The organism is Vibrio sp. Y29_XK_CS5, from assembly GCF_024181835.1.
In the GTDB taxonomy this organism is placed as follows: Bacteria; Pseudomonadota; Gammaproteobacteria; order Enterobacterales; family Vibrionaceae; genus Vibrio; species Vibrio harveyi.
Window position 1 is genome coordinate 1,091,210 of sequence record NZ_JAMZAM010000001.1, and the last position, 57,671, is coordinate 1,148,880.

At 44.6% G+C, this 57,671-nt stretch carries 49 protein-coding genes (2 of these 49 running past the window's edge); 18 read left to right on the forward strand and 31 right to left on the reverse strand.

The features are described from left to right. From NL647_RS04920 to NL647_RS04930, 3 genes are all read right to left on the reverse strand, one after another. Positions 1-880: the 5' portion of a sensor domain-containing diguanylate cyclase gene (locus NL647_RS04920; RefSeq protein ID WP_009696279.1), read on the reverse strand. Its footprint begins 446 nt before the window's first position; the window shows 880 of its 1,326 coding nt (coding positions 1-880); its start codon is at positions 878-880; its stop codon lies beyond the left edge, outside the window. 443 nt (positions 881-1,323) lie between these two features. Continuing rightward, positions 1,324-2,169: an enoyl-CoA hydratase/isomerase family protein gene (locus NL647_RS04925; protein WP_253649733.1), complete on the reverse strand. Its 846-nt coding sequence runs from the start codon at positions 2,167-2,169 to the stop codon at positions 1,324-1,326. A 290-nt stretch (positions 2,170-2,459) separates the two neighbouring features. Beyond that, entirely contained in the window at positions 2,460-3,605 is a 1,146-nt protein-coding gene (locus NL647_RS04930) for an AI-2E family transporter (RefSeq protein ID WP_253649734.1), read from the reverse strand. Positions 3,606-3,925: 320 nt separating this feature from the next. On the opposite strand from NL647_RS04930, the gene NL647_RS04935 reads away from it, so the two are divergent. Then, complete coding sequence (locus NL647_RS04935) at positions 3,926-4,471, forward strand: sugar O-acetyltransferase (RefSeq protein WP_005447106.1); 546 nt, start codon at positions 3,926-3,928, stop codon at positions 4,469-4,471. 99 nt (positions 4,472-4,570) lie between these two features. Continuing rightward, the gene (locus NL647_RS04940; RefSeq protein ID WP_253649735.1) at positions 4,571-6,094 is read left to right on the forward strand and encodes an AGE family epimerase/isomerase; all 1,524 of its coding nucleotides are present in this window, start codon (positions 4,571-4,573) and stop codon (positions 6,092-6,094) included. Positions 6,095-6,164: 70 nt separating this feature from the next. On the opposite strand, the gene NL647_RS04945 is transcribed toward NL647_RS04940, so the two are convergent. Further along, complete coding sequence (locus tag NL647_RS04945; RefSeq protein WP_005447108.1) at positions 6,165-7,724, reverse strand: methyl-accepting chemotaxis protein; 1,560 nt, start codon at positions 7,722-7,724, stop codon at positions 6,165-6,167. A gap of 429 nt (positions 7,725-8,153) precedes the next feature. Here NL647_RS04945 and NL647_RS04950 point away from each other — a divergent pair, with 429 nt between their 5' ends. Further along, positions 8,154-8,726 (forward strand): YceI family protein, encoded by a 573-nt coding sequence (locus NL647_RS04950; protein ID WP_005447112.1) that lies wholly within the window; start codon positions 8,154-8,156, stop codon positions 8,724-8,726. A gap of 83 nt (positions 8,727-8,809) precedes the next feature. Here the strand turns inward: NL647_RS04950 and NL647_RS04955 are convergent, their stop codons facing one another. The 4 genes from NL647_RS04955 to NL647_RS04970 all read right to left on the reverse strand — a co-directional run bounded on the left by NL647_RS04955 (position 8,810) and on the right by NL647_RS04970 (position 15,702). Next, positions 8,810-9,409 (reverse strand): cytochrome b, encoded by a 600-nt coding sequence (locus NL647_RS04955; protein ID WP_005447113.1) that lies wholly within the window; start codon positions 9,407-9,409, stop codon positions 8,810-8,812. Between the two features lie 135 nt (positions 9,410-9,544). Next, a complete protein-coding gene (locus NL647_RS04960; RefSeq protein ID WP_253649736.1) occupies positions 9,545-12,433 on the reverse strand; it encodes an Ig-like domain-containing protein in 2,889 nt (962 codons plus the stop codon). Positions 12,434-13,193: 760 nt separating this feature from the next. After that, the gene (locus NL647_RS04965) at positions 13,194-14,513 is read right to left on the reverse strand and encodes a peptidoglycan DD-metalloendopeptidase family protein (RefSeq protein WP_017190859.1); all 1,320 of its coding nucleotides are present in this window, start codon (positions 14,511-14,513) and stop codon (positions 13,194-13,196) included. Between the two features lie 298 nt (positions 14,514-14,811). Next, a complete protein-coding gene (locus NL647_RS04970) occupies positions 14,812-15,702 on the reverse strand; it encodes a LysR family transcriptional regulator (protein ID WP_253649737.1) in 891 nt (296 codons plus the stop codon). Between the two features lie 116 nt (positions 15,703-15,818). On the opposite strand from NL647_RS04970, the gene NL647_RS04975 reads away from it, so the two are divergent. Continuing rightward, entirely contained in the window at positions 15,819-16,244 is a 426-nt protein-coding gene (locus tag NL647_RS04975; protein ID WP_253649738.1) for an ester cyclase, read from the forward strand. A gap of 75 nt (positions 16,245-16,319) precedes the next feature. On the opposite strand, the gene NL647_RS04980 is transcribed toward NL647_RS04975, so the two are convergent. From NL647_RS04980 to NL647_RS04995, 4 genes are all read right to left on the reverse strand, one after another. Continuing rightward, positions 16,320-16,880, reverse strand: coding sequence for a hypothetical protein (locus NL647_RS04980; protein WP_009696293.1), 561 nt, complete (start codon positions 16,878-16,880; stop codon positions 16,320-16,322). Between the two features lie 24 nt (positions 16,881-16,904). Continuing rightward, complete coding sequence (locus tag NL647_RS04985; protein WP_253649739.1) at positions 16,905-18,587, reverse strand: SpoIIE family protein phosphatase; 1,683 nt, start codon at positions 18,585-18,587, stop codon at positions 16,905-16,907. A 21-nt stretch (positions 18,588-18,608) separates the two neighbouring features. Continuing rightward, positions 18,609-18,869: a hypothetical protein gene (locus NL647_RS04990; RefSeq protein WP_005443088.1), complete on the reverse strand. Its 261-nt coding sequence runs from the start codon at positions 18,867-18,869 to the stop codon at positions 18,609-18,611. Positions 18,870-19,123: 254 nt separating this feature from the next. Next, positions 19,124-19,738, reverse strand: a complete 615-nt coding sequence (locus NL647_RS04995) for a glutathione S-transferase (protein WP_253649740.1) — start codon at positions 19,736-19,738, stop codon at positions 19,124-19,126. Positions 19,739-20,022: 284 nt separating this feature from the next. Here NL647_RS04995 and NL647_RS05000 point away from each other — a divergent pair, with 284 nt between their 5' ends. Together NL647_RS05000 and NL647_RS05005 are read left to right on the forward strand one after the other, a co-directional pair. After that, the gene (locus NL647_RS05000; protein WP_005375904.1) at positions 20,023-20,598 is read left to right on the forward strand and encodes a TetR/AcrR family transcriptional regulator; all 576 of its coding nucleotides are present in this window, start codon (positions 20,023-20,025) and stop codon (positions 20,596-20,598) included. Position 20,599: 1 nt separating this feature from the next. Next, positions 20,600-21,004, forward strand: a complete 405-nt coding sequence (locus NL647_RS05005) for a PPC domain-containing DNA-binding protein (protein WP_253649741.1) — start codon at positions 20,600-20,602, stop codon at positions 21,002-21,004. Between the two features lie 98 nt (positions 21,005-21,102). Here NL647_RS05005 and nirD read toward each other — a convergent pair whose 3' ends face one another. The 11 genes from nirD to NL647_RS05060 all read right to left on the reverse strand — a co-directional run bounded on the left by nirD (position 21,103) and on the right by NL647_RS05060 (position 34,580). Further along, entirely contained in the window at positions 21,103-21,438 is a 336-nt protein-coding gene (gene nirD, locus NL647_RS05010; RefSeq protein ID WP_253649742.1) for a nitrite reductase small subunit NirD, read from the reverse strand. Beyond that, entirely contained in the window at positions 21,439-23,958 is a 2,520-nt protein-coding gene (gene nirB, locus NL647_RS05015; protein ID WP_253649743.1) for a nitrite reductase large subunit NirB, read from the reverse strand. Between the two features lie 10 nt (positions 23,959-23,968). Continuing rightward, on the reverse strand, positions 23,969-24,805 hold the full coding sequence (locus tag NL647_RS05020; protein ID WP_009696301.1) for an ABC transporter ATP-binding protein: 837 nt from the start codon (positions 24,803-24,805) through the stop codon (positions 23,969-23,971). Positions 24,806-24,816: 11 nt separating this feature from the next. Next, positions 24,817-25,782 carry an ABC transporter permease gene (locus NL647_RS05025; protein WP_017818740.1) on the reverse strand — a complete coding sequence of 322 codons (966 nt, stop codon included), beginning with the start codon at positions 25,780-25,782 and terminating at the stop codon, positions 24,817-24,819. Positions 25,783-25,854: 72 nt separating this feature from the next. Further along, positions 25,855-27,219: a CmpA/NrtA family ABC transporter substrate-binding protein gene (locus NL647_RS05030; protein ID WP_253649744.1), complete on the reverse strand. Its 1,365-nt coding sequence runs from the start codon at positions 27,217-27,219 to the stop codon at positions 25,855-25,857. 265 nt (positions 27,220-27,484) lie between these two features. Next, positions 27,485-28,066: an ANTAR domain-containing response regulator gene (locus NL647_RS05035; protein ID WP_017818738.1), complete on the reverse strand. Its 582-nt coding sequence runs from the start codon at positions 28,064-28,066 to the stop codon at positions 27,485-27,487. 74 nt (positions 28,067-28,140) lie between these two features. Beyond that, positions 28,141-29,058 carry a dienelactone hydrolase family protein gene (locus NL647_RS05040; protein ID WP_253649745.1) on the reverse strand — a complete coding sequence of 306 codons (918 nt, stop codon included), beginning with the start codon at positions 29,056-29,058 and terminating at the stop codon, positions 28,141-28,143. A gap of 258 nt (positions 29,059-29,316) precedes the next feature. Next, the gene (locus NL647_RS05045) at positions 29,317-30,270 is read right to left on the reverse strand and encodes a glycosyl transferase family protein (RefSeq protein ID WP_253649746.1); all 954 of its coding nucleotides are present in this window, start codon (positions 30,268-30,270) and stop codon (positions 29,317-29,319) included. Then, the gene (cobA, locus tag NL647_RS05050; RefSeq protein ID WP_253649747.1) at positions 30,267-31,172 is read right to left on the reverse strand and encodes a uroporphyrinogen-III C-methyltransferase; all 906 of its coding nucleotides are present in this window, start codon (positions 31,170-31,172) and stop codon (positions 30,267-30,269) included. The genes NL647_RS05045 and cobA overlap by 4 nt, the downstream gene beginning before the upstream one ends. Positions 31,173-31,192: 20 nt before the next feature. Continuing rightward, complete coding sequence (locus NL647_RS05055; protein ID WP_253649748.1) at positions 31,193-33,856, reverse strand: nitrate reductase; 2,664 nt, start codon at positions 33,854-33,856, stop codon at positions 31,193-31,195. A gap of 289 nt (positions 33,857-34,145) precedes the next feature. Then, positions 34,146-34,580, reverse strand: a complete 435-nt coding sequence (locus tag NL647_RS05060; RefSeq protein ID WP_253649749.1) for a GNAT family N-acetyltransferase — start codon at positions 34,578-34,580, stop codon at positions 34,146-34,148. Between the two features lie 454 nt (positions 34,581-35,034). On the opposite strand from NL647_RS05060, the gene NL647_RS05065 reads away from it, so the two are divergent. The 6 genes from NL647_RS05065 to NL647_RS05090 all read left to right on the forward strand — a co-directional run bounded on the left by NL647_RS05065 (position 35,035) and on the right by NL647_RS05090 (position 44,110). Continuing rightward, the gene (locus NL647_RS05065; RefSeq protein WP_253649750.1) at positions 35,035-37,251 is read left to right on the forward strand and encodes an EAL domain-containing protein; all 2,217 of its coding nucleotides are present in this window, start codon (positions 35,035-35,037) and stop codon (positions 37,249-37,251) included. 220 nt (positions 37,252-37,471) lie between these two features. Then, positions 37,472-38,728: an aromatic amino acid transport family protein gene (locus NL647_RS05070; RefSeq protein ID WP_009696312.1), complete on the forward strand. Its 1,257-nt coding sequence runs from the start codon at positions 37,472-37,474 to the stop codon at positions 38,726-38,728. Positions 38,729-39,496: 768 nt separating this feature from the next. Next, on the forward strand, positions 39,497-41,272 hold the full coding sequence (locus NL647_RS05075; RefSeq protein WP_253649751.1) for a tetratricopeptide repeat-containing diguanylate cyclase: 1,776 nt from the start codon (positions 39,497-39,499) through the stop codon (positions 41,270-41,272). A gap of 9 nt (positions 41,273-41,281) precedes the next feature. Next, positions 41,282-41,617, forward strand: coding sequence for a hypothetical protein (locus NL647_RS05080; RefSeq protein WP_005450107.1), 336 nt, complete (start codon positions 41,282-41,284; stop codon positions 41,615-41,617). A 255-nt stretch (positions 41,618-41,872) separates the two neighbouring features. After that, the gene (locus NL647_RS05085; protein ID WP_101905270.1) at positions 41,873-43,651 is read left to right on the forward strand and encodes a S8 family peptidase; all 1,779 of its coding nucleotides are present in this window, start codon (positions 41,873-41,875) and stop codon (positions 43,649-43,651) included. Positions 43,652-43,663: 12 nt separating this feature from the next. Next, complete coding sequence (locus tag NL647_RS05090) at positions 43,664-44,110, forward strand: hypothetical protein (protein ID WP_005450111.1); 447 nt, start codon at positions 43,664-43,666, stop codon at positions 44,108-44,110. A gap of 142 nt (positions 44,111-44,252) precedes the next feature. On the opposite strand, the gene NL647_RS05095 is transcribed toward NL647_RS05090, so the two are convergent. The 4 genes from NL647_RS05095 to NL647_RS05110 form a co-directional block, all read right to left on the reverse strand. Continuing rightward, complete coding sequence (locus NL647_RS05095) at positions 44,253-45,542, reverse strand: alkaline phosphatase (RefSeq protein ID WP_253649752.1); 1,290 nt, start codon at positions 45,540-45,542, stop codon at positions 44,253-44,255. Positions 45,543-45,702: 160 nt separating this feature from the next. Further along, positions 45,703-46,632 carry an SRPBCC family protein gene (locus tag NL647_RS05100; protein ID WP_253649753.1) on the reverse strand — a complete coding sequence of 310 codons (930 nt, stop codon included), beginning with the start codon at positions 46,630-46,632 and terminating at the stop codon, positions 45,703-45,705. Between the two features lie 161 nt (positions 46,633-46,793). Then, complete coding sequence (locus NL647_RS05105) at positions 46,794-48,035, reverse strand: HAMP domain-containing sensor histidine kinase (RefSeq protein ID WP_050908249.1); 1,242 nt, start codon at positions 48,033-48,035, stop codon at positions 46,794-46,796. Next, on the reverse strand, positions 48,007-48,675 hold the full coding sequence (locus NL647_RS05110) for a response regulator transcription factor (RefSeq protein WP_005450120.1): 669 nt from the start codon (positions 48,673-48,675) through the stop codon (positions 48,007-48,009). Before NL647_RS05110 ends, NL647_RS05105 begins: the two co-directional genes overlap by 29 nt. Positions 48,676-48,763: 88 nt before the next feature. On the opposite strand from NL647_RS05110, the gene NL647_RS05115 reads away from it, so the two are divergent. The 3 genes from NL647_RS05115 (at position 48,764) to NL647_RS05125 (ending at position 50,861) form a co-directional block, all read left to right on the forward strand. Further along, on the forward strand, positions 48,764-49,987 hold the full coding sequence (locus NL647_RS05115; protein WP_101960714.1) for a DUF5666 domain-containing protein: 1,224 nt from the start codon (positions 48,764-48,766) through the stop codon (positions 49,985-49,987). 124 nt (positions 49,988-50,111) lie between these two features. Next, on the forward strand, positions 50,112-50,447 hold the full coding sequence (locus NL647_RS05120; RefSeq protein WP_253649754.1) for a hypothetical protein: 336 nt from the start codon (positions 50,112-50,114) through the stop codon (positions 50,445-50,447). A gap of 117 nt (positions 50,448-50,564) precedes the next feature. Continuing rightward, complete coding sequence (locus tag NL647_RS05125; RefSeq protein WP_253649755.1) at positions 50,565-50,861, forward strand: hypothetical protein; 297 nt, start codon at positions 50,565-50,567, stop codon at positions 50,859-50,861. Between the two features lie 97 nt (positions 50,862-50,958). Here NL647_RS05125 and NL647_RS05130 read toward each other — a convergent pair whose 3' ends face one another. Beyond that, on the reverse strand, positions 50,959-51,999 hold the full coding sequence (locus NL647_RS05130; protein WP_253649756.1) for a Preprotein translocase subunit SecY: 1,041 nt from the start codon (positions 51,997-51,999) through the stop codon (positions 50,959-50,961). A gap of 407 nt (positions 52,000-52,406) precedes the next feature. Here NL647_RS05130 and NL647_RS05135 point away from each other — a divergent pair, with 407 nt between their 5' ends. After that, positions 52,407-52,868: a hypothetical protein gene (locus NL647_RS05135; RefSeq protein ID WP_253649757.1), complete on the forward strand. Its 462-nt coding sequence runs from the start codon at positions 52,407-52,409 to the stop codon at positions 52,866-52,868. 92 nt (positions 52,869-52,960) lie between these two features. Continuing rightward, positions 52,961-53,437, forward strand: coding sequence for a copper chaperone PCu(A)C (locus NL647_RS05140; RefSeq protein WP_253649758.1), 477 nt, complete (start codon positions 52,961-52,963; stop codon positions 53,435-53,437). A gap of 259 nt (positions 53,438-53,696) precedes the next feature. Here NL647_RS05140 and yegD read toward each other — a convergent pair whose 3' ends face one another. The 3 genes from yegD to NL647_RS05155 form a co-directional block, all read right to left on the reverse strand. Next, positions 53,697-55,049, reverse strand: a complete 1,353-nt coding sequence (gene yegD / locus NL647_RS05145; protein WP_253649759.1) for a molecular chaperone — start codon at positions 55,047-55,049, stop codon at positions 53,697-53,699. 87 nt (positions 55,050-55,136) lie between these two features. Further along, positions 55,137-55,763: a hypothetical protein gene (locus NL647_RS05150; RefSeq protein ID WP_009696323.1), complete on the reverse strand. Its 627-nt coding sequence runs from the start codon at positions 55,761-55,763 to the stop codon at positions 55,137-55,139. Between the two features lie 236 nt (positions 55,764-55,999). Continuing rightward, the gene (locus tag NL647_RS05155) at positions 56,000-56,320 is read right to left on the reverse strand and encodes a DOPA 4,5-dioxygenase family protein (protein WP_005450131.1); all 321 of its coding nucleotides are present in this window, start codon (positions 56,318-56,320) and stop codon (positions 56,000-56,002) included. A 593-nt stretch (positions 56,321-56,913) separates the two neighbouring features. On the opposite strand from NL647_RS05155, the gene pdhA reads away from it, so the two are divergent. Next, positions 56,914-57,671, forward strand: the 5' portion of a protein-coding gene (pdhA, locus tag NL647_RS05160) for a pyruvate dehydrogenase (acetyl-transferring) E1 component subunit alpha (RefSeq protein WP_009704619.1). Its footprint extends 337 nt past the window's final position; 758 of the gene's 1,095 nt are visible here — the first part of the coding sequence; its start codon is at positions 56,914-56,916; its stop codon lies off the right edge, out of view.

Sequence of the window (57,671 nt, forward strand, 5' to 3'; positions counted from 1 at the left end):
TTAGGAGTCCAGTTAAGTAATCGGTATGCGCTTCATTTTGCAGGCTATCTCGCTGCATTTCTGAATGACGAAACTTGTTGAAGTACCTCACCGGTGTTGTCACCAATATTAGTAGCGTCAACAAAGTGGCAAAAATAACCACTCGTGGGATCAAGCCACTGTCCTCTGGCGATATTGAGATTTGCCAATTGGTGTTGAAAATCGTCACGACGCCAGTATGAATGTCACAATCAATCTCACCTTTAGAGCTGATCACTTTGTCATAATAGTTGCTGTTATCAGGATCATAGCCAACAACAGAGTAACGATTCACGTGGTTTTGGTTTAATACTTGCTCTAGTTTGCTAACGATTGATTCTAAATAGATAACGGAAGAAGAAAAACCAATGAAATTCGCATCGTCTGAGATACCTTTTCTGAGGATGAATGCTTGCTTACCATTTTGAACTAAAGTGACGGGACCTATAATCGTGTTTTTCTTGCAGTTTACAGACTGGTTTGCCCCAAGTTTTCGTGTTTGGTCTTCAAGAACGTTGTGACCAATTGCCGCTTTATGCTCGTCGTAGGGATAAGCATATTGCACGACCCCTTTTGGAAGGTATAACAAGGCATCCACATTGGTATAAGTGGATAAAAGCTTACGACTAAGTTTATTAAACTCTGCTGATGACATGTCATGGTTCTTAGAAAGCACCACAACTTCTTTCAATACTTCAGCCGTAATCAATGCGTCATTAAAGATGACTTTCATCTCTTTATTGATAGCACTGATAACTTGTTCAGATTCTTTTTCGTTATTGATGGCGGTTAGTTTTGTGGCGAGTAATTCCGTTAGCAATAATACCGAAATTAAAAATACTACTTTGATGCCCCAACTCATTACAACTGTCCTAGATTAACCCACTCTCCCTATCCCTAATTCAACAACTAAAATCCGTTTAGCTTTCATTCACTGCAATTCTGATCAAGATTTGAACTTGATGCATTTAAGAAGCGGCGATTATACGCATAATTGTATACTGTTCGATGATCAAAAGGTGTCGTTACGGATAAATATTTTTATCAATCAACAGTAAATTTCTATCGATCGATTTGATTGATCGACACAATCGATTCTATTAATTAAAAATATTGACCGACACGGCAAAAACTTAATGCCTAAACTGATGAATTTTCAAACAAATCTAGCCATTTTCTAGAATTGTCACTGATAATCGTTTGGTTTACATGAGCGACAGCAAGCAGAGCCAAATTTACTCGTCAATTGAAGGCGAGCCAAAAAACTCGCCTTTAATCTTATATCGACAATCAAGCTATGAATGATCAGTTAATGTCTTGCACCTTCATAACCAGTTCTTCCCAGTTTCTTTGGTTTTCGATATCGTGCTCTAAACCTTGGTCATCGGCAATTTGGAAACGCTTAACCGCTGGCGTTTTGCTGGTTGCTTGGTAAAGCCAGTAAGCTTCGGCTTTCAACGCTTCATCGATTGGCTTATCGATTGACTCGTACACCATTTGCTTACATGCATTAATAGATTCAGCTGGGAACTTAGAAATTCGCTGCGCTAACTCATCAACATAAGGACCAATCTCATCAGGCTCCAACGCTTTGTTTATGGTGCCGTACGCTTCTGCTTCGTCCGCATCGAAGTCGCGAGCACTCAAGATGATTTCTAGAGCACGTCCTAAACCAACCTGGCGTGCCATCCGAGATGCGCCACCACCGCACGGTAAGATGCCCATGCCAACTTCCATCTGCATAAATTTGTATTTACCGCGTGCGGCAAAGCGCATATCACATGCCAATGCAAATTCATGACCACCACCACGGGCAAATCCCTCCAACTTAGCAATCGTTGCTTGTGGTAGCTTGCTGATCCTTTCTAACACTGATTGAAGGTCAAGCAATTTCGCGTCTTCACGTGAAACCGCTTCTGTCGACATTTCTTTCAGCAATTCGGTGTCGTAATGACAAACCCAAATTTCTGGATTAGCAGATTGGAATACAACCACTTTCACGTTACGGTCACGTTCCAGACGTAGCGCTAAACCGTTCAAATCCGTCAACATTTCCTGCCCTTGTACGTTTACCGTTCCAAAATCAAACGTAACATAAAGAACTGCTTCTTCTTGTTTTGCAGTAAATGTTTTGTAGCCTTCGTAAGCCATATCCATTTCCTTTTTCCAATAAAAACATAACGTTGCGATTTACTAAAGCAACGCAATTAACGTTACGCCTCTGAAAAACATCAAACAATGATTTATAAATTGAAACAGTATTTACGAAAACTAAAAGGTTGTTTGTCCGTTTACGACTAGTCGTTAAGTTTCTAGCGCTGATTATTTGCATTCACAAGCAACTAGAACAGCGACCTTCTAGTTGCTCGAATGATTATCAACAAGCGCACTTCACATGGGCTTGTGCGATCTCACGGTCTAACTGCCTATTCAGAACTAACTTAATCCTTGGACTCTTTAGCTTCTGTTTTCTCTTCCTGAAACTCTTCACTCTCTAAGACATCAACAACGTCCTGAGTTTCCGTATCGACCCACTTCATAAACACCTGATAACCAGCAGCTAAGAATGCAGCGCCAATAAACATACCCAGTATACCGCCGGACATCATGCCGCCAACGGCACCAATAAGGACAATAGGCATCGGGACTTCTAACCCTCGCCCGAGAATCAATGGTTTTAAGAAGTTATCAATCAAGCTAGCGGCGATCAGTAAGATGGTAAAGATCACGTTATGAACCGTTCCGCTGTCCCCCGCCCACAACAAACCAACGGCGACTAAAGCAATAATAGTGACCGGAAGTTGAACGATAGCGAAGACTAGTGCGATAAGTGTAAACAAGGCTGCGGCAGGTACGCCGGATAATGCAACGACACCGCCAAATGCCATTGCTGTTAAGAAAGCAATACCAATGATGCCCACGGCGACTTGCCTGATAGTTGCAGTGGTAAGTTGGTGCAAATCCGGACCTCTTACTTCATCGGTAAAACTAATGAAGATCTTACGTATCGACCTAGCCGCAGGTTGTGCCCAAGCAAGCATGATCCCCGCAATAATAATCGCACCAATCAGCATAAACACACTTTTCGCCGCACCTGTCGCACTGTCAACAAACCAACTAAAGAACCCTTTAATTTGTGGCTGCCGCTTTTCAATAAAAGTTGGTAGATCGTCCGCCGCTTCATACCAAACCGCATGAACTTTTTCACCGACCAACGGCCAGGCTTTCACACTGTCTGCTGGCTTGGTGATTACCAAAGTGCCATCTCGGTAAGACTCAAACGCACCTAAGGTTTTAGAAGCAAAAGAGTTGCCCACCATTGCTGTTGGCGTGCCGAGAATCAGCACACCAATAATCGCGATCAATGTTGCCGAGCGCGCGGAGCTTAATCCGAGTTTTCTTTCAATAACAAGTTTGACTGGATAAAGCGCAATAGCAAGGACTAACGCCCAGAGCAAAATAGGTAAAAAAGGTAAGAATGCCCACCAGCACACAATAACGATAAGCGTCGTGATTGAGAATCGTATCAAAGATGTGGTGAACGCTTTCGCCAGTATTTTCTCAAGATTTTCATTTGAATTATTCACTGTTTATCCCTTTGGTTTCACGTCATATTCCCATCATCTGATGATGGATAACGTGTCAATTTTTCCAAGCACAGTCATTGTCCGCGCATTACACAAGTGGATGTTTTAGAGCCCCACTCTGCAACGCAAAGCTCACATATAAAACCTAGTACAACCTCCCGTACATTCAACGGTTTAATGTTGAGTTGTTTATGAAGTCGATGTTAAGAAGCGTTATTAAGTGACCATATTCTGATTTTGCGGTTCTCTATTTCCACTTGTATAACGCGCGCTTTATATTGCTCACTTTGTTGCACTATTTAAGCAGTAAGGGCAAAAAGATGTCAGCACTCGAACTTATGCGTTCAGGAAAGGTTTATAACTGTCTGGACGAAGAACTTCAGCTCATGCGGGAGCGCACATGTGAGCTCATTTTCAACTTCAACCATGAACCCAATGCAGCAAAGCGTCATGCACTTCTCGTTGAAATAGGCGTCAATCTTGGTGATGGTGCTTGTATCCAAGCCCCGTTGCAATTGACGTATGGATGCAACCTTTCAGTGGGCTCGCATACTTACATTAATTGGGATGCCATCATCATAGACAACGGACAGGTAACTATTGGCGCGAACGTGATGATTGGTCCGCGAGTTCAAATCTACACCGCTGCGCATGCTTTAGAGACAGAGCAACGCCTTGCTGGTGATGAAACTGCAAAACCTGTAACCATAAAAGATAAAGTATGGATTGGTGGTGGTGCGATCATTATGCCGGGCGTGACGATTGGAGAAGAAGCTGTCATTGGTGCTGGATCTGTCGTAACGAAAGATGTGGCTCCGAGAGACCGCGTTGCTGGTAACCCCGCTCGCTCCATCAAAAAAGACTGACAAGCTTGTCAGCAGAGGGAATGGAAAACCGGAGAGATTCAACGGTTTGTAGAGGTCACCAACCGATATACTCTTTCTTTTCTTTCAAGGACTTGCTTTATGTCTTTTTCGACAAAGTCGTTAATAATAGCGCTCTCTCTCGCCACCAGTTCGGTGTCACTGGCGGCGACAATTGAAAACTCAGCTTCAAACGAAACAGTTTCCCAAGACGCGATTGCAAATAATGTGGCATCAACGACCTTTCCATCTACACAGACATGGCTAAACCACATCACAACAGGCTTAGCCCCTTACTGGATGGATGAGAAAGCTTACGGAGAACCTGTTGGAAACTTCCCCACTTTCCGCTGCAACGATGGTCGCAAACTGAATACAGCCAATGTTTGTCCTGAGTTAGATCGAGGTTGGATTACTCCTTATTTTGGTCGTGAATATACGCGAATGAAATCACGCCAAACCTACGCCTATGGGGTGCTTTTCCACCTAACTGGAGACACGCAAGCCCTTGAACTAGCGAAACAAGGGGCTTATTACCTAATCAATGAATTGCAAGACAAAGAGCGTGGCGGCTTTATTTCGTTCACGCAAAACAAACAAGCTGGTTTAAAGTGGACACAGAGAACTTCGCAAGACCAAGCTTACGCACTCGTTGGACTTGCAATGTATTACTACCTAACGGGCGATCCTCTGGTAGAAAAAGTACTTATTGATCAGCAAAAATTTATCTTCGATAACTACAGACTAAACGATGAAGTAGGACTTGCTTGGGTTTTACAAGATGGAGATGAGCAAAGTGCAAAACAGTATGAGTTGGTTGCACAATTAGACCAAATTAACGGCTATATGCTTTTGGTCGCTCCCCTATTGCCTGAGCCACATCGAACGAAGTGGCTCAGTGACCTGACCTGGTTAACAAATACATTAGTTCAACATTATCACTCAGACAAAGAGCAACGCTTCTACGGCGCCATTCATCATAAAGCCGTCATGCAGCCAAACGCCAAACATAACGATTTCGGTCACACCATTAAAGCGTATTGGATGACGTACCTTGTCGCAGAACAAATAAACAATGCCGATTGGAAACAATTTGCAAAACAAGGCATGCGAACGACATTAGAGCGAGCGCAATATCAACAACAGTTTGAACCAGTTAGCGTTTTTTTTTCTCCCGAACTGCAAAGCGAATGGGCGAATCAATCCATCCCTGCTTGGCAAAGCCGCCCTTATTCTAACGGCAGCTCTTCTTGGGAATGGGCAGAGCTTGACCAATCAGCAATGACACTTGCCATTTTAGATAACAAGGTGGGAAATGTACTGCCATACACCACACGTACTTTTATGGATGCATGGGTTGATCATCAATATGGGGGCGTCGGTCTCGATCCAAAGTCAACCAAAGCGTTTCATTGGGGCAATGGTTATCATCAATTCGAGCACGCATTGATTGGCACCTTAACGTCTGGTGCACTAAACCATCAGCCAGTAACTTTGTATTATGCAAATGCGAGCAAAGTACAATCCGATTTCACGCCTTATTATTTCCAAGGTAAAGTGGATAACGTCGAACGAACGGCGCAAGGCGAAATTCAAGCAGTGACCTATAATAACATCACCCCATAACCACACTTTGGATACATATCGGCAAACAAAAAGGCGACTCGATGGTCGCCTTTTGCATGCTTGTTGTGGGTTAGATCCTGAACGAGCCGACGTAATGATCAAGCGTTTGCGAAAGCTCAGCCAGTTGTTGACTCGATTGCTCTAATTGCTCACTTGCATTTAGACCGAGCTTCACTGAGTTGCTCACCGTATCCATGTTCATGTTGATCTCGTTAGCTACCGTCGATTGTTGTTCTGTTGCCGTTGCAACCTGAGTATTAATATCCAAAATGGTCATTACCTGCTTAGAAATCGCTTCTAGTGCTTGTCGAGCTAGCTCCGTCTCCGTAGTTCCTTCTTCGATCAAAGCTTTACTGTTCCCCATCGAATTCACGGCATTTTGCGCTTCGTCTTGCAAGCGTTTGATCATCAGGTCAATCTCATCGGTTGACTGCGCGGTTTTCGTCGCAAGGTTACGCACTTCGTCGGCTACCACAGCAAAACCACGGCCTGCATCACCAGCACGAGCGGCCTCAATTGCAGCATTAAGTGCCAATAAGTTCGTCTGTTCTGAGATACCTCGAATCACCTCAAGGATTGAACCGATCGATTGAGTATTATCTGCCAAACTTACGATGATGCTGGACGTGCTGTTCATCTCGGTTTCAAGGTTTGTGATTGCCGTAGTGGTCTTTTGCAGCGTCTTGTAGCCTTCTTGTGTTTCATCCGTTGCAGTACTTGCCGCGCTCGCTGCACCTGCTGCGTTCGATGCAATTTCGTTAACCGTCGCAATCATTTCATTCATTGACGTCACCACCAGCATGGTTTGCTCGTTTTGCTCCTGCCCACGAGTCAACGCCTGTTGAGATTGCTCACGTAAGGCAGTTGCAGAGCCATTCAATGCAACACCAGTGCTCACCACTTGCGAAATAATGCCATGAACCTTTTCAACAAAGACATTAAATGCTGATGAAATCTGAGCCACTTCATCATTACCTTTTGTTGGCAAACGAACAGTCAGATCGCCTTCCCCTTGGGAAATGTCATGCAGTGCATTTTTCAATACAGATAACGGCTGCATTAAGTGGCTTAGCAGAAGCGAAAGTAGTAGCACGCAGAGTACAAATATCACGATCATTGAACCAAGTTGGTAACTAATAATACCGTTCGTTGCTTGGCTCACTTCCGTAATTGGAATACCGATATCGAACGTGCCGTAGAGCTGGCCATTCACGTAGATTGGAGCCATGATATCGAACACCCACACTTGCTGCACATCCGCGTACCACTTCGAGTATTGCTGCACACCTTTGGTTGCACCCGCCACTGTATAGTCATCTTCGTACTTCTTGTTTAGCTTTTGTTTATCACTGTGTGCAACCGCCGAAACATTACTATCGATTACAATGGCATAACTTACATCTGAGCGTTGCTTTAACTGGTCAACTAACGCTTGGAGATCTTGGACCGGATGGTTTGAGTTCTCTAAAATGTAACTTGCATTCTCAGCTAAGAACTCAGCCTGAACCTGAGATTTGTGCAAGATGATGTCATCGATTTTCTGACTGGAGATAAAGTAGGTAGACGCCATACTCGCCATGACAGCAATGCCAAACATGGCACAAACGGCTAATAGGATGATTCTTTTCATTATGGTTGTCTCAACGCAAGCGATTAATTTCTATCAACGGGGTTAATTAAGCCGATGACTTGGCATTACTCTCTTTGCCAACCCATTCTCCCGCGACACTGGTTTTAACTATTCAGTTACGTTATCCGCATCAAATGCAACAACTTTAATAAAATGAATCGTTTTTATATCAGTATCACACTTTTATAGAATAACCATGTAAGCCGTGTAGATTTACCAACACCTAAATAAGCCATTGCTAATTAGCAAGTTTCTGACAAATAATACGCTCTCATAATCATTCAAATTGATATTCGAACATCATTAATGCACAGTTAATCACATCGAAAAAATCACCAAAATTAATCGATTTAATTCCTTATTAACTTTTATAAATCCGGACTAGTATCAAGGGGAACAACCGTTCAACGTATATAAGGCTTAATAATAATGAAAAAGACTTTATCCACCCTAAGCATTGCGCTGGCGCTGTTTTCTAGTGCTTCATTTGCTGCTGACAACTACACATTAGATTCAAACTTTTCTTCAGTAAGCTTTGCTACCATCAAGAACCAGTTTGTTGTCGAGCCAGCAACCATCAATACTCTTTCCGGCACGTTAGACAGCAATGGCAAATTTGATGTTGCTATCGATCTAAATAGCATTGAGACAGGTATCCCTATTCGTAACACCCGTCTTAATGAAATCTTCTTTGAATCTGCGAAACACGCACCAGTAAAAGTGACAGGAAAAGTTGATTGGGCTTCTCTGGGTGAAGGCTCACACAAGGTAAAAGTACCTGCTGAAGTAACGCTGTTTGGTAAGACAAAATCCGTTGAGTTTCCGGTTGTTATCCTAAACGCTGGCGATACGGTAATGGTGAGCTCAAGTGCACCTGTGATTATTGGCGCTGCTGACTTTGGTATTCCTAGTAAGAACTTAACTGACCTCGCGGCAACAGTTGGCGGGATTAAGATTTCTGATCGAGTTCCACTCACTTTGAATCTAACCTTTAAAAAATAGTTAGATTAAGTGGACACAAAGGCTTGGAGGCTCACCAAGCCTTTTTTCTTTCTACACGCCTTCAACCAACCGCACTGTGCGGCTTACGACGACTGACTTTGCTTAGTCACATTAAATGCCATACTCCGCAATACATCGTTCTTATTCACAAAGTGATGTTTCAACGCTGCTAACGCATGTAGCAACACCAAGCTCGCGAGTGTGGCACAGCCAAAACGGTGAACCATAAAAAAGAACGCATTCACTTCGGCATTAGAAATTGGGTTTGGAATGGTAAACAGCCAAAAGAATGGATACTCATGTTTAAGCATCAGAAAACCACTGACAAACACTACAAACATCACCAAATAGATAGCGCCATGCGTCAGTTTAGCGATGCTTTTCTGGGTATGAGAAACCGACTTTGGTAACTCTGGGGCTTTACGAAAGAATGACCACCCCCAACGTACAATCAATAACACGGAGGCGATGGTTGCAAACGACATATTGAGCGTAGATAGAACATGGAACACCTGCGGCATATCCATAACGAATAACATGCCGTAGCCTGCAAGCGTTGCATAAATGATAATCACCGCCATAGCCCAATGTAGCCATTTACTGAACGCATCGTAGTGTTGAGTGGAGGTATTTTGGACGCACGGAATCGCTTTCTGGTGCTGACCAGAATCTAATCTCGACATATTGTCACCACTGAATTAGTTTGAGATTTGCATGGGAATACGACGAGAGAAGGCTTTCCCATGATGAAGATTGAAGAAATAACGGAAGGCATTGAGCCTTCCGTCGTTCAAGTAGATTACAAGATGAGGTAGGTACTACTTACTTACATTGATCATGTCGTTAAAGTAGTCAACTTGTTCTGCCATACTCAAACCTTGGTTGTTTGAACCCAACGTCCACATGAAGAAACCACCATAACCGTTATCTTTCTGCCATTTAGCACGGTCTAGGTTGTTCTGACGCGTTTCAACAAAGTTACCACCTGGTGCCCACTGACTGTTGATCGTGTTACCTAAAACAATCTTCGACTTGTCTCCAATATATTCAGCATAGTTCGCCATCGCGACATCGTATAGGAAGTTTCGACCAGCGTCGTATGTCATGACGTTGAAGAAATCAAAGTCATTTTTAGTCGCTTTGAGTAGATCAATGACTTCACCATGATGCGATGAGCGACCAGATGGCTCAACATAAGAACAGTTTTCGAATACGTTTGCATTCATACACTCGACAGGGTCGGCACCTACGTGATAAGTAGTCAGGGACAGCACTTTGGTGTTGCCGACTTTCTCACGGATCAGTTTGATCAATGCCGTTAAGTCTTGGTTCTCTTTGTCTGTGATTCGAGCGGCTTTTTCGAAGTCGAAATCCAACCCATCAATATGCACATAACCAGCTAACTGATACTTGCTGTAATCACAGCTGCCATCTGGTTTTGATGCAAGACATTCACCTTCCATCTCTTCAGGCTTCAGGTTCTTCTTGTACACAGGGAATGGCGTGTGGACCAAATCAACCAATCCAGTCGCGACCGCTTCACGACTTTGTGGGGTGCTGATCGCCGACCAAATACTTTCGTAAGTTTGCCCCCCGAACGCTACCATCATCGTGACGTTTTCATTGTCATGCTTAAGCGTTGACCAAGCGAGGTACTGCGTTGGCATCCAATCTGGATTGTAATCCGGCGGTGTGAGCATGCCGTCAGAGATCGTGATATTACCGCTTGAATCCCACTTACCAAATGACAATAGGTAACCGTCTCCTTCTGAGTTGAACAACTGCTCGTAGTCATTTAGACCCCAAGATGTTAGGTAACTGATAGAGCGATCTGGGTTATCAACTAAACCGCCACCGCCCGTGCTTTCTTTAACTGTAATGTTAGATGTCGCTGAGGTTTGCTCTTGGCTTGCTGTGTTTACCGCTTTTGCCGTGATGGCATAAGCCCCCTTCTGCGCACCTAGCCATTCATACTCGTATGGCGCTTCGGTATCTTTGAACAGTTCATTACCATTGGCGATAAAGCTTACAGAAGTAATATCGCCTTCGTAGCTCTTTGCATCCGCTTTGATAGAAATCGCACGACCTTCGAAGTAGCTAGAACCATCGACAGGAGATGAAAGCGAAACCACCAAGTCCTTGTCAGTGATAGCCAAAGAAATTGGCGCAGCTTCTGCACTCGCACCTTGATCATCGTATGCAATAACCGTCAATGTGTATTGACCTTCAACTTGAGCAGGAACCGTGATGGTATAAGTATCGCCCTGTGAAGGTGTGCCTGAGGTTGCTACCACTTGTCCATTCAACTGAACGTCAACGCGAGCAACTTCGGTATCATCCGTTGCATCAACTACCACATCGAATGCTTGGTTTGGTGCGATTTTTTGTCCATCTTGAGGGGACTGAACCTTAACAACTGGCACAGGGTTCGGATCACATTGCCCTACTTCATTCCATGCGTCTTTCCACGCATCAGGATAATCAGGGTGGCCGGTGCCCGGTGTCCAAACCGGATTACCACACCAACCCGCGACGGTACATGAGTAAATATTGCCAATATTCGTGACTTCATCGCCTACTTTGTATGGCACACCATCTTCGTACTGAGGAATATCGCCACAACTTGTGCCCGTGTCTGTGACCGTAATGGTTAGGCTCTTGCGTGAAGTATGCTGCTCGTCATCCTGAGCTTCAGCGCGAAGCGTTGTTGACCCCGCTGTGTGTGCCGTCCAATCACATGAGAAATCTTGAGTCGCTTTCGCGTCTAACTGACATACTTCAGCATCGTTGGCGAAGAATTTGACGGTTGTTAAATCATCATCTGCATCAGAGACATTGGCCGAGATTGTAATGGTGTCACCTTTTTGGTGAGAAGAGCCAGCGTCTGGTGAGATAAACTCAATCACAGGTGGATTTGGTGCAGTAGATTCCGATTCAACCGTTACTTGAACCGTTTGTTCTGTCAGTTTCTTTCCACTCTCATCGAATGCCATGACCGCAATCGATGCTGCGCCAATAGTGTCAGGGAGCCAAGCCTGTTGATACTCTGTCGTGCCTTCTACAACAGGTTGCTCTCCCAATTTGATGTTGTTTACCCAGAACTCTAGTTTGGTTGCACCTTCACCCGCAATATCCGTGATGATGTCTACATTTGTGCCAGTATAAACCACTGAGTTTTGTGCAGGAGCCAAAATATCGAGCGAGAACTCAGGTGGAGGAACGACTTCACCATCGACTTTCACTACCACTGAATTTTCAAACGCATTCAGATCCGTCAACTCTCCACCGAAAGAAATCGTCAGTACCGCAGATTCTCCAGAAGCAAGCTCGCTATCTACCCAAGATCCTTGCGGAAACTTCAGCGCGACAGAGTTCAGTACACCGTTAGATTGTGTCGTATGAGAGATTTCCCATGACGGATACGAAAGGTGATTTGACGCCCAACCGATGTCATTGATTGCTACAGGCAATACGAACTCAATGACAGCTTCACGCATGTCTGCCGTTTCAGAACCTGTGTTCTTGATATCTAGCTTATAAGTGCTCCAGTATTCACTTTCTGATTGAGCAACCGCATCAGTACTAAACTCCGCAGCCATGGCTTGTGAAATAGGATTCAGTAATAAACCGGAGCAAAGCATTGTTAGCCCTAGCGTGCGATAACCAATGGAGTTTGTCTGCGTAGCACTGCTCTTTCTTAGATACATAATAAAGTCCTTAGTCTTATATTAATTATTTAGGTACTGCACAAAGACCTGCAATTAATGTTTCATTTGTGTTTTGCAAGCACACTTAATTTATAAATAAAAATAACCAAGGCAAAAATTCATTATTGTTTCTGGGATAAATATCAAAATTTATTTCTCTATAACTATTTATTGTTCAATTTATAAACCAATAAGTTATAAATGAAACATTAAAGAAAAAGAATAAACTTAATTAGATTATATTAATTTAATCAAAAGCTAGCACTAATCACCGGTCACCACACACTATAAAAGCAACCAAAAAGAGAATAAAAGCCTTTAACAACAGAAAGATAGCATCACCACTCTTTCTTAAAGCACTTTGCTCGCACCAAAAAACAATGAACTAAAAATCAGCGATTTAAAATCAACAATGAAGATATATTATCCACCCATTGATTGGAGTTATAAATTAAATCAAATAATAATGATTTAAAATAAATACACCTGGTTAAATAGGAAATAATAGTAAGCAAAGACAATGGAACTTTATGGAATAAATATCACATATTTATATCGCGCAAAATGAGTTATGTCACTATAAAAATAGAGTATAAATTCTATTTTTACTGTCATTTAAATGCAATAATTAACCGACTCATCCCATAGGCTTATTCTTCTGATATGCTTTATTTTTCATCTATTTTAAGAACCTAATTCCTAGTTCGCTAAAAACAAAAAAGGCAAGCGAAAATGCTTGCCTTTGATGCTGCTATACCCACTAAGAGGGTTGTTTGTTCTGCATTGTTTGCGCACTACTGGCACTTTGCTCACGAGCAACCAAATCATCAAATTCAGAGACTCTTGCTAAAAAGGCTGGCTTGTCTTTAGTAGAAATGGAACTCGCTAATGGTAAATCCGCTTTCATAGCATCCACTGCACGATTACGTACCAACACTTCGAAATGAAGGTGTGGTCCCGTTAATCGTCCTGTCGCTCCCGACAATGCAATCTTCTGCCCACGCTTAACATGGTCGCCCTTTTTGACGAGAAAACGGCTTAGATGCAAATAACGCGTTTTATAGACACTATTGTGCTCTATCACTAAGTATTTACCCGCATAAGGATGGTTACGAACCGCTATCACCTTGCCATCGCCAGTTGAGTAAACCGGGGAACCAACTGGTGTTGCGAAGTCCGTACCGTTATGCGGAGAGATTCGTCCCGTAACAGGGTGTTTTCGGTAAGGGTTGAATGGAGAGGTAATACGACGGAACTGTTTGTCGATCGGATAACGGTTAAATGCTTGTTCAAGGCTGTTACCTGCTCTGTCATAAAAACGACCGTCCTCCGCTAAGAATGCTTCAACGTCTTTAGCTCGCATTTTGATCGCGATGCCCTGCACTTCTGCATTACCAGTAAAGTGATCATCAAGATATTGTCGATTCACCAATACATGAAAGCTATCACCAGCACGAAGCTCACGAGCAAAATTTACTTTGTCACGTAACACGCGAGTGATGTTAGCAATCTGCGTTGTGGTCAATCCTTGCTTATGCGCAGAAGAAGAAAAACTGCCATTGATCGTGCCTGAGTACATTTCTTCACGCCACTCTCCCGGCTCCTCAATAAAGTCATAAGCAAACGTGCCATCGTCGTTTTGCGTATAGACCGCGCGTTCGACAAGGCTTTCATGGAAAATCACTTGTTTTAGGGTCTTAGTATCTCTATCTACCACGAGCTCAAGGTGGTCGCCTGGTTTGATGGTATCGAGCTTCAGCGACGTTAAGTCAGCTTCAAGAAGCTTTTGAGTGGTGTCGTATGATACCCCCCATGAGGAAAAGATCGTGCTGAGCGTGTCACCAACTTTAACGAAGTAGTGAATACGCGCGATGTTGTCATGCTTTTTGACTTCACGTTCGGGATTTTGAGGTGTTTCATTTGTTTGAGTCTCGTTTTTTTGAGCGCTCTTTAGTTCTGAATAAGGCGTGACCTTAATAGTGATTTCTTCTGGTTTCGTTTCTGCTTGATAGGTGAGATAAGCTGCAAGAGAGAATGCGGTAGCAGCAACAGCAATTAAGGAATAACGAACAAACTTCATAGTACTAGGGTTAACTGAGAATAGTAATTGTTATGTTATAACATCATACAGGCACAATTTAAACGTTACGTATTTGAGAACTTTGTTTCTAAGCTTTGCTATTCTCACTAAACGTCTATTTTGCTTAGATAAACCTTACAACAAAAAAGGGAAAATTATCTTACCCTTCCCTATGATTACCAAATCGTTTTGAAGTTCCATCCTCTTTGATGAATTGAAAAGTAAACAAACTAAACGCACATACCTGATTTCAGCACCGATAAACAAAGAGCAACGGATACTCAGAAACGAGCTGACGTTAAGGTACAAAGTACGCTCTTAGCTCTTCGATAAAGACTTTGACCTTTCTCGGTGTGTTAGAGCGTGCTCGATAAAGCGCGTAGACCGTTCTTGTTGGTAATTGGTAGTCTTTCAGTACTTCTATCAATTCGCCCTTACACAACTCATCTTCCGCCAATGCTCTTGGAAGCATCGCAACTCCATAGTTTTGTTTTAGCGCCGTTTTCACTGCCTGCACGCTGTTAACGGAAAGAGATGGTGACACCTGCACATCCAGCTCTTTTCCCGCTTTGCTAAATCGCCACACCTTATAATTCTTTAAATTTGGGTCTTCGATAATTCGATGAGAATGCAGATCTCTCGGTTGCAAAAGTGAAGAAGAGGCTTCTAAGTATTGCGGCGAGGCACATATGATATTCCTGTTTTCAGTGATCTTTGTTGCGATCAAATCTGAATCTTGCCTAACCAAACGACCAGATCGAATTGCTACGTCATACCCTTGTGAGGAGATATCATCTAAACCATCATCAAGCAGCAAATTCACTCTTAGCTCCGGATATATATCACTGAAACCGCAAATAAACGGCATGAGCAAGATTTCTGTCAAACCATTTGGCGCGAGAACATTCAAGGTGCCAGAGATTTCATTACTATCAAACCTCATCGTGTCATTCAGCGCTTCAAGTTGCAAAATCAGAACATGTGCTTCTTGATAATACTGATGACCAGCGTCCGTAAGAGACAGCGCCTTGGTTGAGCGATTCATTAATCGCGTTCCAAGATACGTTTCTAGATCTCTAACATTGCGACTCACGAGAGATTTAGACACTTCTAGTTTCTTAGATGCGCCCGTAAAACTGCCTTCCTCTACGGTGCAAATAAACGATTTAATTAGCGTGATTAAGTTCATCAAAACATTCATTGTTTACTATTTGTTGACAGATTATCGACCTTATCTGATCTATTCAAGCTTCATTTTTTGATTAAAAATCCCAGCAATTCAACAAACAAAGAGAAGATAAATAAATGGAAAGTAAACAAGTCCAAACCATAAGAAATTACTTTAATATTTGTGTTGACGGTAAGGCAACAGAACGTGTGGGGGAATTTTTCGCTGAAGATGCTCTTATTCACCGCCCTGATTGTGGAAAAACCTTAAAAGGGTTAGTCGAATTTGAAGCCAAGTTGAAATCTTGCGTAACTGAACGTTATGAGAGCCTTGAGACAAGCTTTCAACGCATTGTAGAAGCAGAATATCAAGTGGTTGTCGCCCTGACTCACAAAGCCAAAAATGCAAATACGTGGATGGAGTTCGATGTATCAGGTAAAGACGTTACATGGACAAGCCTCACCTACTTTCGCTTTAACCAAGAAGGTAAAGTGATTGAAGAAATCGTAGAGCGCAACGAGTTAAGCATGGCAACTCAACTTGGGTTAACGATCACACAATAACCAATGCTGTTACGTAAATATGAGGGCTCACAAATGGAGTCCTCTTTTTACATTCGATCTATAAGATTATTCAGGCTACCACTTCACGATACCCAGCGTGACTTTAACACCGCCGACTAACGTCGAACCACCATAGTCTTTTGCTAGACGCAGCAAAGTGTCATGAAAACCTAAGTTTGGAAAGGCCGCCTCAACTTCTGCGATGGTTTCTTTACTCAACCCTTTACGAACACTGCCTTTGGTCGCATCAATCCAGTCAGCTTTGCGGCATGCTTCAATGACTTTTTGGTGCGGACCTTTGTACGGAGAAATCTTATGGTGCCAATGAATCGCTCCACGCAAAGCATCAGGATCTAAACCCCACTCAAAGTGTTCATTGTCAGCTAACGCTGCAGCCTCTGATGGCTCCAAATAAGCCAGCTCATGATCGGTCCACAGTCCGATATCGTGGTACACAAAAGCCGTTTCAACGAGCGGTTCATACCGTTCATCGTTACCTAGAAAATGCATCGCATAGGTGATTGTCCGATATACATGATTTCGATAACCGGGAAAATCGTCACCGATCTGCTCTTTGTATTTAGCAAACAACAATTCGACGCGTGGTCGATCTCGTTTGATTTCTATTTGCGACATGTTTGGTTTCCACGGATAAAGTCTTTAAAGGATTATAGACTTTGTCTTTTCGTCGGGAGTTATCACCACCGTAAAGCAATTGCGCTCCCCTTGATGTGATACAGAAAACGCGTTTGTCATTTGGGCTATGAGCATCAAACCTCGCCCTGAAGGCATCCAACTCTCTTCATCGAATAGATTTGGCGTCTCAATTTGCTTTGAGGTGTAACTTTGGAAGGTTTCATCAGAAATGCGATTACCATAATCAAATACGCGCACTTCTATGTTTTGCTGCTCACCTTGTGTTAGTTCGCATTCTAACTCAACCGTTTTTTCGGTTTGTTCTTGATAGGCATGAATGAAAGCATTGTTCATCAACTCAACCACACACAACTCTAGAGTTTGCGCGACATGAGAAGAAACCGAATGTTGTTGAAGGAACCCAACCAATTCGAGACTCGCTTGGCGTGAAACCTCTAAAGACGCTTGATAGGATTTCTGGAATACCGAACTTGTCGACTTAACGGCTTGCGATTGTGCACAGCCCAACCATTGCACTTTCAACAAGCTCACATCATCGTCGATTTCTGGTTTTCCTTGCCAGCTTTGCACTTGCTCCAAAACGGAATTGGTTTGTGCCTTTTCTGGCATCGCTTTACTCCCTTCGATGTTAGCTAGCAGTCGGTCAATGCCGTAAAGCTCCTCGCCTTGCTTGGCTTCCAATAAGCCATCGGAGAAGAACCAAAGTACGTCATTAGGCTTAAGTTGGACACTTCCACCTTGGTACATCATCGGCTCCAATGCCCCGACGATGAAGTTGTTGTCGCCAACAAGTTCCAAGCGGTTTTGTTCCGTCTGTTGCCAAACGAATTTAGGGTGCCCTGCTGTGCAATAATTCAGTTCACCGGTTTCGGTGTTCAACACGGCATATTCGATAGTGAAATAGAGCTTGCTGTTTTGCGTTTGCTGGTAGCGTCGATTAAGCCTTTCAATCACAGCAGCAGGCTCACTGATGCGGTATTCGTTGTCGCTCCAGTCTAACGTTATCGACTCCAATTTGTTACGTTGTGACAAAGTTTGTTGAATCGAGAACGCCATTAACGCCGAAGAAATACCGTGCCCGGAAACATCGAAGACATAAAACGCAACGTGCGATTCATCAAGCTCGACATAGCCCAACATATCCCCACCGATCTTGGCACAAGGGACATAAGTGAAGCTAAATTGTGCCGTGTGAATTTGTTCTTCCACGGGCAACAGTTGCTCCATTAACTCTCCGGCAGAGTCCAAATCCTGCTGAATGGTTTGATACGCTAAATCGAGCTCTTGGTTTTTTGTCGTGAGCGTATTGTGCAGTTCTAAGGTGCGAAAGCCCGCACGGATGCGCGCTTGTAGTTCCTCTACAGATGTCTTCTTGTCGACAAAGTCATCAGCGCCTGCATCCATGCCTTTGATGATGGATTCTTGATCGTTACGGGAAGAGAGAAGCACAAAGAAGATATAACGGGAAAACGCCGACGATTTAAGCTCACGGCAAAGCTCAATACCACTGATGCCCGGCATCATCAAATCACTGAGGACAAACTGAATGTCAGTTCGGTGAGTCAGCACTTCTAACGCAGACTCACCATCTTCAACGGCAATGACCTCGTACCCTTGCTTTTGCAATGCACTGGTCATGTAGAGCAGGACCGTTTTGCTGTCGTCGACCAACAATATGGACTTCATACCTCTCCTTGCCTGTTTGTTCTATTGCAGTACGCTACTCATGGATTGGGCATCTCTGAAACGGCTGTAATCTTCCGCTAAAAGTTGATGTTGATAACGAGTGTAAGACAACGCCTCATTCGAGATGACGATTTGGTTTTCTTTTTCCATCAATTGCCCACGCAGCAACTCGATTTGTTGATGCTGCTGACTATGGTTCTGATACATGGCAACGAGTCCGCACACAGACGCTACGAGCAGCGTACACAACACGCCATTGATGGTTTTACTTCGAACACGCATAACCTCTCCTTGTCGCTTGGTGTCCTTCATTACTTGGTGAAGTCCAATAATGATTGGGACGTCTACAAACTAAGAACTCAAGGTTCCAAAACGCCGTGAGAGCCAATTGATGTTGTTTCATTAACAGAGTTAATTATAGGAGAAAGGTAGAAAAAGAAGAGAAAACCTGAACAAATTGAAGATCTTTGCGCTTAAAACGACAAAAAGCAGCAAGTCTACAAAAGCCTTGCTGCTTAGAAAAATCACGCTATAAGTTAGCCTTGAAACGCTTCACGCACCGATACTTGTTCAAACCAACGTGCAATATTTGGGTAGGTTTCGAACACTTCAATACTCAAACCATTTACGGCAAAACCAACAAAAATGTAGCCGGTAATGTCTACGATGGTGAAGTTGTCCGTGGCGATGTGCTCACTTTCTGACAAGCGTTTGTCGAGAATTGGTAGGAATTCTAATACGCGAGATTTCGACTCGTCACCCCACGCAGCCACACAGTTTTCACGGTCTTGGTAAATTGCTGTGATATTGCGAAACGCCTGAAAAGCCGTGTACAAGCCTTGGAATTCGACAACGCGATGCCACATTTCCACCTGAGTACGTTCAAGCTGGTTAGCACCAAACAGCGCCAGATCATTTTCAAACGCTTCATCTAGGTAGCGACAAATCGCCACGCTTTCACAGATCGTCGTGCCGTCATCCAATTCCAGCAGAGGCACTTTGCCGTTCACGCTTTTCGATTTAAACGGTTCAGATAGGTTATCGCCCTCACGAACGTTCAGCGCAATTCGCTCAACCTCGCCACCGATTTCCTTTAGAAAAATGCTAACTCGCTTACAACTTGGAGTCATTGCGGTTTCATAGAGCTTCATTTCACATCCTTTTATCTTTTTCTAACCGATTGGTTAGGATATACTGTAGCCAGTTTATAAACGATCAGTCAAGAACTTCACTATCAAAAATTTTCAAACAGTTGTGGGTCTGTTTGCTGAGCGAGATTTTTGATGCCGTTTGTGAGTTCACATGAATTTGGAGGCTGATACCCAAGAATAGATGGGTATTCATCATATTGGTTCAGTTCGAACGCTAGAGGTTCTCTGTACCATCCCTCCAAAGCAATTTAATTACCCGATAAGCAGACCCAGGCAGGTAATTTATGGCAAGAAAAGCCAACTTCGACCGAGATGAAAAGCTTCTCGTGGCTATGGATGTGTTTTGGCGCAAGGGCTTTGCGAACACGTCGATCTCGGATCTCACCGACGAGTTAAACATCAACCGCTTCAGTCTTTACAACACCTATGGTGACAAGCAACAGCTCTACTACGAAGCGCTCGATACTTACTTAAAAAAGGTCTCGCTACCGTCACTGAATGATTTGGAAAAAGACGATGCGTCTTTACCTGAGTTGGAATCGTTCCTTAAATCTTTTGCTGAGCTGCAACGCAAACGCAACTGTGGGTGTTTTATCCAAAATGCGTTGATTGAGCACGCTGGTGAAGACGATGATGTACTGCGTAAAGGGCATTTTTTGTTTGACCATCTTATCGACATCATTGCGGATGCGCTGACCAATGCACAAAAAGAAACCTTAGTGCCGAAAACGCTGAAACCAGAAGAGCTTGCTCGTTTTGTTCTCAACAACATGCAAGGCATGCGCGTGCTTGGCAAAGCCAAACGTTATGCCGACTTGGATACCGCGCTTTCCTGCTTACTGGTTTTGATTAGGAAATAACATGTCGATTGAAGTGATAGCAGTACGCCTTACCAAAGGCATGGACTTAAAGCTGAGCCTAGCGAAATTGGTCGAGCAGCATGGTATCAAAGCAGGCTCGATTGCTTCATGCGTTGGCTGTATCTCTCACCTCAACCTTCGTTTGGCAGGTGCAGAGAGTACGTTAACCAAACAAGAGCCATTTGAAATCGTCTCTGTGATGGGAACTCTAACGCCTGAACATCAACACGTTCATATCTCGGTGTCTGATCGTGAAGGACGAGTTTGGGGTGGGCATTTAATGGAAGGCACGGTTATAGATACCACCGCGGAATTGATCATCCATTCTTACTCAGAACTTGAGTTCACTAGAGCGATGGACGACTCGACTGGCTATACCGAACTTCAAGTGAATCCTTCCAAATAGTAAAAAGCTCCAGAGCCATACTGTGCTGTCTCTGGAGCTTTATTCGCTTGTCTCTTACGCTAAGAATTTACTCATATCGAGCAAGCTAATTTCGAGGATCATTCTTCGGCTAAATAACAAACCTGATTATCGTCGATCGTTACTTGCCACTTTTTTAGACCGTGCGCATCGTCTTCCAAACATTGCCCACTCTTTAAACTGAAGTGCTGTTTATACAGTGGTGATGCAACACACATCTCACCATCAATATCACCGACAATCCCTCGACTCATCACATAAGCCTTACCAATTGGATCCCAATCTTGAACGGCGTAAACACCGCTATCAGGAATGTAGAACAACGCGACATGCTCGCCTTCAATCAACACCGTGGCACCGATGAACGGCATTAAGTCATCAAGCTGGCACAATTTCACTTTGGTTAAAGCTGCCATTTACACCTCCTGTTTCACTGGAATACGCTGACCGCGCACACGTTGGTACGGCAAGACTTTGCTGCCCGACGTGCTGTTCAAAAAAGGACGGAACCGTTGCAATTTTTGAGGATTATCCAGCGTACTCTTCCACTCACATTGATAGGTATCTACGACTCGTGCCATTTGTTCATCCAAAGAATCACATAGATTCAGAGAGTCATCCAAAATCACTTGTTTAAGGTAATCTAGGCCCCCTTCCATGTTCTCCATCCACACAGACGTGCGCTGCAAGCGATCTGCGGTGCTGACGTAGAACATCAATACTCGGTCGATCATGGTGATCAACTCTGATTTGGATAAGTCGGATGCAAACAAATCTGCGTGTCTTGGTCTCATACCGCCATTACCGCAAACATATAGATTCCAGCCGTTTTCAGTGGCGATCACCCCAATGTCTTTACTTTGCGCTTCTGCACACTCGCGAGTACAGCCCGATACGGCAAACTTAAGCTTATGGGGCGCTCGCAATCCTTTGTAGCGGTTCTCTAACTCAATGGCTAATCCGACCGAGTCATCAACACCATAACGACACCACGTAGAACCGACGCAAGATTTCACGGTGCGCACCGATTTGCCGTAGGCGTGCCCTGTTTCAAAACCAGCATCAATCAAGGTTTGCCAGATTTCAGGAAGCTGTTCTAACTGCGCGCCAAATAAATCCACGCGCTGACCGCCAGTGATTTTGGTGTATAGATCGTATTGCTGAGCAACTTCGCCTAGCACGATAAGTTTGTCTGGTGTGATTTCGCCGCCTGGCACACGAGGTACAATTGAGTAAGAACCATCTTTTTGCAGGTTCGCCATAAAAGCATCGTTAGAATCTTGCAGAGATTGATGCTGAGGCTCCATGATGTGCTCATTCCACAAAGAAGCGAACACAGATGCCGCTGTCGGCTTACAAATATCACACCCATGCCCTTTGCCATGCAGTGCAATTAAGGTATCGAAGTCTTTGATCTGTTCCACTTGGCAAATATGGAACATCTCTTGGCGACTTAACTCAAAGTGCTCACAAAGGTGGTTGTTGACCTCTACCCCCATAGCTGCCAGTTGAGTATCCAATACAGACTTCACCATATTGCTACAGCCACCACAGCCAGTACCGGCTTTGGTGCTGGCTTTAAGGTCTGTCAGGTTGGTAGTGCCGGCTTGAATCTCGGCAACTAAGTCGCCTTTTGTGACGTTGTGACAAGAGCAGATGATGGCGCTGTCTGGCATCTCTCCGTCCAGCATTCCAGTATCAAACAGCAGGTTCGCTGCGTGGTCTGGCAAGACAGTTTTGTTCAAATAACACTGTAAGAGCGCATCGTAGTCACTGTTGTCACCAACGAGAATCGCACCAAGCAATTGAGTGCCACTCGCATCAACCACCAGCTTTTTGTAGATGCCTGCGACCGCATCTTGCAAGACCATTTCTTGAGCGCCTTCGGTTTGCATTTGTGCATCGCCGATAGACGCCACATCCACCCCAAGCAGCTTGAGTTTGGTGCTCATGTCTGCACCTTTAAAACCTTCGCTTGGCATCCCAGTCAAGACATCGGCAGTGGTTCTCGCCATCGTGTAACCGGGTGCGACTAAACCAAAGATCTTCTGCTCCCAAAGGGCACATTCGCCAATCGCGTATATGTTCTCATCGCTGGTTTGGCATTGGTTATTAATCACAATGCCGCCTCGCTCACCGACTTCTAGCTCGGCCAATCTTGCCAACTCATCTTGAGGGCGAATGCCTGCGGAAAAGACAATCACATCCACTTCGAGAGGATCTTTGTCTTTAAACACCATGCGATGCTTAGCCGTTTCACCATCGCAGATTCGTTCCGTACCCGTTGAGGTGTGAACGGTTAGCCCTAGTGCTTCAATCTTCTCTTTTAGCACTAAGCCAGCACCATCATCTAACTGCACGGGCATGAGGCGAGGTGCAAACTCAATGACGTGAGTTTCTAGCCCCAATAGTTTGAGTGCGTTTGCCGCTTCTAAACCCAATAAGCCACCACCAATTACTGCGCCCGCTCTTGCACCTTCACATGCCTTCTTGATTTTTGAAAGGTCATCAAGCGTGCGGTAGACAAACACGTTGTCGCGGTCTTTACCTTCAATTGGCGGCACAAATGGGTACGAGCCGGTCGCGAGCACGAGTTGGTCGTAACCCAGCACATCTTCACCATCAAGCAGAATGCGCTTTTGCTCTCTGTCGATGCCTGTTACTTGGCTGCCAAGTACGAGTTGGATGCCATGCATGTCGTACCATTCTTGGTTACTCAGCATCAAATCATCATGAGACTTACCCGCAAATAAAGAAGATAGTTGTACACGGTCATACGCGATAAAGCGCTCTGCACCAATCACGGTAATTCGGTGCTTCAAATGCGCGTTTTTCTGCACTAATTGCTCGACAAGGTGTTGCCCGACCATACCGTTACCTACCACAACGATGTGGCTCAATGCGTTCTTTACTGGAATCGTTAAAGGACTATTCATCGCTGCCTCCTTATGCCGTTTGCGCTGCGGTTTTGGGTTGGTCTTCTTTCGAAGCAGGAATCTCGACTTTGGATTGCTTCTCGTAAAGAAACTTCAACACGGCTTGTCGACACTTCTGATACTGCGCATCATCAGCCAGTGCGACACGCTCACGAGGGCGAGGCAGATTCACTTCTAACACTTCACCAATAGTTGCCGCCGGTCCGTTAGTCATCATCACGATTTTGTCGGAGAGCAGCACCGCTTCATCCACGTCGTGGGTAATCATGATGACAGTGTTGTTTAGCTCGGCTTGAATCTTCATCAGTGCATCCTGCAAATGTGCACGTGTTAACGCATCCAACGCACCAAATGGTTCATCCATCAGCAAAACCTTTGGTTGAAGTGCCAATGCTCTCGCAATGCCGACTCGCTGCTTCATACCGCCCGAGATTTCATCCGGCTTTTTGTGCGCGGCATGCTGCATTTGAATCAACTCCAAGTAGTGATTCACTTGTTCCTGAATCCACGCTTTGCCCTTTTTGCCGGCAATTTGTTTTACTGCGAGCTCAACGTTTTGATACACGGTTAACCAAGGCAATAATGAATGGTTTTGGAACACCACTGCGCGGTCTGGTCCCGGTCCTGCCACCTCTCGTCCATCAACGATCACACCACCATCTGTTGGCATGTGTAGCCCTGCGACTAAGTTCAATACCGTTGATTTACCGCAGCCAGAGTGACCAATTAGGGATACAAACTCGCCCTTATTGATTTGTAAATCGACGTTTTTAAGCGCGATGAACTCGCCATCTGGCGTTGGGAATCGCATCCCTAAACGCGTTAGATCTAATAATGCTTTTTCCATGATCTTTTCCCTTATCTCAACGCTTGTTGTTTATTCCAAGACAGCCACTTTTGAAGTTGCAGCATGCCTCTATCGAGCATCAAACCGATAAAACCAATAGTGATGACTGCCACCATGATGCGACCCAATGATGCCGAGCTGCCGTTCTGGAACTCATCCCAAACGAACTTGCCCAACCCTGGGTTCTGAGCGAGCATTTCTGCCGCAATCAATACCATCCAAGCGATACCTAAAGAGAGACGTAAACCTGTGAAGATCATTGGAATGGCAGAAGGTAAAACGATGGTACGAATGTGCTGCCACCACGAAAGTTGAAGCACTTTGCTCACGTTGATTAAGTCTTTATCAACGCTCGTTACACCCACAGCGGTATTAATCAGCGTCGGCCATAAGCTACATAGCGCTACTGTGATCAGAGAGTTAATGAACGACTTAGCAAACATCGGGTCATCACTCACATAAGTGGCACTTACAACCATGGTAACGATGGGTAGCCAAGCTAAAGGTGATACTGGCTTGAGCAGTTGAATGATTGGGTTGAACGCTTGATACAGCCCTTGATTAAGACCAAGCACGATGCCAAGCGGAATCGCGATAACCGTCGCCAACAAAAAGCCTGCAGTCACAGTCACTAAGCTTGTTATGATTTGATCGAAGAACGTCGGTTTACCAGTGTAAGGACGAATCTTTACTTCGGCGTCTGGATTTTCGGCTAACTTTGCAGCATTGCGCTTTTCCTGACGCTCGATAAACGCTTGTTCCTTTTCTCGCTCTTGCCAATGGTCATCGACAAGGTTGCTGAACTGCTGAAAAGTTTGCACAGGTCCCGGTAGCGTACCTAATGAAGTTTGCACTTCTCTCGCTGCTAAGTGCCACATTGCCAAAAAGATCAGCAAGCCAATGACTGGCAAAAGCACCAACCGACTTCGGTTCACTACCTGCTTAGCAGGAAAAAGGGAAATGACATTACTAGACATACTCACTCCTAAGAAATTTACATCCTTGTTGCCACAAGCGAATCCCCTCGCCTGTGGCGTTTATCGTTATGGTTAAACCTTGTCTTTTCCTTTAAGCCCGATAGAGAACTTCTCTAGATATTTATTTGGCTCACGACCGTCATAAACGATATTGTCGATAAAGTGTGTTTGTGGCGCACGAAAACCATCTTCAGCACTGAAATCTGGGAAGTCTTTTTTGCTCAACACACCATCTTCAATTAGCGCTTGAGCCGCTTGTTGGTAAATGTCCGGACGGTAAACCTCTTTTGCGACATCCATGTACCAATCATCGGATTTCTCGCTTGAGATTTGTCCCCAGCGGCGCATTTGGGTCAGATACCAAATCGCATCGCTGTAATACGGATACGTGGCGTTATGACGGAAAAACACGTTGAAGTCTGGCACGTCTCGTTTGTCGCCTTTCTCGTATTCAAATGTGCCCGTCATCGAGTTGTCGATAACTTCGGCATCGGCTCCGACGTATTCGCTTTTTGATAGCATCTTCACTGCTTCTTGGCGGTTGGCATTGTCGTTTTCATCCAACCAATGTGCCGCTCGAATCAAGGCTTTCACTACACGAATGTGCGTGTTTGGATACTTCTCAGCCCAAGCTTTGGAAACACCAAACACTTTCTCTGGGTTGTTCTTCCAGATCTCGTAATCGGTCACGACTGGCGTACCAATACCTTTAAATACGGCTTGCTGGTTCCATGGTTCGCCTACGCAGTACCCTTTGATCGTGCCCGCTTCCATTGTGGCTGGCATTTGTGGTGGCGGTGTAACACTCAATAGAACGTCAGCATCCAACTGGCCACTGTTATCGCCTGAATCTGGTGCGTAAAAACCTGGATGAATCCCGCCTGCCGCTAACCAGTAACGCAACTCATAGTTGTGCGTCGATACAGGAAACACCATGCCCATGTTGAACGGTTTACCCTTATCCAGATAGCTGTCGACCACAGGTTTTAAGGCATCCGCTTTGATTGGGTGAACTGGTTTACCATCTGGTTGTTTTGGAATGTATTGCTTCATCTGTTCCCAAGTATCATTGGAAACCGTGATTGCGTTGCCGTTCAAATCCATACTGAACGCGGTAATCACTTCTGCTTTTGTGCCGACACCAATCGTTGCGCCCAATGGCTGACCAGCAAGCATGTGCGCGCCAGCAAGCTCACCGTCGATGACTCGGTCTAATAGCACCTTCCAGTTTGCTTGTGCTTCTAAAGTGACGTACAAGCCTTCGTCTTCAAAAAAGCCTTTCTCATAAGCAACCGCCAGCGGTGCCATATCGGTTAACTTAATAAAACCAAACTTCAGGTCTTCAATTTCTGGCTCACCCAACTCTGCCTTCACGCTGACCGTGGTGAATACTGATAACGAAATTGCTGACACTTTCAGCATCGAACTCCATTTCATTGGTTTGCTCCCATAAAAAAAGCGCCACTACTCCGAAGAGCAGTAGCGCCGTTGCTAAGTCTACAATTACCGCCGTTGATAATTGAGATAAGCGATTCAACAATAAACCTAACTCTACTAATCCAATTACTGTGCCAACTTATTTTTTACTTTAAATACAACCAATTAGTTTATTCTACCGTTTGTTATTCCCTGTTATTGCTTGCTGATAGTGCAACACGCACCACGTTAGAAAACGCACTCTAACCCCAAAGTGGTAGAACGACTAATCCAACACTTCCAAAGTAGTTATCAAATTCTTGGCAACTTGTGCGAGCGTTTGGCTCGATTGCATGGCTGAATTTCTTAGCGCTTTATAAGCCTGTTCTTCATCAACGTTGTGCATCTTCATCAGCAGACCTTTGGCTTTTTCCACCAGCTTGCGCTCTTCAATCTTATTGGTCAGTAATTCAATTTCCGATTGCATACTTTCGAATTTCGCTCTCACTAATGTCGCATGTTCAATCCAAGGCTGAAGCGCAAACTCACTATCGTGCGGCATGAGCACATAGTCCATTTTTTCTGATAAACGATTGATATCATTGGATGATAATTGCTTTAAGACGATAAGAAGTGGTGCCGATTTTCTGCGGCAGAAATCGACGATCAAACGCAGTTCTGCGGTTGGTTGCTGCCATCCAACCACAACGCTTGCTGACGGTTCTCGTTGCACTAACGTTTCTAGTTGTGCCAATTGGCAACCGATGATGTCGTCGTAATCTTTGCTCAATAAGCTCGATAATCGAGCCTGCTCTTGGAGGCTATCACTGCATACTATGATGGGTGTTTTTGACGTTGATTGAGTCATGCACATTCCTTGTTTATATCTCACTCACTAAGAGAGACATAACAAGGACTGTGCCAACTAAACTTGAAGCGTTATTAACTGGAAACGAGATGTTGTTGGAAGAATCCTAGTGTGCGTTCCCAAGCGAGCGCCGCTTCTTCTGGCGCATAGCGGGCTGTTGAGTCGTTATGGAAACCGTGATTGACGTTCTCATACATTAGCGCTTGATACTGTGCGTCGGTTGCAATCAATTGCTGTTCATAAGCAGGCCATGTGTCGTTAACACGCTTATCGAGCCCTGCAAAGTGAATCATCAACGGTCCTTTGACTTGCTTTTGGATCTCTTGCGCCGCGGGTGTTCCATAGAAAGGCACACCTGCATCCAACTCTTCTGGCATTACTGCTGCAAGCATATTGACGATGTATCCACCGAAGCAGAACCCGACCGCCCCCAACCTACCGTTCCCATCCTCGTGCTGTTTGAGGAAATTAGCTGCGGCAATAAAGTCTTGTTCAATCTTGGCTCTGTCCATCTCTTTCTGCATAGCGCGACCCTCATCATCATTCCCCGGGTAGCCACCAAGTGGGTATAGCGCATCTGGAGCAAAAGCAATAAAACCGTCTTTTGCAAGTCGCCTAGCCACGTCTTTGATATAAGGGTTCAGACCTCGGTTTTCATGAATCACCAATACGGTCGGCGATTTCAGGGTCTTCTTCTGTGGCATCACCAAATAACCACGCCCTTCTCCATGCCCGTTTGGAGATGGAAAGGTTTCGTAAGTTGCTTTGATGTCAGGATCGTTAAATGAAACTTGTTCCGCAAGCGCGTAATTAGGAGTTAGCGCATCAACAAGTGCTGTCATGCTAAAACCCAGCACTGCGAGCCCACCGAGTCGATTGAGGAACTCGCGGCGTGAGATCTTTCCGTGTGCGTATTCATCGTACCAATCGAAGGCTTCTTGCGGGATAGGATGAGAAGCCTTTTTAGTGGGAGTGGTATGCTTTAGAACCATTATCCATGTCCTCTGTGTCTTACCATATGGGAATTTCTAATTCTCAAAAGCGAAGCAAAGAATGAGCGCAATTGAGGTCAAAACTGCAGTTTCACCTCTCTGATACGGAGCAAGGTGGTGAAACACATCACTGGTGAGCTAGGATCTTTAACCTTCTTCAAACAATAGATAATGGATTCAGATTCAACAACTTTGCGTTGTTTGTTTTGAGTGGATTTGTCTAAAACCAATACTTTGGTTTAGCCAGTCAACTCAAAATTACTCGTAATGACAGTACGTCTGCCAATAACTAAAGGCACGTTCAAAGGCTTTTTCTCGATCATGCATTTGTGCAAACAAGACCACTGTCATGGTAGCGAGAACCGTATTCGCCATTTGGTTCATGTCATCTTCTGACGTCCCAAACGGGCAGTTCGCAGGCATTGGCACCTCAGACAGCATTTGCTCCGTCCAGTAATGCGATGTCACGCCGCTTGTTTGGCTTAACCATACGGTTTGACTTACTTTCGGGTTGTATTCTGACTCACCCGATTGTCCTTTGAATGACACAACGGCATGAGCGGTTTGACCAATCTCGTATTCGACTTCAGCATGAAGTTGTTGGAATCCAGGATGGAAGCTACCACGAATACCAACCGTCGCCTGCCCCGGATTCAATGCTCGAACCACGGTATTAATCGGCGTTCTAAGCCCATAACGATTCTTCCAACCGATCATGGTTTCTGCTTGAGCCGCAAACGCACTCAGCGGCAGATACACAATGTTTTGTGTTTCTAACACACGCTTTGCGTCTTCTGCTGATTCCGCTTTCGTAATAGCAAACTTATCGAGGTAATCTTCGGCGTGTAAACGACCAGATTGACGATCGTGATAGCCATGCATCAAAACTTTATGACCATTATCGGCAAGGATCTTCGCTGCCAACAGATGCCAAGGTTGACCTGCCGCTTCACGTTTACCTGCATAACATGGCCAGTCGATGTCTGCACCAATAGCTGGCATGCGGGATTGGAATGCTTTCACAAAGCCAGCGATTTCTTGTTGAGTCTCATTCTGTACGCGGATCAGCATCAATAACATCGCCATCTGATCATCATCGCACTCACCGTTTAGGTATTCATCCATAACTCGAAACGCTTGGTCAAAGCTCAGTGGTTTTCTACCACGTTCGCCACGACCGACTGTTCTTATACATTCCAAAATGCTGCTCATATTCCCTCGTATTCCGTCACTGACTGTACGGTTTCTATTAGTTGTTCGCGCAGTTTGACAACTTCTCCCATCACAATCAATGCTGGGCTCACGCCTTTAAGTGTAATCGATAAATCATTGAGCTGATTGAGTTGGGTAACGTATACTTGTTGCTGTGGACTACAACCATGAGTGATGATCGCGACAGGGAAATCTTCTCTCAAACCAGAGCCTATTAAACCCGTTTGTATTTGCGATGACTTTTCTAACCCCATATAGAAGACTAACGTTTGTCCGCTTTGCATCAGTTGGCTCCACGCCTCAAATGCGCCTGTTACCACTTGCCCTGTCACAAAGGTAACGCTGCGAGCAACGCCACGATGAGTCAGCGGAATCAAGCTGTTTGCTGAACATCCAATCGCAGCAGTAATACCGGGGATGACTTCGTAAGCGATTGAGTGTTTGACGAGTGCTAACGCCTCTTCGCCTCCACGGCCAAATACGAAAGGATCTCCCCCTTTTAAGCGTACAACTCGCTTTCCTTGCTGAGCGAGCAATACCATCAAATCACAGATTTCTTCCTGACCAATACTTGGTTGTCCGCATCGTTTGCCCACGTAAATCCAATCGGCTTGTGGCGAAGCCAACTCCAAAATATCTTTGTTAACCAAACGGTCGTACAACAGAACCTCTGCCGACATAATCGCTTTCACAGCCTTCACGGTTAACAAGTCAGGATCGTGCGGCCCTGCTCCAACAATCGACACAAAACCTTTTTGGTTCGCATCTAGAGTTGCGTTGTTATTTTCTAAAAGTTGGTTCAGTTTGCTTGCTTGATCATGCTTAGAAAAGCGAGACGAGCGTTCTTGTTTCTGACTCGCTTGTCCTTTCTTAAACCAAGACTTTTGATAAGGCGCTTCCATGTGCTTATCCTCTTTGTGACTTACTTTATTTGAATAGCCAGACTTTGCTGGTTCGCTTGCTGCTTGCCCTTTTGATGCTGATGGCTGTCGACCATTTGTTTGATTTGAGAGACGCACGAGCCACAGTTAGTACCGCATTTGAGTTTGTTTTGAAGTTGGGTCACTGACGTGCAGTCTTGTTTCTCCATCGCGTCATGTATTTGTTTATCGGTGACGCGAAAACAACTACAGACCAGTTTGGCACTGCTTTGCGATTGAGTGATGGTAAGCAGTTGCGATAGCTCCATAGGTTTGCCAATCAAGCCGGTAAAGTTGGTGTAGTCGGTTTGAATTGGTTCACTAGACACCACTAAAACAGAGCGAATGATACGAACGTCTCCAACAAAGTCGTAATCCACCGCTAGCCAACCCTGGGCAATATCTATCGTAATCCTGCGGCTCTTTTCCGTTCGACAAAAACTCTGCTTCTTTGGTCTTTTATCGTGTGCAAAGCGCCAGATGCCCAGATTACTTTCTGCTTGAAATGCGCTGTAGAGAAACTTGCCGGAATCAAACTGTGTACCGATGAACATACCGTAGGTTTTTACTGCTGTGTCTTGCACTTCAACATAAGACGACTTAAACGCAGGCTGCCCAGAAATAGGGTCTTTCGCGCTGTTTACTATTGCGTTAACACCGCTTTCACCGCCATATCGACCCGCCCAGTGCATTGACATAAACAGCTCCTGAAAACCTAACCCCTCGTCAATGGCAACTTTGGCATAAATACTGGTGTTTGAATTGGGCTGGAACAGCTTGGTGAGTTGTCCTGCTTTTAAGCGATTTTGAGTAGCAGAGAGTGTGTTCATGTACACGGTTGGTTCTAGCTCAGAGGCAGCAAGGTGTGCGATATGCCCTGTGCGCGTCATGGTATGCCATTGATCGCGTTGCCTACCCGTGTTGAGCCACCAGCCTTTTGTTCTCTCTAAGCGTTGAGGCAATTCGCTGGTCACGACAAAACGCGCTTTTCCATCTGGGTGTGAATAGACGCCATCAGAAAAAGGACGCTCTCCTCCCCATTGTATCGGCACCCACTCTTCGTATTCTTGCTCGGTTAAGTTCGCGTGTTGAGAAAGATCTAGCTTCAATGGCGAATCTGCATTCATGCCTGTCATCGCCGCATACTCCCTGAATACCGCGTGTTCTGAGGTAAATGCAAAACCATTTTGTGTCTTTTCCAATGCACACAGAGCTTGTCCGACTTGGCTTATCGCCCACCAATCTGATTTTGCTTCACCCGGAGGCATTTGAAACTGGCGTTGCCTAGAAAGTCGACGCTCAGAGTTAGTTACCATACCTTGTTTCTCACCCCAACCAGCGGCGGGCAGCAACAGGTCTGCGTGATGCGCTACATCCGAATCCGCTGTGATATCGGAAACAACCACAAACGGACAAATCTGTAGTGCACGTTTTACCAATTGGTTATCTGGCAAAGAGACAACGGGATTGGTTGCCATGATCCAAAGAACTTTAATCTCACCACGTTCTACCGCCTCAAACAGCTCAACGGCTTTTAAACCGGGCTGAGTGGCAATTTCTGGTGAATCCCAAAACGCCTGCACTTGCTTGATAGACTCTGCGTCAAAAGCACGATGAACAGCTAATTGATTTGCCAATCCACCGACTTCTCGCCCGCCCATCGCATTCGGCTGACCTGTAATAGAAAATGGTCCGCAACCTGACTTGGCAATTTTACCTGACGCCAAATGTGCATTAATAATGGCATTGCCTTTATCGACACCATTTTCGGCTTGGTTAACCCCTTGGCAAAACAGCGTGATTGCGGTTGGGCTTTGCGCAAACCATTGGAAGAATGTCGTGAGTTTTTCTTCTGAAATGCCAATGGAAGACGTTAGATTAGTGACATCGTAACGCAAATCAGAAACTTCTTCTGCAAGCGCCTCAAACCCGTCGGTATAGGAGTTTATGTATTGAGAATCAATGTATTGCTGCTCGATAAGAAACTTGAGCAGCCCATTGAAGAGTGACACATCACCATCGTTTTTAATCGGTAGATGCAAATCCGCTTGCTGCGCGGTGACCGTTTCACGAGGGTCAATCACCACCAATTTTAAATTTTGGTTCTTCTCTCTCGCTTGTTGGATTCGGCGGAACAACACAGGATGTGTCCATGCGGTATTGGCACCGCATATGATCAATAGTTCGGTATTATCAATGTCATCGTAATTGACGGGAACGACATCTTCACCAAATGCTCGTACATGAGCCGCAACCGCCGAAGACATACACAAACGCGAGTTAGTATCAATATTCGCGCTGCCGACGTAACCTTTCATCAATTTGTTGGCGATATAGTAGTCCTCTGTCAGCAACTGACCAGAAACGTACATTGCCACGGAATCAGGTCCAAACTCCGCCTTTGCTTGGTGGATCTTTTCTGCAATCAGATCTGTCGCCTGCTGCCACTGTACTTCCTTACCCTGGGGTCGCTCCTGACTTACAAATTTCGGATACAACAACCGTGACGGCATATTTAAACTTTCTGCCAATGCCACACCCTTTACGCACAATGAACCCGCATTTGCCGGATGACACGCATCCCCAACAATTCCTTTAGCATTAACCTCAACACCACATCCAACACCACAATAGGGACAAGTGGTTTTCTTGCATCCTTGCGACATTAAGCCCCCTGATTTTTGCTTCCAATGGCGAGCTAAAAGCGAAAAAAAACCTCTCCCGAAACGAGAGAGGCTGCATTGCCTATAAAAGCTCAAAAAAGTAATACCCTATCCGCTTAACCGCCTGCTAAGGGAAAGCGGCGCATCGAGTTAACGATGAACACAATCTAATTTGCAATCCCAATGCCAACTATTAATACCATTCATTTTCAATAACTTATAAAGATCCGTTTTCTCTTTATATTTGGTTGTGCACTGATTAGGTGCGGATTTGTTTCACAGAAGTGCAGCACTAGCGAGCGAGTTGCATCACCAAGCGCGATTCTTGATCGCCAAAATAGTTATCCTCTTCCGCGACCACAACAAAGCCAAGCGATGAGTACAGTCTGAAGGCAGGTATATTGTCAGGATCAACGGTTAGCTTCACTACTGAGCCTGTTTCAACTTTACTTAGCACCTTATCCACTAGCAAACGCGCAACCCCCTTGCCTCTGTGTGTTGCATCTACCGCTAATGACAGAATCCATTGCGTGTTTTGTTCATCACTTGTCGCCATCAGCACATAACCAGCTATTTGCCCTTCTTCTTTGGCCACCAACAAACCTTGAGACCAACAATCAAATGCTTGTCGAAAGAAAAATTGAGGGTAAGCGTGATGACCAAATAACTTGTGCTCCAGTGTATATAGAGCTGCTAAATCATTTTTATCTGCTGAGGTGATCTGCATTGGCAATGTTTCCTTATAAAACTCTCCGAGTGAATATAGTTGCAAAGCGCGATAAAACCTAACGATTTCATGCAGTTCACATTGATATACCCAAGTGACTTCAAGATGCAGGGTTCAGAGCGTTATCATCAAGTTGGGTGACGCAGAACTCAACTCAATGACATGCTCCCGAAGGGCGAGTCTCCTTGGGTATACTTCCTTTTGCTTTGGTCAGACCAATTCTTGATGATGAGCGCCAGTTTTAACTAATGGAACGTCATACCAGTTTTTATTTGATTGTTGGTCGTTTTTTGTTGAATAATCGCCGCTCTTATATACAAAAATAATAATAACGAGACGAAAGCAGTCGTCCTTATTGAGCAATCAGGCTCATTAGCAAGCGAGTGATTACGAAAATGTACCGCTAGCGTGTACGTCAGCGCTTCAATTAAGTTGTCATAATTAGAGTTGAATAATGTCGATGTCTGGATTCGAGCAAATCAACCCTTTGCTCGATTATAAAAATAAAAAGTGGTGGCAGTCTTTAGGCATTCAAACCCTAATTTTTTGCGCGATACAAGTCAGTTATAGCCTGTCTAATTTCTATGTTATCTCGCAAGATCGTGTCCATGTACTCTCTTTCACAGCCGCTTTTGTCGTTGCTGTGACCTTAAGATACAGTTGGCGAGTATTGCCGACCATTGTCGCGAGCCTGCTATTTTACTATACCGTTTTCTCCCAGCGTCCTTGGGAGATGGCGCTATTATTTGCCTTCTTTTTGCCCACCCTGCCATTACTATTTTGCCAACTTTATCGCGCTGCATTGAAGCGTGTACTGGCTTACAACTTCACACTAAAGTTAGGTTACTTCGCCATTTTAATCGGCATTCTTTACCCAATAGCGAACACCGCACTTTTGCTTCTGATCAGTGCACTTCTTGGAGGAGCGCCAGATTTTTCTTTTGAGTTTATCGCCTATTCAGTTTTGAGCGCGATTTTAACGCAAATGGTACTGACCCCTTTATTAAGCCTAGGACTGAGCTACGTGCTCGATGGTGATAATGCGCCCTATTTAAAGCTCGACCGCGCCATGATGGACGCCCATTCCAGCCCTTTGCATTTCAGACTATGGCTGATGATTTGTGCGCTTTTCCTTGTGGCGGCTATATCAACGACTAACCCACTAACACTCAACACCTTGAGTTTAATTTTGCTTTGTCTGGTAGGCATGGCGTTAGGCAAGTTTGGCTTGGTACGACCAATGTTGGTAGGCGCCGCCACTTTATTGATTTGTATCGAAAGCATCATAAAACGCTTCAACGCGGATATTCTCTCTAGAGAGCAAGTTTACGCCATGCTTTTGGTGTTGTTTGTTCTCACCATGCTTACGTTTATGCTTGGCGCTCACACGATTAAAAACTACGTCACCACACGCAATGCCATTCGTAAAGAGCGTATCGACAGCTTCACGGGGTTGTACAATCTCGCGCAACTTAAAGACGATGTCGCAAAGCACACGAATGCTACTTTGATTTACATAGACCTTGAGCCTACGTTGTCGAAGCTAAGTGGTCTAGGTCATCATGGTAGAGCGCAATTAATGAAACAGCTCAGTCAATATCTCGCATCAAATACTGAGCACTTGCAGCGCGCCTACCTGCCTCCTTTTGCGAGTGGTTTACTCTGCATCGCGCCCCGCTTACCAAACATGGAAAAAGAGCTCGATACTCTGATTAGCCTACTAGATAGCTTCTATTTTTACTTCGACGACAAAGCTATTAGTCTCGTAAAACGAACGATTCAGTGCGCTTCAATCTTTGGCAATAGTAACCTTGATCCACTTATCTCTAAACTGTGTGAGCAACAAGCTCATCAGCAAAGCTGTGTGAGTTGGGTAACCCACAACCACCAGCAATCTAACACACTCAATCAACTCAGCTTTATCCAACAGTGCTTTCGTGAGAATCAGTTTGAGCTCTATTGTCAGCCGTATCGCGCCCTGACGCTAACACCTCAAGCCGCGCATTTCGAAATCCTTCTGAGGTTAAAGCCAAACCAAGGTGAGCTCATGTCACCTGCTGAGTTCTTCCCGTTGATCAATGAGTTTGGACTCGAATTAGAATTAGATCAGTGGGTTATTGAACACACGTTCAGCGCACTAAAGGCGCAAGTGGAAGATTGGAACCTTGTTGGACGCTGTGCCATCAACTTGACCGCTAAGGCACTCAATTATGAAGGGATGGCGGAAGACATACAGGCAGAAGCTAGGTTGCATCATATACCAATGGATAAACTGTGCTTTGAGATAACCGAGTCGGATGCGCTGCGCAATGAACCCATCGCTATTCACAATCTCGATCTTCTTCGCGCATCGGGGTCGACCATCGCATTGGACGACTTTGGTACCGGATACGCCAGTTTTGACTATTTACGTCGCCTCCCACTGGATGTGCTCAAAGTTGATGGCTCTTTTGTAAAAAATATCGTTGATAGTGAAAACGACCGAATTATCGTTCAAGCCATCAGCCAAGTTGCCACCAGCATGAAATTAGTAACCGTTGCCGAATTTGTGGAGTCACAAGCACATATTGACACCCTAGAGTCGCTAAATATTCAGTTTGCTCAAGGGTTTGGTGTTGCTAAGCCACTTCCCTTACATGACTACCTTACAAAGTTATCGAACAAAGCTTAACCACAACATCTAAAACCAAAAAATCGTTAAATTTCACGATATAGTTTCAGTATTAATATGTAAAATTGAAACTATATATCGCTTTTTGCAAATTTTCATGGTTCGATAATTTACACCACTGCCTTTTCACCAGCATGATTCACCACTCCACCAATGTGATAACAATCACTAAAACATATAACATCCGCGCGATTATTATTTTTATAAAGGCGAGTTTTAAGTGAAAGAATCTCGAGAAACGTTAAATTTTAGTGAATTAAACACAACAAATAATTGGACAAAACATGATACTCACTGGGTATTAAGCTTGTTTGGTACTGCCGTGGGTGCAGGCATTCTATTTCTTCCTATTAATCTAGGCATCGGTGGTTTCTGGCCCTTGGTTGTTATGGCGATCCTCGCTTATCCAATGACTTACTTAGCGCACCGAGGTCTTGCTCGCTTTGTGCTGTCATCCAAAATCAAAAATGCAGACTTTACAGATGTTGTAGAAGAGCACTTCGGAGCGAAAGCTGGTCGTTCGATTTCGCTGCTGTATTTTCTTTCTATCTTCCCGATTCTACTTATCTATGGCGTAGGTATTACCAACACCGTTGACAGCTTTATGGTCAACCAAGCGGGTATGGAGCCACTGCCACGTGCCCTACTATCTGGCGTATTAGTATTCAGTTTGATTGCTATCATGATGGCGGGTGAAAAAGTGATGCTACGTGCGTTCGCTATCATGGTTTACCCGTTGGTTGCGATTCTGGCGTTTCTTTCATTTTATCTAATGCCAAACTGGAGCATGCCAGTGATGGATGCACCAGAAATGTCATCTTTCGCAAGCACAATGTGGCTGGCGATTCCAGTCGTCATCTTCTCATTTAGCCACGCTGCGGCGATCTCAAGTTTTGCGAATGTACAACGCCGACACTATGAAGAAGGTGCCGATGTAAAATCAGAGCTGATCTTGCGCCGCACAAGCATTATGCTGATCGCATTTGTGCTGCTTTTTGTCTTCTCATGCGTGCTTGCTCTTTCCCCGGAGCAATTGGCAGAAGCAAAAGCACAAAACGTATCGGTATTGTCTTACTTAGCTAACGCAACAGAAAACCCATTCATTGCAACTTTGGGGCCACTTGTCGCCTTCGTTGCCATTACTTCTTCATTCCTTGGTCACTTCCTTGGCGCGCGCGAAAGCCTGAATGGTTTGATCACTAAGCATTCTGATATGCCAAAACGACGTGTTGATCACATCAGTGTAGTCGTACTGTTTGTGTCTATTTGGATTGCAGCAATCATGAACCCAAGTATACTAGGCATGATGGAAGCTCTATCAGGTCCAGTCATTGCCATGATCTTATTTATTATGCCGATGTTAGCGGTATATAAAGTGAAAGGGCTGCAGAAGTATCGTGGGAAAGCATCTACATACTTTGTACTAATGACAGGTATTGTTGCAGTAAGTGCGTTGGTTTTTAGCTTGTTGAGTTAAGAAAAGAGATTTAGGCGAGATTTTCAGGGGAATACCTTATTTTTTATTAAGGTAATTCCCTGAATTTTGCTATGGTTTTCTTATCAGTGATGATTCGTTACTGTCTCATTGAATGAGAGTGAAAACACCTGCGATCATCAGTACTGAAGCAATACAAGTACGACCGATAATACCGAAGCGAGAAGGTTGAATCATTTCGTTGTGCATAGGCAATCTCCTTTTTGATGGGAACAGCCAGTTTTTCATGGCTTAATAACACTATGTCTAAAAACGCCTTTTTCCACAAGACATAGCAATATTAAATATTTATGACAACGAGATGAAATTTTAGAGATCAACCGTTTTTTTAAGGCAGATCCCTCTCTTTGTTTGCTAACTCACTCTCCTCTTTTAAGCTTCTAACAACTTAAGTTCGTTTGTATCTGGTTAGGGTTCATCAGCCGACTCTCTCCTTTCTCCAAAGTCCTTCGTTTTTTTAAATTCCCGTAATGTCAACCCTCTACAAACATTGATCTGATAAAGGTTTTACAAGCATAGATAGACTGTCTAAATCTATGGGTAATCACTCAGAATAAGTGATAGACTTCACATGTGTTTCAATTATAAGAGTCAGCTCTTATCACCAAACTAATGCTTTGCCCGCTTAAAACGTTACGAACTATTTTTCCGATTGTCCTAAGTACACTTTGTCTGTCTTCTAGCTTTGCCTCTGAACAACCAAACAAAGAGAGTTACCTAAGGCACCATATCGCTAAAGACGATTATCCGATGCTTGAGTTCTACTTTGACTCCATCGGCAAACCGCGATCAATTAAATCCAGTGAACTTTCACTACCTAAAGACGCCTCACCAGAATCCCAAGCTCTGTATTATTTTGCTCGTATTTATCTTGAGCGTTATGAAGGTGTTCCTCTACCTAAAATCCCAAACCTAGTCGAATTCGGTACCATTCATAATTTGCAGTGGGTTATTGCCGAGGCAAAACTGAATCAAGCAGTAGAATTGGTGGAGGCAGATGAAGTCTGGCAAGGTGAACTTCTTCTTCATGACGTTATTAATATCTCTCGAAAAATTGGCTATAACTCCCTTCAGGGACGCGCCTACCGTTGGTTGGGAAATGCCGAAGTTCAACGCTCTCAGGTCCAAACAAGTCTAAAGCACTATCTAACTGCTTATGACTTGTTGGAAAATTCAGAGTTCGAAATTCAAATCGCGATGACGCTCAACAACATTGCCTCTCTGTATATGGAATTATCAGATTGGGATCGTGCAAAGACTTATCTAGACCAAGCATTAAAAGGCTATTTAAACAGCCAAGAGAAGTACGACAATAGCCTTTTCTTAGCCATTATGTACGCAAACTTGAGTGTCATTAACTTTGGGATGGAAAAGTACGAGGAATCTGAGCGTTACTTCGAAGAAGCAGCCAAACTATCAATGGCGACAGGGTCAGTTAGAATTAAGCATAACTCGGTATCTAACCTATCCCAGCTACTCAGCACGCTTGGGAAAATGGAAGAATCCTATCAGTTGGCGCAAGCTTGTTTAGATTTACCCAATCCACAAAACCTAAAAGGCATGAAAGCAGCATGCTATGAAGCATTTTCAGAAGCTTATCTTCAAGATGGTAAGTTCGAGCAAGCGATAAAGAGTGCAAATCTCGCCCTAGAAGGGTTAAGTGAAACAGCAAGTGCAGAGACCAAACAAAAAATGGATCTGTATTTAGTTCTTATCCGAGCAAACCAACAGCTTAAGCATTTCGAAGAAGCATTCAACGCATTAGAGCTTCTCCGCAATCTAGAAAAGAGCTTTGAAAATCATATTCATGGCGACGAGATGATTAATATCAAACTCGATTTGGAAGCGAAACTGGCACAAAAAGAACTGACTCTTTTAGAGGCTAAAAATGCTTTGCAAGCTTCTGAACTGGAGTCACAGCGTTATCGCGAAATCTTCTACTTCTTTGTTGTCGCCGTCATTGGTTTTTGGTTGTTCCGTTATATCAGGCAGATGAACCGAATCAATCAAGTACTTGCACAAGAGAACACAACGGACCCATTAACTAAGGTACACAATCGCCGCTTCTTACCGAACTGGCTCGATAATATGGCGCGCAGAAGCCCAAGTCGTCGATTTGCTCTCGCGATCATCGATATTGATTACTTTAAAGTGTTCAACGACCAATATGGTCATGATTTGGGCGACAAAATGTTGATGCATGTTGCACGAATACTCGATGAAGCGACACGTTCTGGCGACTTGCTGGTTCGCTGGGGCGGTGAAGAGTTTGTGCTTCTCTTCGAAATTAGCCATGCCGACGACTGTGCAAAAACATTGGACCGTTTGAGACTTGCGGTTGAAAACAACAACCTAGAGGTTGACTCTGACTCCATGGGCGCGACAATCTCTCTTGGCGCGGTTAATGAATTAAGCGCGCAAACTATCAAACAAGAGTGGGATAAGTGGTTTTTCGCTGCTGACCAAGCTCTGTATGATGCAAAGCAAGCTGGTCGTAACCAGTACAAGATTCACTCGACGTCATAGAGCAGAACAATGAAGAAAACATGGATTTTTGCTGCGATTGCGCCTTTGTTTTTAGCAGCATGCAGCAACCAACAAGCTGCACAACTTGGGATGAGAAGCAGCAGCGTCAACGTATACGCTCAACAGATGAGTAACATGCAGTTGTGTGAGACCTTGTATTACAATCGCGCTTCAAACCAAACACGTGTTGCGATTGGTGCTGAGTTCAACCGTCGAGGTTTGAACAAGCGTTGGTGTGACCAACAATATAAGCAACTCTACATTGAGAAAGTGGTTGACGGTCTGTTGTCCCGTAAAGAGAAAGCCCCTACAGAACCTGAGGCAACCATACAACCTGCCATATAAATCACCCCATTCCATAAAAAGCAGGAAATTACACTAATATTCCTGCTTTTCAAACACGCTATATTTTCACCAAATATCTAGAATCTTACGTACCTTCAAGTGGTTAACACTAAGATACTGTCGTGCGTCGAAAAACAAAAGTAAATAAGATGTAAACAGTTTTCGTCTCCATTTTTAACCGCTAGCTTTGTTTAGACCTGTTTAAAGGAGTACCGAACAGGAAGAAAAATTCCAAACAAAGACATGAGGTCACAAATGGAAACACGCATTAATCGCCTATTCGCTGCGATGCTAGCAGTAGGCATTTCACCTGCCGTCTCGGCATACGATCCGCTCTATTCTGAGCAATGGCACCTAAACAACACCGGACAAACTGCGTTTGCAGCGAACCCTGCTGTTGCCGGTAACGACCTAAACACAACACTCACTCAAGCAATGGGCATTGCTGGTGTTGGCGTTAAGGTTGCGGTCATTGATTCAGGCGTACAGATCGATCACCCAGATCTTGCAGGTAACGTAGTCACAGGTAGCCGAAACTTCATCGAAGACTCTCCTTTCCCATCAGATTATCCGGTAGACGCAAATGGTCACGGTACCGCGGTTGCCGGTTTGATCAGTGCCGTTGGTAACAATGGCGAAGGGGTTCGCGGTGTCGCTTCTCGCTCTTCTCTAATGGGCTTTAACTGGCTCGCAAACCAAACTCTTGAAGGTTGGTTGATTTCTCACGGTGCAGATGCGTCAACAAGCGATGTTCGTGTATTCAACCAAAGCTACGGCTTTAGTCCTCTTTCCCCAATTGCTTTCGATGAAAACGATCCACAGTTCAAATTGGAAGTGGATGTGATGAAAGACGTCAGCGAGAATAACGCTTGGGGTCGCGGAGCCGTGTTCGTAAAATCAGCAGGTAACGGCTATCGTTACTTCAATACGGGTCGATTCTTTGTATTACCGGGTGACTTCTTTGCTGGCGGTGGCAACAAAGGGCTACCTATGCACAACGCAGTGCAGTCTTATGACAACTCAAATTACTACAACTTAGTAACCAGCGCTTTGCGTGCTGATGGTACCCGCGCAAGTTACTCTTCAGTGGGTTCAAACGTTTGGGTTGCAGCGCCTGCTGGTGAATACGGTCAAGATTTCCCAGCAATGGTCACCACCGACTTGATGGGTTGTGAACAAGGTCAAAACACCAGTGCTGATCTTGGTATTAACGGTCTCCATGGTGGTACAGAGCAAGATCCAAACTGTAACTACACCAGCACAATGAATGGCACCTCATCTGCAGCGCCAAACACTTCAGGTGCCATTGCTGCCATCATGTCAACTAACCACGCACTGACTGCTCGTGACGTTCGTGCGTTACTTGCAGAAACAGCAAGTGTGACAGACGAAGATCACCCAGGAGTGCCACTTGAGTTCGTTAATAATCAAGGCGAAGTTGTTAGCTATGAAGCGATTTCTCCATGGCAGACGAACGCAGCTGGCGTTAATTTCCATACGTTCTATGGCTTTGGTGCTGTAAACCTAGACGAAGCAATGAAACGTGCACGCATGACAAACAATGTTCTGCCAGCACAAATCATTACGCCTTGGGCAAGCAACTCGACAGAAGTCAGTGTTCCAGACGCAAGTCTAGCGGGCGGCTCATCAGCCATCGCTGTTACTGATGACATTACGGTTGAATCGGTTCAAGTGAAGCTAACACTGGACCATTCACGTCTACCAGATTTAGCAATCGAGCTGATCTCTCCATCAGGCACTCGCTCTGTTCTACAAACGCCTCGCAACGGTCTGGTTGGACAATCACTGGATCCAAGCATTGCGGGTTACGAGAACCAATTGATGCTTTCGAACCACTTCTATGGTGAAAACGCGAAAGGTGAATGGACGCTACGTGCTATCGATACTAATGGTGATGAAGTGTTCTCATTCATTGCATATTTCAATTCTTCAGCTATCTATGATGTACCGATGGCGAACAATGCTAAGCCAGGCGTTATCAAGAACTGGTCTATGCGTATCTTTGGTCACTAAGGAGTCATTCACATGAAATTTATGACATTTTCGATTTTGGCTCTATCAACGTTGGCAACTGCCGTACAAGCAGAGCAACAATTAGCGGAGCAACCAACACCAGACTTGTTCATCGCGTCTGATGCAGTAGAAATTAACGGTCAAGATTACCGTAAACTGTCTGTCGACAACCTTTCAGAAGCCGCTGAATTGCATGCAGGTGACGAGGTGTTTAAGAATGCATTTAGCAATGTATCAAAAGCAACCGGCCTTATCTTTGTCACGGTAAAAAATCCAGCAGACGCTAAAGCAGTAGCAAAAGAACTCAAACTTGAAGTTGTTTTCGCTCAGGGCGAATCAGCGGTATTCAAAGCCTCTGAAGGACAAGACCTTTTGGGCATCAGTGACTATCTGAATGCTGACAGTCGCGTAAAAGCGTCTAAAATTGAATTAAACAGCGGTAAATACCGTGCACAATAATTCTCTAGCAAGAGAAGTTGGCTTTTAATCAAAAATACCTCAGCAATCGCTGAGGTATTTTTTTAAGAAATGAAGAAACACGTAAAACTAACGACTTTACAACAAGTTCGCTCCCGAGAAGCTATCAATCGACACCCATTCATTATTGAATAAAGTTGATTAGTTTCTTAGCGATTTCCGTATTGTTTTGCGAACCAATAAACTGCTCAGAGCCTTTACCATAAGCGAAGACCTGAACATCGACTGCGGTATGTCCTTTCGTCGTCCAGCCGGTATAACTCTTCTTATTGATAATATCCTTCACTTCTTTGTAAAGCGCTTTAGCTGGCTCTTCACTCAACTTCGCGTATGCTAGTTGTCGGCTTTGATCTTTAGTTAATGCCCAATCTACGGACTCATTCCACGTCGCGATCATATCGTGAGATTTGGCCAAAGACATCGCCAACGGCCACGCTGTAGTATGAACGCCCTTAATAGCTTCTGTATCCCATAAATACTGACCATTAGCGCCGAGGGTTAAACCACCCGTGGAGTGGTCCGCCGTAACGACTAAAAGCGTATCTGGGTGAGCATCAACATAAGCTTTTGCCAGCTCAATTGATTTTGCAAAGTCATCCATTTCTGCCATCGCACATGCAATATCATTCGCATGACCACACCAATCTATTTGACTGCCTTCAATCATGACGAAAAAGCCGTTATCTTGGCGTTGAAGTAAGGATAACGCCTTGTTGGTCATCACTTGCAATCGAGTTGGGTTTTCATCCAATGCGAACGGAAATGCTTTATCTGCAAACAAGCCAAGAGCAGGCAAGGTTTGCAACGCCGGAAGTTGTTTGAAGTCCGTAATATACTGATACCCTTGCTCTTTAAACTCTTCAACTAAGTTACGATCATCTCGTTCGAAATAACGGACACCACCTCCGAGTAACAAGTCGACTGGCAATTGATCATCCACTTTATTGTCGACGTAATCATTGGCGATTTCATCATAGTTTCGGCGTGATTCGTTATGTGCGGCAAAACTCGCAGGGGTAGCGTGATTGATCTGCGAGGTTGCGACAAGCCCCGTCGTCATACCCTGCTCTTTTGCCATCTCTAACATTGTCTTAATTGGCTTCTTCTCAGTATCAACCGCAATCGCTCCATTGTAGCTTTTGACCCCTGTACTCAATGCCGTTGCACTCGCAGCGCTGTCAGTGACATAAGTAGCATCGTCTGGATAGGTTTTCGCCATACCGACTAAAATTGAGTCAAATACTGTTGGTTCTATTTCTTCTGTACTTGGATCATCGTGGTAGTAACGATATGCAGTCGTAAAAGCAGGTCCCATGCCATCACCAATCATGTAGATGATGTTTTTAGGGGCTTCATCCGCATAAGAAGTAGACGCAAATAAGCAGGCAGTAATTAGGGAATATTTAAGTTTCATATCTCATCCATGACATAATGCGATGGTGCTATTTATCCAAGTAACTGAGAGGTACTTGAGCATCGCACTCATCAACTTGGTTATCGTTCTAATTGATTAATCAATATTATCATGCAGTTGGATTGAAACATGGTGTTTCTTCATACTTTTACAACGCACATCATTTCTTGAAGACAATTACCTCGGTCAACAAATCTGCTTTCTCAGTCTCATTAGGGTTGTTCATATAGCGTTCGATCCCTAACGGCTTGGTTTTCACTTTAATGCCATTTTGTCGCGTTAGGTTCATCACCAATGACCACGCGTTACCTAAGAACCAGTATTCGCCCTTATGTTCAACGACATAAGTATCACTGGCGGGGATAGTTCCAGCAACAAACTCGCCAGTCGCCACGACTCCTGCTTGTACTGGCAAGCACGTGATAAACTCAAAATAACCACGCTTCATGTCCATCGAAAGGTAGTAGCAAAACAACTCTCCAGTAACGGGGAGGTTTTCTTTTTCTGCCATTTCAAACAAGCGTTCGACATGCTGCTGCATAATAGGACCAATCTCTGAAATAGTTCCTGCCCCAGCCAAGCCAATGTAGCTGACTTCGTTTTGTTTCCGGGAACCGAGGTCTTTAAGTTGAGATAAGACTTGCCCGGTTTCCAACTGGCTTTTTAGCATACGTAAACCGCGATCATAATCCATTTCAATCATGGACTTAAACATCCCCTTAAGGAAGAATAAAAACCAAGGTACACGGGATTGCATCATCCATTCTACTGCACACCCCTTCTGTGACGGCGTCACAACCAATGTCACTTTCGCCTGACTTTTAAATGGTCGAAAGAAGTGTAACTCCATATCAAGGCGATGCTCTTGTGTACTTTCCAGTACCACTGCCCCTGTACCTATACGTTTACCATTCCATTGATATCCTGAGCCAACTTTTCCTTGTTCTTCGCTGTACGTAAGTTCGCAATTCGGTTCCAAAATTATCCATGGTGACCATTCGGGCCAATGGGTAAAATTTTTCAGATAATCGATGATTTCACTTTGCGTCTTTTCGATTTCGATACTTCGGCTGACCTGATAAGAGAGCATAACCATTCCTTGGGTTTCATTTTTACTCTTATGAGTCTAATTCAAATCGAGATTTTTTCTTGTTTCACTGGCAGTTAGGAACAAAAAAGCCAGAGTCGAGGCTCTGGCTTTACAACTAACCGTTTATGAGTGTGTTACCGGAATTTAATAATCTGATGACTTTACGATCGAAAATCAACCGTAGCGGTAAACCTTACGCCATCATCATCCAGTTCAAATGGCCAACTCATGCGCTCACAAATACGTTCGACAATAACTAAGCCACAACCATAACCTGCATTGTAGGTTTCATTACCATCGTGTCGATTAACAATAGTAAGTTGCGTGCCTATCAACACGATTTCAATATCGCCAATACTGTAGCTAAACGCGTTTTTGATCAGGTTATTAATTACAATCGTCACAAAACTCTCTGGGGCATGAACGAGCCCACTCTCATTTTCGCTCAGGTTGTATTCTGCTCCCTGTTTAGCAAATAGAGGTGCAAGCTCAGTTAACTGCTGTTTTAAGCATGTGGTTAACGCATGATCGGCATAGTGTTGCGGCTCTACCTTCTCTTTACCCAATAGTAAGAAGGCTTCCGTTAACACTCTCATTTCCTCACAAGCCGATTGCATACGTGTGATAGCTTTGTGAGCAATGGGCGGTTGATCCGGTACGCGAGCCAAAATGTCTGTTGAGCCTTTAATAACCATAATGGGCGTGCGCAGTTCGTGAGAAGCAAAGCGACTAAACTCTTGCTCACGACGAAAATACCCTGCGATTTCATTTTTACTATCTAACAGAGTCTGTTCAATATGACGAGTCTCGCTGAATTTGGTATCCACATCGAAACCCGGTTGGTCAGGTGGCATTCGCCCTATTTTGTCTTCAATCTTGGCAAGTGGACGCGACAAAATGCGCACCATATAGACACCGTAGCCAACCATGATCAAAGAAAACAATCCACCTAAAAAGAATGTGAATTGGTGCAGCGAGCTTTCGTATTCATCCAAGTAGTCATCCGAGTCATCTTGAAAGACAATGTACATCAAGCCTTTACCAGACGGGTGATCAAACACGACAAAATGCTTATCCTCCTCGCCTAAAAGGTATTCATAGAAACCGGGAAACTTGAAAGACAACAGCCACTCTGGTGTTGGTGCTTCACTCCAATAAGAATCAAATTCTAGAACGTTAGGAAGCGGCGCATCCCACCCCATGTTTTGGAAGTTCTCTTGGTACAGCTCTACCTCTGTATCCAACCAGTGGTGTAAGCTCAGTACTTCGAGTTTGTTCTCCGCTACATAAATTAACGACCAAAATAAGGTAAACATCGCAAAGGTCATTAAACCAAATCCCCAGCGGATCTTGCGATAAATACTTGGGTATTCTTTATGCTTTGAGTCGGTAACCTTGTCCATGAATCGTCTCTAGTCTGGAATCATCAAAACCCTTGTCGAGCGCCGTTCTTAAACCATAGATATGGCTTCTCAATGCATCGCTGCCAGGAGGCTCATCACCCCATACATTATCAATTACTTCGGTACGAGACACCGCTGCAGGCGCGCGCTTTAAAAGCAGCTTTAGAATTTTAGTTTGAATGCGGCTGAGTTTGATGTGTTTACCATTGCGAGTCACTTCATCGGTTCTCACATCTAAGCTTATGTCTGCAAACTTTAACGTGCCAATATCTTGCCTTGGACCTCGATTGGCTAATGCATGTACTCTCAAGCTAAGTTCTTGCATGGCAAATGGCTTCATCAAATAGTCATCACCACCAGCATTGAATGCCGCGACTTTATCATCGAGAGTATCTTTGGCGGTCAAGAACAAAATTGGGGTACCACAAAGTTGCTCACGACGGAGTTTCTCGACTGTACTGATGCCATCAAGTTTTGGCATCATGATGTCCATAATGATGACATCATAATGATTTTCTTGAATTAAATTTAGCGCAGCCTCTCCATGGTAAGCGCAATCTATCGTCATTCCTTCGAGCTCTAGATAATCCGCAATAGTTTCTGAAACATTGTGATTATCATCGACAATTAATATTTTCATAGGCTCACGTTTCTTCACGAACACTTCACGATAAGCGCCATAAGATACAACCAAATTCATAAATAAGCTTTCAAAATAGGTCGATATCATGAAAAAATTAGCGCTTGTAGCGGCAGTGGGTTTGGCATTATCAGGTTGTGGTGGGTCTGGAGGTAGCGATAACTCTACAACTCAACCTGTAGCGAAACCAAGTGCGGCTATCGGTACCGTAGAGTCTGTAAGTAGTGAAAACAGTTCAATCACAGTAAATGGCTACACTTACCGCGTATCAGAAGTTATGTATGGTGGTAAACAAACCAACCTTGCTTCGGTGAAGCCTAACATGATGGTTCAAGTTGGTTCTGGTCAGGAAAAATCGTCTAGTGCACCCGTTGTTGTAACACTAGAACCAACCATGACTGGTCACATTAAGATCATCGACAAAAACGCGGGCAAGTTCACCATCAATGGTTTTGAACTTGTCTATCCAGAACTCATTAACTCTGATATTGACAGTGGTGACTGGGTAATGGTGTCTTCTCTACCTGCGGCGAACAACCAATACAAAGTACTTTCAGTCGTAAAATTTGAAACCAGCTTGTCTGATCAAGATGAAGTTGAAGGTCGAATTTCAAGCATTGACCTTAATAAGAAAGAATTCAAACTTGGTGCAAATGTGACTGTCGCTTATGACCGCATTGCGGATCTACAAGTGGGTCAATGGGTGGAAGCAGAAGGCTCTTTCAATGGCAACGTTTTTCATGCCTCGTTAGTTGAAGTTGAAAGCTACAACCAACTACAAGGAGAAAATGATGTTGAAGGCATCGTCACTTGGGTAAACCAAGACCAGAGCGCCTTCGAGCTTAACTACCGCGGAACATTTATCATTGATGGCAAAACTTGCTTTCAAAATGATGATGACGCACCTTGTAACCCAGCGTTGATCGCCAATCTAGCCGTCGGCTCTGAAGTTGAAGTGACTTCTGTCATGGGAACATTGAACACCCCGGTTGCAACTCATGTCGAGTTTGAAAAGCCAGACTGGGCAGATGATAACGAAGAAGATTGGAACGTTAATGAGTTCGAATGTTCTGGCTGGGTAGCAAACCACAAAATTAATGGCGTGGACACCGCAACTTTCGACATCGATCATTGTTGGAATGATTTAAACCAAACTATCGATAACTCTAGCGTGGTCGTAAATAGCAAAACAATGTTTGAAGATGGTCTGTCATTTTCAAACATCGCAAATAAACATGTAGAAGTGGAAGGTACTATCATCAACAACACAAATGTTGCACTTGAGATTGAGCCTTGGGAATCTGACGACTAAGTCGAAATAAGTACAACAAACACAACTAAGAAGCACCGCCTTTGTGGTGCTTCTTCCCTCTCTCGTATCGTCTTTTCTTTTCAATTTTTACAACAGATACGTATGACCAAATGAGGGATTAATAATGCGTAAAATGACACTACCTCTAATTATGCTTTTCGGTGCTTGTATTTCAGCAAGCAGTTTCGCGGCAACAAACAACGATAATACATCAGAGCGATTAGAGTCTTTTGAGTGCACAGGCTTAGTAAACAGTTACGACGCAAACTCCCGAACTTTCGTGCTTGCTTGCCAAAACGATCATGGGCCAGAATTCCAAACCAAAACGGTGGTGATTGATACCAATACCCAGCTCGATGGCGTACAAGAAGCGCAATTAGATGGTGCAAAGATCGAAGTCGATGGCGTAGTAATTAACGCTCAAAATATCGCAAGAGAAATTGAACTCGCGAACGACTAAAGTTCCGAAATTACAACAGAAACTCGCAAGTGTCGCTTCGGCGGCACTTTTCTTTTCCTGCAAACTCACATCACTCAGTTACACTTAATTCATGTTTACACGAAGACGGTAACTGTAATGAACAAACGTAACCTTGCCCTACTTCTTCTCCTATTCGGCGCAACCTCTGCGCACGCAGGTGTTTTGGACCCAGACTGTGATGCAGAAAAAGCAGCCAAAGCAACAGCCACTAAAGCGGTTGTGGGTGTCGGTGGACGATGCACACCAAAAGAAGCCTTAAAAGACAGCACGGTGGAAGCCGGTAAAGACGCACTACCCGAGGAAGGACTTGCAGGTAAGGCCGTCGACGCTGCAATGCCAGAGAAAGAGAAGAAACCTATTAAAAACACAACCAAGAAGATCATCACTGATTAATCGTCAGCCTGAAGTGAGTCGATTGGTGAAATATCGGTTTAGAGTAAATGAAAAGAGCGTCCATCTAGACGCTCCTTTGTTTTTTCGTTCGCGATGCTTAAGCCACTTCCGCTTGACCAATCCAGTGGTAATGGTGGTTGGCTTTCTTACCGACTAAACCAAGTTTAGCTAGTTCTTCAAACACTTTGTCGACCTCTTCTGCCGAGAGCCTAAACTGCTTCGCCACCGCTTTTTTGGTGCAAGTAATTTGGTGATCTTTTAATGCGTCACTCACCTGCTCTAATAACGTTTTTGACTCTTCTGGTTCAAGCTCTTGTTGCGCTTCAGGCTCGGCTTCCTCTTTGATATGAGGCAAGTATCCCGCTGGCTCTGGGTCAATATCTCGGATGTTTGCTAACGTTATCCCGTCGTTACGACGGAAGAAATGGCGGAAGCGATTCTCTTCACCAATCAAACCCACAAAGAAAGCAGCAAAGAAATCCAACAAGATAGATAAGAACACCACCAAGCCCAGCTGCGCTTGAGAAGAGGTCGTTCCAAATGCTTTCGCTAAGCTGTCGATCAAACCAATCACCGAACCTTGCGCCACTGGCGGTAAGCTATCACGCTCTGTTGCTAAACGTTGTTGCTCTTCACGTAGCTTCTTGTTCTGCTCTTGAATGCGCGTTACGCCAGTTGCGATACGCTCCATCTCGATGTACTTTTGCGCCGCCATGTTGTTCAGTTCAATCTGCTTATCGATTGACGCAATCTGACGGTTGTAGGCTTCCACTTTCGCTTGTTCTACAGAGATATGACTTTGGGCGCTGTTGGTCGCACTGTTGATGCCACCGATACTACCGCCGATAGAGATAGCGGCAAGCACCAGATAGAACACTAACGCCGTGAGGGCTCCGGTGTAGTTTCTGTGTGCACGACGCTCACCGTATTCATACCAAGCGTAAAACTTACCCGCTTCAAAGATGATCGCCAGACCGCCAAATAGCGCCTGCATCATTGGGTTTTCGTCAATCGACAAAAACAGTAAAAGAGAAAAAATAGTCGATGCTAAAATCGCAGCGCCAGTAAACGCGTACACGCTCACCATAGCAAATCGACCTTTAGGATATCGATATCCGATCTGTTGTTCGTATTTCATTGGAGAAATTTCTTAAGATTCCGCAGCCCTTATATGACGGGCGCTTCAAGCAACTACAAAGGTGCGGAGAATACCGTATCCTTTATTAAATTACTGTCATAATTCCGTTAATGGAAAACAAGTGAGGAATAGATAATCAGTTTGAATTGAATCAGTGCGATTCTAGCACGCAAAATCACCAACTCAATTTGCGACATTCAGCGCACCAATAGGTTTGAAAGCTTTCCGAACGATAAATCTTTGCGATATGTGTTCTCAGAATAAAAAACCGCAAAACAAATAAAACACACTCACATCACCTTTTTATAAACTCGCGATTACAATTTGATGTTCGTTTGTTACTATCCTGCGCCGAAACATAGTCTTACAGCCAATTGGCGTATCTCCGCTTCATAATAAAAAGTCGTATGGACACACTCAGAACACAGCATGGAAAGAAAGCGATAAGCGCAGTCATGATCATCATTGCTGTGCTGTTTCAGCTGTACCTAACGTCGACTGCGGCACTGAACCCTACGCAAATCCACAGCGAAAATTGGCTAAACCAAGTTCAAGATGAAAAGGTGTTGCTGTGTACCGCTGATGGCTTTAAATGGGTGGATATTAACGAACTGATTGAAGCCAACGCACTGCCCAATTCTGAATTTGTTCAAGATCTTAATCTGCACGATGGCTTTCAGTTTGAATGTCCATTATTGCAAGCGGCGCAATTCTTTATCGCTATCGCGTTCGGTCTGTATCTGACCACGCTCTCTTGGTTAAGACGCACCAAGCACGTTTTCGCTCCCTATCATTTCGCAGCTTGCGGAAGAACAGTTTACAAATACGTTGCGCCCAAGCAATCTCCGCCTTGTGTTTTCCACACCTAAATACTCAACGAAGTAGTCGGTAAATAAACATAACGTATTAATCCTATCGAAGAACCGATAGAGAACAGCCAGATTTAAAAAGGAAAACACAAATGATCAAACTGATGAAAACCACAGCCATCGCTCTTGTCGCTTTATTGGCAAGCCCACTCAGCCTTGCTCACGAATACGAAGCAGGCAAGATTCACATCGATCATCCTTGGAGCCGTGAAGCGCCACCAAATGCCCCTGTGATTGGCGGTTTCTTTCAGTTAAGCAACCTAGGTGACGCTGATGACGCGCTGATTGCGGCTTCAACACCGATTGCTGACCGTGTGGAGATTCATACTCACACAAAAGAAGACGGCATGATGAAGATGATTAAGATTGATGAAGTCGTGGTAGAGCCTCAGCAGAAAGTGGAATTCAAGCCAGGCAGCTTCCATCTCATGATCTTCAACCCAACCCAAGCGCTAAAAGAAGGCGACCGTTTCCCTGTGACTTTGACGTTCAAAAAAGCAGGTAAAGTGGAAGTCGAAATGGCGGTTGAGAAGAAAGACCACATGGAAAAGCACACGCACCACCATTAATCGCTTAAACGAAAAGAGCCCGCTACTTCAGCGGGCTCTTTTGCTTTTGGTACCTATGATTCTAGTCGTGTGCACCTTTGGTTGTACTGATGTGCACTTTAGAGATTCCCTACTCGCTCGTTCCTCGCTCTAGGGAATGACCCTATTTAGTCTTCTGTCAAAGTTTGAGTGGCTTAGTGCAACACATCAGCCAAACTCCAGCCTCGTCATTCCGACGAGCCTAGGCGAGATCAGGAATCTAATAACAGCTAACTCAGTCTTACTTAAAACAAACCTCTGCCCAGCGCGCTAGACCAGCAGTGACCGAACCAAAGTAGTTGCCACTCACCACTGGAATGTTTGGCAATACTGTCTGCACTGCATCACGCAAAATAGGCGAACGTGCCGAACCGCCCGTCATAAAGATCGCATCCGGTTTCACGCCCGCTTGCTCTACCGCTTCAGTAACCAAAGCTGTCATCTTATTCTTAGGTGACTCAATCGCTTCAATCATCTCGTCACGTTGAACATCCACTTCAATCAGCTCAGACAACAAGTTAATGCCCGCACGGTAAGACGCTTGGTCAGACAACGCGACTTTGGCTTCTTCTGCGCGGCGCACGATGTTGTAGCCTAGCGACTCGTGGTAAACCTCCAACAAACGAGCCAGCTTCTCAGGCTCTTGCGCTTGCTTGTGCAGCAGTTTCAATGCCGATAAGTTTTCACGTGAGTAGAAATCGCTCTGCGCTTCTACATTGTTGATCGCAATTGGATTCCAGAACTGCGTGGTTGGCATCATGATGCCCGATTCCATCTTGCTCTCCATACCGAATGGGAACATCAGTTGTTTGAACGCCAAGGCGATATCCAAATCGTTACCACCAATACGCTGACCACTGTGCGCCAGCAGACTTGCGGTACGGTCGGCTTTACCTCGCCAAGATGGTCCCATCTGAATCAAAGAACAGTCTGTCGTACCACCACCGATATCGACCACCAGAATGGTTTTATCTTCGGTTAGCGTTGCTTCGTATTCCAGACCTGCGGCTACCGGCTCAAATTGGAATTCGATGTTCTGAAAACCAGCACGTTTTGCTGCTCTTAAAAGAATGCCTTCCGCTTGAATGTTCGCCGTCTCACCGCCACGACCGTGGAAGTTGATCGGACGACCAATGACTGCATCAGTAATAATTTTCTGCGCACTGTTCTCTGCTTGCGATTTGATGTTGTCCATCATGGCGCAAACCAGATCTTCAAAGAAACTCAACTGAACATCACGCAGACCAGAAGCACCGAGGAAAGACTTTGGAGACTTCACGTAATAGATATCGCGAGGATCTTCCAAGTAGCGATTCAATGCCGCTTGACCAAACGCCATGTCTTCTGGCTCAAGTTCAATGCTTTCTTCACGATTAAGGTTGATCGCGCGACGCAAAACCTGCTCACCAACCTGATCGAAAGGTTTGATGCTGCGATGGCGGAACAAATGTTCAGACACCGATTCACGCGTTGGTGCAGCAAGGGTGGAAGGAATGTAAGGGCTATTCCCTTCAAGGTTTAAAAGTTGCGGTTCACCTTGTTCCATTTTCGCCACCGAACAGTTCGCGGTGCCGTAGTCAAAGCCGATATACATAAGTCCTCCCACTGACGAAAAAAAGGTCGGCAATCCTACCTCAACCTCAGTGGAATTACTACCGCAACTCAATGAAATAAGTGGCGCTTACTCTTTCTCGGCAGGTTCTTTCTTCATTGATGGCAACACAACCGCAAGCAACAAAGCCAACAGCAGAAATACCGGAGTGAGCGTAAGCCCATGCCAAATGGAGTATCCGTCGTGGAACAACCAGAAAATGCCGACAGTCAGCAGGTATGCAAAGTAACTGCAGAACACCAAACTGATCGCAACGAAGCGCGTACGATTGATGATTAAGATTCGCACCAAATACTGGCTCATGATCCCCGCGCAGTGTACCGCCATTTGCCAATTAATGATGAAACACGCTAGTGCGACAAACCCAGAGATCACCAAGGCATCGTGCGTGTTGAGAATGAAGTAGCTGCCAAAGCGACTGATGATGACGGAGTAATCGCCCTCGTAAACTATAGACCAGGAAATGGCGTTTGCCGCAGCGACAAAATTGGCAAAATACGCGATGGCATAAAAGGTAGTTTGAGAGCTGAATGGCTGAAAGACTTCGGAGCAATAGCCCTGCCATTCTTTTTGATTTGACGTTGGTCCGACCCAGTTACGTTTTTTGTTCGGTACTCGCTCTGCAAACGCAGGACCGTTACGAAACAACAACCAGAAAATATACAGCGCAAGTGCTACTAAGAGTATTGTAAGCATACCCTTTCCCCTCCAGAAATGTCCTTTTCCACTGCCAATGGCGTTGGGGTCGTAAACTGCACTTCCCTGTTTTTGTGCTTAATCTTGTTTTAACGCATTGTTAAACATCATAAATGTAATCAAAACGGTAGTGACGACTTTATCACTACCGTTATTAAGGTTTAGCACACGATGGACGGAATTGCTGAATCTGGATAGACCAAATAGGAGGGAAAGAAACGGTCTACCCAAACGAATTATGCTTCGAGCTTTTCTTCAAACACGCCAAGCTCACGACCTAACCAAATCGCACGCTCGGTATGATCACGCAGCTCGTTATCACTGACAGGATGAATCAGAACCGAAAAACCGCCACGAATAGTATCAAGCCATGCGATAAACTCATCACTTATCGATTCAACATGCAGCTCAAACATCGGCATCTTATGTGGACCAACCAACTTGCACACTAAAGGGAAAACGCGCAAAACATCTTGGCGTTCTTGACGAATGATCTCATTTAAGGCTTGAGCTTTATCCTGCTGCTGAAGCGGGAAGTAAACATGAATGTGGTACATAACTTCTCCATGCGTATCACTGACTTTCATTAGTCGCCACACTACCTGCATTCAACTATCGAGGGAAGCGACAAATTCAAATCTATCGTCAAAGCGTGACGGAGAGATTAACGTGTTACTGGATCTGCACAAATATGGTTGATAATTCACTCAACCTGTCGAATTTTACAGCATAATTTTATTACAAATTTCCTGTCAAACTCAGTGATTCCCTTCAACTTCGAAAACGTACAATTCAAAAAAGCAGTATTTTATCCTAGAAAAGTACGGTGTAAGCGAAACTTTACTGTGGGTTACAACTCAAATTAAAGCATAATTTAACAATTTGTTTACACTTATTGTATCTGGTTATACCAAGATTCATCACTGGATTAGGCGGTGTAAACAGCAGTAATTAATGACGCCTTGTGTTTTACCAGAACACACTTTTGTTAGAGAGACGAGCACCAAAAGCGTCGATAACTATCAAAACAACTGCAATCCTAGGTATGACCTTTTGCGCTGATATCAAAGCCTGAGTACCCATACAGGCTGAGATCGAAACAATGAGCAGCTGCAGTCCAAAAGACCCGCAGCGTCAAAAGGAGCTTGAGATGAACGTTCAGGCATTACCCATGCATCGGTTTATCGACCATGATGGGAACCTCGTCAGCCAACTACCCAACTGGGCTGATCTCGAAACCTTGGTCGGGTTTTACCAAGACATGGTATTAACTCGCACCTACGATAACAAAGCCGTTGCCCTGCAACGCACTGGTAAATTAGGCACCTACCCATCACACCTTGGCTCGGAAGCCGTTGGGATAGCGGTAGGCAGAGCGCTGAAAGCCAGTGATGTGTTTGTTCCTTATTATCGCGATATGCCAGCCATGTGGTGTCGTGGTATAGGAATGGAAAAGAACCTGCAATACTGGGGAGGCGATGAGCGCGGCAGCGACTTCGCTCCTGAAGGCAGCCCTTTTCCGAGCAAAGACCTCCCCTTCTGTGTCCCAATCGCAACTCAGTGTACCCATGCCGTTGGTGTTGCGGCAGCACTGAAAATCCAAGGCAATCACGATGCGGCTTTGGTGATGTGCGGCGATGGCGGCACTTCCAAAGGCGACTTCCTTGAATCCATTAACTGTGCGGGCGCATGGAACATCCCATTAGTCTTTGTGGTGAACAATAACCAATGGGCGATCTCCGTACCGCGCAGTTTGCAATGTGCTGCGGAATTTCTCTCAGAGAAAGCCAAAGGTGCTGGCATCCCCGGTATTACGGTGGATGGCAACGATGTCGTCGCGGTGTTTGATGCAACAATGACTGCCCTCGAACGAGCCAGAAAAGGCAAAGGCGCAACGTTAATTGAAGC

Coding starts and splice junctions, on each gene's coding strand:
- NL647_RS04925 (WP_253649733.1), bottom strand. CDS start 2,169: ATGGCTTACGAAGGCTACAAAACATTTACTGCAAAACAAGAAGAAGCA.
- NL647_RS04935 (WP_005447106.1), top strand. CDS start 3,926: ATGTCAGCACTCGAACTTATGCGTTCAGGAAAGGTTTATAACTGTCTG.
- NL647_RS04940 (WP_253649735.1), top strand. CDS start 4,571: ATGTCTTTTTCGACAAAGTCGTTAATAATAGCGCTCTCTCTCGCCACC.
- NL647_RS04945 (WP_005447108.1), bottom strand. CDS start 7,724: ATGAAAAGAATCATCCTATTAGCCGTTTGTGCCATGTTTGGCATTGCT.
- NL647_RS04950 (WP_005447112.1), top strand. CDS start 8,154: ATGAAAAAGACTTTATCCACCCTAAGCATTGCGCTGGCGCTGTTTTCT.
- NL647_RS04955 (WP_005447113.1), bottom strand. CDS start 9,409: ATGTCGAGATTAGATTCTGGTCAGCACCAGAAAGCGATTCCGTGCGTC.
- NL647_RS04960 (WP_253649736.1), bottom strand. CDS start 12,433: ATGTATCTAAGAAAGAGCAGTGCTACGCAGACAAACTCCATTGGTTAT.
- NL647_RS04965 (WP_017190859.1), bottom strand. CDS start 14,513: ATGAAGTTTGTTCGTTATTCCTTAATTGCTGTTGCTGCTACCGCATTC.
- NL647_RS04970 (WP_253649737.1), bottom strand. CDS start 15,702: ATGAACTTAATCACGCTAATTAAATCGTTTATTTGCACCGTAGAGGAA.
- NL647_RS04975 (WP_253649738.1), top strand. CDS start 15,819: ATGGAAAGTAAACAAGTCCAAACCATAAGAAATTACTTTAATATTTGT.
- NL647_RS04980 (WP_009696293.1), bottom strand. CDS start 16,880: ATGTCGCAAATAGAAATCAAACGAGATCGACCACGCGTCGAATTGTTG.
- NL647_RS04985 (WP_253649739.1), bottom strand. CDS start 18,587: ATGAAGTCCATATTGTTGGTCGACGACAGCAAAACGGTCCTGCTCTAC.
- NL647_RS04990 (WP_005443088.1), bottom strand. CDS start 18,869: ATGCGTGTTCGAAGTAAAACCATCAATGGCGTGTTGTGTACGCTGCTC.
- NL647_RS04995 (WP_253649740.1), bottom strand. CDS start 19,738: ATGAAGCTCTATGAAACCGCAATGACTCCAAGTTGTAAGCGAGTTAGC.
- NL647_RS05000 (WP_005375904.1), top strand. CDS start 20,023: ATGGCAAGAAAAGCCAACTTCGACCGAGATGAAAAGCTTCTCGTGGCT.
- NL647_RS05005 (WP_253649741.1), top strand. CDS start 20,600: ATGTCGATTGAAGTGATAGCAGTACGCCTTACCAAAGGCATGGACTTA.
- nirD (WP_253649742.1), bottom strand. CDS start 21,438: ATGGCAGCTTTAACCAAAGTGAAATTGTGCCAGCTTGATGACTTAATG.
- nirB (WP_253649743.1), bottom strand. CDS start 23,958: ATGAATAGTCCTTTAACGATTCCAGTAAAGAACGCATTGAGCCACATC.
- NL647_RS05020 (WP_009696301.1), bottom strand. CDS start 24,805: ATGGAAAAAGCATTATTAGATCTAACGCGTTTAGGGATGCGATTCCCA.
- NL647_RS05025 (WP_017818740.1), bottom strand. CDS start 25,782: ATGTCTAGTAATGTCATTTCCCTTTTTCCTGCTAAGCAGGTAGTGAAC.
- NL647_RS05030 (WP_253649744.1), bottom strand. CDS start 27,219: ATGAAATGGAGTTCGATGCTGAAAGTGTCAGCAATTTCGTTATCAGTA.
- NL647_RS05035 (WP_017818738.1), bottom strand. CDS start 28,066: ATGACTCAATCAACGTCAAAAACACCCATCATAGTATGCAGTGATAGC.
- NL647_RS05040 (WP_253649745.1), bottom strand. CDS start 29,058: ATGGTTCTAAAGCATACCACTCCCACTAAAAAGGCTTCTCATCCTATC.
- NL647_RS05045 (WP_253649746.1), bottom strand. CDS start 30,270: ATGAGCAGCATTTTGGAATGTATAAGAACAGTCGGTCGTGGCGAACGT.
- cobA (WP_253649747.1), bottom strand. CDS start 31,172: ATGGAAGCGCCTTATCAAAAGTCTTGGTTTAAGAAAGGACAAGCGAGT.
- NL647_RS05055 (WP_253649748.1), bottom strand. CDS start 33,856: ATGTCGCAAGGATGCAAGAAAACCACTTGTCCCTATTGTGGTGTTGGA.
- NL647_RS05060 (WP_253649749.1), bottom strand. CDS start 34,580: ATGCAGATCACCTCAGCAGATAAAAATGATTTAGCAGCTCTATATACA.
- NL647_RS05065 (WP_253649750.1), top strand. CDS start 35,035: ATGTCGATGTCTGGATTCGAGCAAATCAACCCTTTGCTCGATTATAAA.
- NL647_RS05075 (WP_253649751.1), top strand. CDS start 39,497: ATGCTTGAGTTCTACTTTGACTCCATCGGCAAACCGCGATCAATTAAA.
- NL647_RS05080 (WP_005450107.1), top strand. CDS start 41,282: ATGAAGAAAACATGGATTTTTGCTGCGATTGCGCCTTTGTTTTTAGCA.
- NL647_RS05085 (WP_101905270.1), top strand. CDS start 41,873: ATGGAAACACGCATTAATCGCCTATTCGCTGCGATGCTAGCAGTAGGC.
- NL647_RS05090 (WP_005450111.1), top strand. CDS start 43,664: ATGAAATTTATGACATTTTCGATTTTGGCTCTATCAACGTTGGCAACT.
- NL647_RS05095 (WP_253649752.1), bottom strand. CDS start 45,542: ATGAAACTTAAATATTCCCTAATTACTGCCTGCTTATTTGCGTCTACT.
- NL647_RS05100 (WP_253649753.1), bottom strand. CDS start 46,632: ATGCTCTCTTATCAGGTCAGCCGAAGTATCGAAATCGAAAAGACGCAA.
- NL647_RS05105 (WP_050908249.1), bottom strand. CDS start 48,035: ATGGACAAGGTTACCGACTCAAAGCATAAAGAATACCCAAGTATTTAT.
- NL647_RS05110 (WP_005450120.1), bottom strand. CDS start 48,675: ATGAAAATATTAATTGTCGATGATAATCACAATGTTTCAGAAACTATT.
- NL647_RS05115 (WP_101960714.1), top strand. CDS start 48,764: ATGAAAAAATTAGCGCTTGTAGCGGCAGTGGGTTTGGCATTATCAGGT.
- NL647_RS05120 (WP_253649754.1), top strand. CDS start 50,112: ATGCGTAAAATGACACTACCTCTAATTATGCTTTTCGGTGCTTGTATT.
- NL647_RS05125 (WP_253649755.1), top strand. CDS start 50,565: ATGAACAAACGTAACCTTGCCCTACTTCTTCTCCTATTCGGCGCAACC.
- NL647_RS05130 (WP_253649756.1), bottom strand. CDS start 51,999: ATGAAATACGAACAACAGATCGGATATCGATATCCTAAAGGTCGATTT.
- NL647_RS05135 (WP_253649757.1), top strand. CDS start 52,407: ATGGACACACTCAGAACACAGCATGGAAAGAAAGCGATAAGCGCAGTC.
- NL647_RS05140 (WP_253649758.1), top strand. CDS start 52,961: ATGATCAAACTGATGAAAACCACAGCCATCGCTCTTGTCGCTTTATTG.
- yegD (WP_253649759.1), bottom strand. CDS start 55,049: ATGTATATCGGCTTTGACTACGGCACCGCGAACTGTTCGGTGGCGAAA.
- NL647_RS05150 (WP_009696323.1), bottom strand. CDS start 55,763: ATGCTTACAATACTCTTAGTAGCACTTGCGCTGTATATTTTCTGGTTG.
- NL647_RS05155 (WP_005450131.1), bottom strand. CDS start 56,320: ATGTACCACATTCATGTTTACTTCCCGCTTCAGCAGCAGGATAAAGCT.